This window comes from Aquincola sp. J276 (assembly GCF_024700035.1).
GTDB lineage: Bacteria > Pseudomonadota > Gammaproteobacteria > Burkholderiales > Burkholderiaceae_C > Aquincola > Aquincola tertiaricarbonis.
Genome location: NZ_JAJONC010000002.1, coordinates 2,291,524 through 2,347,036, shown reverse-complemented (window position 1 = coordinate 2,347,036; position 55,513 = coordinate 2,291,524). Strand labels below are relative to the sequence as shown.

At 70.9% G+C, this 55,513-nt stretch carries 49 protein-coding genes and 3 pseudogenes (2 of these 52 running past the window's edge); 26 read left to right on the top strand and 26 right to left on the bottom strand.

Annotation, left to right across the window (positions count from 1 at the left end):
- Window positions 1–181: the 5' portion of a molybdopterin-binding protein gene (locus tag LRS14_RS28765; RefSeq protein ID WP_046113979.1), read on the bottom strand. 38 nt of this gene lie to the left of the window's left edge; only the first 181 of its 219 coding nucleotides appear in the window; its start codon is at window positions 179–181; the stop codon falls past the left edge of the window.
- 140 nt (window positions 182–321) lie between these two features.
- Here LRS14_RS28765 and LRS14_RS28760 point away from each other — a divergent pair, with 140 nt between their 5' ends.
- Entirely contained in the window at window positions 322–1,005 is a 684-nt protein-coding gene (locus tag LRS14_RS28760) for a hypothetical protein (protein ID WP_257802024.1), read from the top strand.
- On the opposite strand, the gene LRS14_RS28755 is transcribed toward LRS14_RS28760, so the two are convergent.
- The 3 genes and pseudogenes from LRS14_RS28755 to LRS14_RS28750 all read right to left on the bottom strand — a co-directional run bounded on the left by LRS14_RS28755 (window position 1,006) and on the right by LRS14_RS28750 (window position 2,612).
- On the bottom strand, window positions 1,006–1,428 hold the full coding sequence (locus tag LRS14_RS28755) for a hypothetical protein (protein WP_257802023.1): 423 nt from the start codon (window positions 1,426–1,428) through the stop codon (window positions 1,006–1,008).
- 49 nt (window positions 1,429–1,477) lie between these two features.
- Window positions 1,478–2,095 (bottom strand): annotated as a pseudogene (locus LRS14_RS30865) (MFS transporter); the annotation flags it as partial.
- A gap of 79 nt (window positions 2,096–2,174) precedes the next feature.
- The gene (locus LRS14_RS28750) at window positions 2,175–2,612 is read right to left on the bottom strand and encodes a thioesterase family protein (protein WP_257802022.1); all 438 of its coding nucleotides are present in this window, start codon (window positions 2,610–2,612) and stop codon (window positions 2,175–2,177) included.
- 184 nt (window positions 2,613–2,796) lie between these two features.
- Here LRS14_RS28750 and msuE point away from each other — a divergent pair, with 184 nt between their 5' ends.
- The 7 genes and pseudogenes from msuE (at window position 2,797) to LRS14_RS28715 (ending at window position 9,466) form a co-directional block, all read left to right on the top strand.
- Window positions 2,797–3,369, top strand: coding sequence for an FMN reductase (gene msuE, locus LRS14_RS28745; protein WP_046113983.1), 573 nt, complete (start codon window positions 2,797–2,799; stop codon window positions 3,367–3,369).
- A gap of 28 nt (window positions 3,370–3,397) precedes the next feature.
- Window positions 3,398–4,351, top strand: coding sequence for a sulfonate ABC transporter substrate-binding protein (locus tag LRS14_RS28740; RefSeq protein WP_257802021.1), 954 nt, complete (start codon window positions 3,398–3,400; stop codon window positions 4,349–4,351).
- Window positions 4,352–4,374: 23 nt separating this feature from the next.
- The gene (locus tag LRS14_RS28735; RefSeq protein ID WP_046113985.1) at window positions 4,375–5,337 is read left to right on the top strand and encodes an aliphatic sulfonate ABC transporter substrate-binding protein; all 963 of its coding nucleotides are present in this window, start codon (window positions 4,375–4,377) and stop codon (window positions 5,335–5,337) included.
- Between the two features lie 12 nt (window positions 5,338–5,349).
- Window positions 5,350–6,529 (top strand): annotated as a pseudogene (ssuD, locus tag LRS14_RS28730) (FMNH2-dependent alkanesulfonate monooxygenase).
- A gap of 2 nt (window positions 6,530–6,531) precedes the next feature.
- A complete protein-coding gene (gene ssuC, locus LRS14_RS28725; protein WP_257802020.1) occupies window positions 6,532–7,308 on the top strand; it encodes an aliphatic sulfonate ABC transporter permease SsuC in 777 nt (258 codons plus the stop codon).
- Between the two features lie 9 nt (window positions 7,309–7,317).
- Window positions 7,318–8,250 carry an ATP-binding cassette domain-containing protein gene (locus LRS14_RS28720; RefSeq protein ID WP_257802019.1) on the top strand — a complete coding sequence of 311 codons (933 nt, stop codon included), beginning with the start codon at window positions 7,318–7,320 and terminating at the stop codon, window positions 8,248–8,250.
- Window positions 8,251–8,365: 115 nt separating this feature from the next.
- Window positions 8,366–9,466 carry a YihY/virulence factor BrkB family protein gene (locus LRS14_RS28715; RefSeq protein ID WP_232315390.1) on the top strand — a complete coding sequence of 367 codons (1,101 nt, stop codon included), beginning with the start codon at window positions 8,366–8,368 and terminating at the stop codon, window positions 9,464–9,466.
- Window positions 9,467–9,503: 37 nt separating this feature from the next.
- Here LRS14_RS28715 and LRS14_RS28710 read toward each other — a convergent pair whose 3' ends face one another.
- Window positions 9,504–9,893 carry a nuclear transport factor 2 family protein gene (locus LRS14_RS28710; protein ID WP_257802017.1) on the bottom strand — a complete coding sequence of 130 codons (390 nt, stop codon included), beginning with the start codon at window positions 9,891–9,893 and terminating at the stop codon, window positions 9,504–9,506.
- Window position 9,894: 1 nt separating this feature from the next.
- Window positions 9,895–10,188, bottom strand: a complete 294-nt coding sequence (locus LRS14_RS28705) for a hypothetical protein (RefSeq protein WP_257802016.1) — start codon at window positions 10,186–10,188, stop codon at window positions 9,895–9,897.
- A gap of 264 nt (window positions 10,189–10,452) precedes the next feature.
- Here LRS14_RS28705 and LRS14_RS28700 point away from each other — a divergent pair, with 264 nt between their 5' ends.
- Entirely contained in the window at window positions 10,453–11,988 is a 1,536-nt protein-coding gene (locus LRS14_RS28700; RefSeq protein WP_257802015.1) for an alpha/beta hydrolase domain-containing protein, read from the top strand.
- 32 nt (window positions 11,989–12,020) lie between these two features.
- Window positions 12,021–12,602: an FxDxF family PEP-CTERM protein gene (locus tag LRS14_RS28695; RefSeq protein WP_257802014.1), complete on the top strand. Its 582-nt coding sequence runs from the start codon at window positions 12,021–12,023 to the stop codon at window positions 12,600–12,602.
- On the opposite strand, the gene LRS14_RS28690 is transcribed toward LRS14_RS28695, so the two are convergent.
- The 3 genes from LRS14_RS28690 to LRS14_RS28680 all read right to left on the bottom strand — a co-directional run bounded on the left by LRS14_RS28690 (window position 12,590) and on the right by LRS14_RS28680 (window position 15,215).
- Window positions 12,590–13,240, bottom strand: a complete 651-nt coding sequence (locus LRS14_RS28690) for a hypothetical protein (protein WP_257802013.1) — start codon at window positions 13,238–13,240, stop codon at window positions 12,590–12,592. The two genes, LRS14_RS28695 and LRS14_RS28690, sit on opposite strands and share 13 nt — an antisense overlap.
- Before the next feature lie 77 nt (window positions 13,241–13,317).
- Complete coding sequence (locus LRS14_RS28685; protein WP_257802012.1) at window positions 13,318–14,382, bottom strand: alpha/beta hydrolase; 1,065 nt, start codon at window positions 14,380–14,382, stop codon at window positions 13,318–13,320.
- 119 nt (window positions 14,383–14,501) lie between these two features.
- Entirely contained in the window at window positions 14,502–15,215 is a 714-nt protein-coding gene (locus LRS14_RS28680; RefSeq protein ID WP_257802011.1) for a glycine zipper 2TM domain-containing protein, read from the bottom strand.
- 191 nt (window positions 15,216–15,406) lie between these two features.
- Here LRS14_RS28680 and LRS14_RS28675 point away from each other — a divergent pair, with 191 nt between their 5' ends.
- Window positions 15,407–16,567 carry an alpha-hydroxy-acid oxidizing protein gene (locus LRS14_RS28675; protein ID WP_257802010.1) on the top strand — a complete coding sequence of 387 codons (1,161 nt, stop codon included), beginning with the start codon at window positions 15,407–15,409 and terminating at the stop codon, window positions 16,565–16,567.
- Between the two features lie 76 nt (window positions 16,568–16,643).
- On the top strand, window positions 16,644–17,453 hold the full coding sequence (locus LRS14_RS28670) for a class I SAM-dependent methyltransferase (protein ID WP_257802009.1): 810 nt from the start codon (window positions 16,644–16,646) through the stop codon (window positions 17,451–17,453).
- 23 nt (window positions 17,454–17,476) lie between these two features.
- Here LRS14_RS28670 and LRS14_RS28665 read toward each other — a convergent pair whose 3' ends face one another.
- From LRS14_RS28665 to glgB, 4 genes are read right to left on the bottom strand one after another with little or no spacing between them, the layout of a single operon-like run.
- The gene (locus LRS14_RS28665; RefSeq protein ID WP_083440661.1) at window positions 17,477–18,340 is read right to left on the bottom strand and encodes a mechanosensitive ion channel family protein; all 864 of its coding nucleotides are present in this window, start codon (window positions 18,338–18,340) and stop codon (window positions 17,477–17,479) included.
- 1 nt (window position 18,341) lies between these two features.
- The gene (gene treS / locus LRS14_RS28660; RefSeq protein ID WP_046113994.1) at window positions 18,342–21,683 is read right to left on the bottom strand and encodes a maltose alpha-D-glucosyltransferase; all 3,342 of its coding nucleotides are present in this window, start codon (window positions 21,681–21,683) and stop codon (window positions 18,342–18,344) included.
- Window positions 21,684–21,696: 13 nt separating this feature from the next.
- On the bottom strand, window positions 21,697–23,715 hold the full coding sequence (locus LRS14_RS28655) for an alpha-1,4-glucan--maltose-1-phosphate maltosyltransferase (protein WP_257802244.1): 2,019 nt from the start codon (window positions 23,713–23,715) through the stop codon (window positions 21,697–21,699).
- A 58-nt stretch (window positions 23,716–23,773) separates the two neighbouring features.
- The gene (glgB, locus tag LRS14_RS28650; RefSeq protein ID WP_257802008.1) at window positions 23,774–25,675 is read right to left on the bottom strand and encodes a 1,4-alpha-glucan branching protein GlgB; all 1,902 of its coding nucleotides are present in this window, start codon (window positions 25,673–25,675) and stop codon (window positions 23,774–23,776) included.
- Window positions 25,676–25,841: 166 nt separating this feature from the next.
- Here glgB and LRS14_RS28645 point away from each other — a divergent pair, with 166 nt between their 5' ends.
- Together LRS14_RS28645 and LRS14_RS28640 are read left to right on the top strand one after the other, a co-directional pair.
- Window positions 25,842–26,159, top strand: coding sequence for a hypothetical protein (locus LRS14_RS28645; RefSeq protein ID WP_257802007.1), 318 nt, complete (start codon window positions 25,842–25,844; stop codon window positions 26,157–26,159).
- Between the two features lie 10 nt (window positions 26,160–26,169).
- Window positions 26,170–26,754, top strand: a complete 585-nt coding sequence (locus tag LRS14_RS28640) for a GGDEF domain-containing protein (RefSeq protein WP_257802006.1) — start codon at window positions 26,170–26,172, stop codon at window positions 26,752–26,754.
- Window positions 26,755–26,947: 193 nt separating this feature from the next.
- Here the strand turns inward: LRS14_RS28640 and LRS14_RS28635 are convergent, their stop codons facing one another.
- Window positions 26,948–27,496, bottom strand: a complete 549-nt coding sequence (locus LRS14_RS28635; RefSeq protein WP_257802005.1) for a cytochrome b — start codon at window positions 27,494–27,496, stop codon at window positions 26,948–26,950.
- 233 nt (window positions 27,497–27,729) lie between these two features.
- On the opposite strand from LRS14_RS28635, the gene LRS14_RS28630 reads away from it, so the two are divergent.
- Both LRS14_RS28630 and LRS14_RS28625 read left to right on the top strand, forming a co-directional pair.
- Window positions 27,730–28,716: a Ku protein gene (locus LRS14_RS28630; protein ID WP_257802004.1), complete on the top strand. Its 987-nt coding sequence runs from the start codon at window positions 27,730–27,732 to the stop codon at window positions 28,714–28,716.
- Window positions 28,713–29,621: an NAD(P)/FAD-dependent oxidoreductase gene (locus LRS14_RS28625; RefSeq protein ID WP_046113999.1), complete on the top strand. Its 909-nt coding sequence runs from the start codon at window positions 28,713–28,715 to the stop codon at window positions 29,619–29,621. Before LRS14_RS28630 ends, LRS14_RS28625 begins: the two co-directional genes overlap by 4 nt.
- Here LRS14_RS28625 and LRS14_RS28620 read toward each other — a convergent pair.
- From LRS14_RS28620 to LRS14_RS28605, 4 genes are all read right to left on the bottom strand, one after another.
- A complete protein-coding gene (locus tag LRS14_RS28620; protein WP_046114000.1) occupies window positions 29,605–29,997 on the bottom strand; it encodes a YkvA family protein in 393 nt (130 codons plus the stop codon). The genes LRS14_RS28625 and LRS14_RS28620 overlap by 17 nt on opposite strands.
- A 1-nt stretch (window position 29,998) precedes the next feature.
- A complete protein-coding gene (locus tag LRS14_RS28615) occupies window positions 29,999–30,382 on the bottom strand; it encodes a response regulator (RefSeq protein ID WP_257802003.1) in 384 nt (127 codons plus the stop codon).
- Between the two features lie 13 nt (window positions 30,383–30,395).
- Window positions 30,396–33,275: a response regulator gene (locus LRS14_RS28610; protein WP_257802002.1), complete on the bottom strand. Its 2,880-nt coding sequence runs from the start codon at window positions 33,273–33,275 to the stop codon at window positions 30,396–30,398.
- A 78-nt stretch (window positions 33,276–33,353) separates the two neighbouring features.
- Window positions 33,354–33,992, bottom strand: a complete 639-nt coding sequence (locus LRS14_RS28605; protein WP_046114002.1) for a response regulator transcription factor — start codon at window positions 33,990–33,992, stop codon at window positions 33,354–33,356.
- 253 nt (window positions 33,993–34,245) lie between these two features.
- Here LRS14_RS28605 and LRS14_RS28600 point away from each other — a divergent pair, with 253 nt between their 5' ends.
- From LRS14_RS28600 to truD, 7 genes are all read left to right on the top strand, one after another.
- Window positions 34,246–35,220: a hypothetical protein gene (locus LRS14_RS28600; protein ID WP_257802001.1), complete on the top strand. Its 975-nt coding sequence runs from the start codon at window positions 34,246–34,248 to the stop codon at window positions 35,218–35,220.
- 84 nt (window positions 35,221–35,304) lie between these two features.
- On the top strand, window positions 35,305–36,231 hold the full coding sequence (locus LRS14_RS28595) for a LysR family transcriptional regulator (RefSeq protein WP_257802000.1): 927 nt from the start codon (window positions 35,305–35,307) through the stop codon (window positions 36,229–36,231).
- 64 nt (window positions 36,232–36,295) lie between these two features.
- Entirely contained in the window at window positions 36,296–37,273 is a 978-nt protein-coding gene (locus tag LRS14_RS28590; protein ID WP_257801999.1) for a tripartite tricarboxylate transporter substrate binding protein, read from the top strand.
- 13 nt (window positions 37,274–37,286) lie between these two features.
- Complete coding sequence (locus LRS14_RS28585; protein WP_257801998.1) at window positions 37,287–38,546, top strand: CaiB/BaiF CoA-transferase family protein; 1,260 nt, start codon at window positions 37,287–37,289, stop codon at window positions 38,544–38,546.
- On the top strand, window positions 38,543–39,316 hold the full coding sequence (locus LRS14_RS28580) for an enoyl-CoA hydratase/isomerase family protein (RefSeq protein ID WP_046114006.1): 774 nt from the start codon (window positions 38,543–38,545) through the stop codon (window positions 39,314–39,316). The genes LRS14_RS28585 and LRS14_RS28580 overlap by 4 nt, the downstream gene beginning before the upstream one ends.
- A 100-nt stretch (window positions 39,317–39,416) precedes the next feature.
- Window positions 39,417–40,565: a HAMP domain-containing sensor histidine kinase gene (locus LRS14_RS28575; RefSeq protein ID WP_310740895.1), complete on the top strand. Its 1,149-nt coding sequence runs from the start codon at window positions 39,417–39,419 to the stop codon at window positions 40,563–40,565.
- Between the two features lie 42 nt (window positions 40,566–40,607).
- A complete protein-coding gene (gene truD, locus LRS14_RS28570; RefSeq protein ID WP_257801997.1) occupies window positions 40,608–41,660 on the top strand; it encodes a tRNA pseudouridine(13) synthase TruD in 1,053 nt (350 codons plus the stop codon).
- On the opposite strand, the gene LRS14_RS28565 is transcribed toward truD, so the two are convergent.
- The 4 genes from LRS14_RS28565 to LRS14_RS28550 form a co-directional block, all read right to left on the bottom strand.
- On the bottom strand, window positions 41,631–42,632 hold the full coding sequence (locus LRS14_RS28565) for a D-isomer specific 2-hydroxyacid dehydrogenase family protein (RefSeq protein WP_257801996.1): 1,002 nt from the start codon (window positions 42,630–42,632) through the stop codon (window positions 41,631–41,633). The genes truD and LRS14_RS28565 overlap by 30 nt on opposite strands.
- The gene (locus LRS14_RS28560) at window positions 42,629–43,645 is read right to left on the bottom strand and encodes a tripartite tricarboxylate transporter substrate binding protein (RefSeq protein WP_257801995.1); all 1,017 of its coding nucleotides are present in this window, start codon (window positions 43,643–43,645) and stop codon (window positions 42,629–42,631) included. The genes LRS14_RS28565 and LRS14_RS28560 overlap by 4 nt, the downstream gene beginning before the upstream one ends.
- 63 nt (window positions 43,646–43,708) lie before the next feature.
- Entirely contained in the window at window positions 43,709–44,863 is a 1,155-nt protein-coding gene (locus tag LRS14_RS28555; RefSeq protein ID WP_046114010.1) for a mandelate racemase/muconate lactonizing enzyme family protein, read from the bottom strand.
- A gap of 33 nt (window positions 44,864–44,896) precedes the next feature.
- Window positions 44,897–45,985: a dihydrodipicolinate synthase family protein gene (locus tag LRS14_RS28550; RefSeq protein ID WP_257801994.1), complete on the bottom strand. Its 1,089-nt coding sequence runs from the start codon at window positions 45,983–45,985 to the stop codon at window positions 44,897–44,899.
- A 70-nt stretch (window positions 45,986–46,055) separates the two neighbouring features.
- On the opposite strand from LRS14_RS28550, the gene LRS14_RS28545 reads away from it, so the two are divergent.
- On the top strand, window positions 46,056–46,967 hold the full coding sequence (locus tag LRS14_RS28545; protein WP_046114011.1) for a LysR family transcriptional regulator: 912 nt from the start codon (window positions 46,056–46,058) through the stop codon (window positions 46,965–46,967).
- A gap of 12 nt (window positions 46,968–46,979) precedes the next feature.
- Here the strand turns inward: LRS14_RS28545 and infA are convergent, their stop codons facing one another.
- Entirely contained in the window at window positions 46,980–47,225 is a 246-nt protein-coding gene (gene infA, locus LRS14_RS28540; protein ID WP_046114012.1) for a translation initiation factor IF-1, read from the bottom strand.
- A gap of 321 nt (window positions 47,226–47,546) precedes the next feature.
- On the opposite strand from infA, the gene LRS14_RS28535 reads away from it, so the two are divergent.
- Window positions 47,547–48,425 carry a transglutaminase family protein gene (locus LRS14_RS28535; protein ID WP_046114013.1) on the top strand — a complete coding sequence of 293 codons (879 nt, stop codon included), beginning with the start codon at window positions 47,547–47,549 and terminating at the stop codon, window positions 48,423–48,425.
- Window positions 48,426–48,434: 9 nt separating this feature from the next.
- On the opposite strand, the gene LRS14_RS28530 is transcribed toward LRS14_RS28535, so the two are convergent.
- Both LRS14_RS28530 and LRS14_RS28525 read right to left on the bottom strand, forming a co-directional pair.
- Window positions 48,435–49,535, bottom strand: a complete 1,101-nt coding sequence (locus LRS14_RS28530; RefSeq protein ID WP_257801993.1) for a catalase family protein — start codon at window positions 49,533–49,535, stop codon at window positions 48,435–48,437.
- Between the two features lie 15 nt (window positions 49,536–49,550).
- Window positions 49,551–51,992 carry a glucose/quinate/shikimate family membrane-bound PQQ-dependent dehydrogenase gene (locus tag LRS14_RS28525; RefSeq protein ID WP_257801992.1) on the bottom strand — a complete coding sequence of 814 codons (2,442 nt, stop codon included), beginning with the start codon at window positions 51,990–51,992 and terminating at the stop codon, window positions 49,551–49,553.
- Between the two features lie 117 nt (window positions 51,993–52,109).
- Between LRS14_RS28525 and LRS14_RS30500 the strand changes: the two are divergent.
- Window positions 52,110–54,848, top strand: a pseudogene (locus tag LRS14_RS30500) (ATP-binding protein); the annotation flags it as partial.
- 22 nt (window positions 54,849–54,870) lie between these two features.
- Here the strand turns inward: LRS14_RS30500 and LRS14_RS28515 are convergent.
- Window positions 54,871–55,513 carry the 3' portion of a fatty acid desaturase gene (locus LRS14_RS28515; protein WP_257801991.1) on the bottom strand. Its footprint extends 437 nt past the window's final position, so the window shows 643 of its 1,080 coding nt (coding positions 438–1,080); its start codon lies beyond the right edge, outside the window; it ends in the stop codon at window positions 54,871–54,873.

Here is a 55,513-nt window from a genome sequence, read left to right as displayed (position 1 = left end):
GCGCGATCACTTCCTTGCCGGGCACGATGCCCAGCTCCTTCACCGAGCGGGTGGTGATGACCGAGGTGACGATGAGGCCGCCGGCGGTCTCCACGTCCACCTCGGACACGACCGGGCCTTCGATCACCTCGCGGACCTTGCCGCGGAACTGGTTGCGCACATTGATGGCGTTGATGCTCATGGGGCTTCCCTTCAAGGCTGCAGGCTGCAGCGCGATGGAAAGGCAGGGTAGGCCGCCACCCTTAGTCGGACAACGAAGGGATTTGCAGCTTCACATGCGTGCAGCGCGTAACCGTCGCCAGGGCGAGGTAGCATCTTCCGATGCGCCTCCCACTGCCCACCTTCCAGCGCTTGCCCGGCCTGTTGCTGGCCTTGCTGGCGGCGGCTTCCGCCGCGGCGCCACCCGCGCCTGCCTGCAAGCGCTTCACGCTGCAAGGCGAGGTGCATGCCGGGCAAGCCTGGCAGCGGCCCATCGGCGGCGGGCTGGTGTTCCGGCTGGCGCCCGATGAAGACACGGGCTGGCACTTCGGCATCCGCCCCGCCCGCCCGCGTGCGGGCGACGAGCTGGACTACATCTCCATGATGACGCTGCCGTTGCGAGGCCAGCACGTCACGATGATGGATACCTCGTACGGCACGCCGGCGCAAGACGTGGTGGCTTACGGGCGCCGCCGCTTCGCCTTCCTGCTGCGGCCGCAGGACGCACCCCGCGCCGGCCAGTTGCTGCACCGCCTGCTGTGGCCGCTGCCCGACGACGACTTCGAGCAGACCCGGCAGGCACTGCGCCAGCTGCAGTCGCTGCCCGCAGGCAGCGGCGAACTGCGCATCATCCGCTCCCGCATCGAACGCGGCCGCTCGGCAGCCGGCAGCACCGAGCCCGATGCCCACTTCGGCCGCCTGCATCACCTGGCCTTCCGCTTGACGCTGGTGGTGCCCGCCACCGCGCAGACGCCCGCCGGCGTGCCCACGGCCCCGGCGGCATGCGTACGGCCGGCGGATGTCTGACTAAGCGGCCTTGCACCGGGCGGGCCGCTGAGGACGGCCACTGCGCCATGAGCAGGCCGCGGCCGCGGCCAGCAGCACCAGCGCGCCCAGACCCAGGCCTGCATAGCCGAAGCGCAGCACCCATGCACCGCCCACCGCGGCGCCCATGCCCTGACCCAGGTAGACGAAGGCGGTGTTCAGGCCCACGTGGCGCGGGCCCCGCGTCGGGTCCAGCGCCAGCAGCCGGGCCTGCTGCGCGGCATTGAGTGCAAAGGCCGCCAGCGCCCACGGCGTGAGCACCAGCATGGCCATCGGCAGGCTGCGGGCCGTCGGCCAGGCCAGCATGGACGCTGCCATCAACCCCAGGCAGCACATCACCGCCCGCGCCGCGCCTACATGGTCCACCAGCCGCCCGACCCAGCCTACGCCCAGCGTGCCCAGCACCCCCCAGCGCGCTTAGCGCCAGCGCCACCGCTGCAGGCCCGGCCTGCAGCACCTCGCGGCAGAAGCTGGCGAAGTAGGTCAGCAGCATCAGCTGTGCGGCCGACGCGAAGGCGGTGGTCCACAGGCACCAGGCCACGCCAGGCACGACCGCCCCGGGCGGCGGCGCCTGGCGCGTGGCCGGGGCGGCCGGTGCCGCGCGCAAGGCCCACGCCACCATCACTGCCACCAGCAGGCTCGCCATGCCCAGCGCTGCGAACACCGTGGGCGCGCCCCGGACGCCGCCGAACCAGGCGGCGGCCGGCAGGCCCACGACCAGCGCCAGCGGCCAGCCCAGGTAGATGCGCGCGGTGATGCGGCCCAGCCGCTCGGCGGGCACCTGCGCAGCCAACCACGCCGCGGCCTGCGCGGTGAAGACCGCAGGGCCCACCACCTGCAAAGCGCGGCTGGCCATCAGCGCCGGCAGCGACGACTGCGTCGCCGACCACAGCAGGGCCAGCCCCTGCACCACCAGGGCTGCCACCAGCAACCTGCGCTGGCCGATGCGCCTGCCCAGCCAGGGCGCCAGCGGCGCCACCACGCAGATCACCGCGCCGGACAGCGTGACCAGCTGGCCCACTGCCGCCGCGTCCGCCTCCAGCGCATCAGCCAGTGCGGGGATCAGCGCCATCAACATCACGGCGCAGGTGGCCACCACGAAGTTGCCCGCCAGCAAGGCGGCGACCCAGGTGCGCTCCATGCGCACCGCGCTACGGCAGCACCGCCAGCGGCTTGGCCTGCGCGAGGCGCGCGCAGCCGTCGGCGATGCTGGCCGGTGGCGGCACGATGCGGCGGGCCTTCAGGTCGAACCAGGCGCCGATCATGCGGTAGCGGGCGACCAGGGCCGCACCGCGCTCGAAGGTCACCTCGTGCACGAAGCGGCTGCCGTCGGCACTCGCCGCCAGCAACTGCATGGAAAGCCGCAGCGCCTCGCTCAGCCGCACTTCCTTCAGGAAGGTGGAGGTCTCTTCCAGCGTGATGGGCGCGACGCCCTCGCGCGTGAACAGCGCCGGCCCCAGGCCCACGCGCTCGAACCACTCCGACCGGGCGAAGGTGGCCCAGTCCGCATAGGCGCTGTGCCGCAAGTGCCCGTAGGCATCCACATCGGCCCAGCGGATCTTCACCACCACCTCGTCGTGCTCGTTCATCAGCCGCCTCCGAACGACAACTCTAGGGGCCGCACGGCGCGGGGCCGCGATATTCGGGCTGCAAAAAGTGGCCGTGCGCGTCCGCCACTGGATGCGCTGCCGGCGTGCTAAACACGCTGCGCAAGGATCGACCTGCACAAACCTTCGTTGGCCCGACGCCGCAAGCTGCCTAGCCTTGCGGCCCATGAGCACACCCCACCGCATCACCATCGTCGTCGGCAACACCGGTGACGTCTCCCGCACCAAGGTGCTGGCCCAGGCCATCGGCGACGCGCTGGCCGCGGCGCTGCCCGTCACCCTGCAGGTGGTCGAGGTCTGGAAGCTGGCGCCGCAGATCGGGCCCGCGCTGTCGCCCAAGGGCCTGCCGGACGAGGCCGCGGCGGCGCTGCGCGCCATCGAGACGGCCGACCTGCTGGTGGCGGTGACGCCGGTCTACAAGGGCTCGTATACCGGCCTGTTCAAGCACCTGTTCGACCTGCTGGCGCCCGACGCCCTGGTGGGCCGGCCGGTGCTGCTGGCCGCCAACGGCGGCAGCGACCGCCATGCGCTGGTGGTGGACCACCAGCTGCGGCCGCTGTTCGGCTTCTTCCGCGCACTCACGGTGCCGTCGGCGGTGTATGCCGCCGAGGCCGACTTCGACGGCTACGTGCTCACCGGCGCCGGGCTGCAGGCCCGCATCGCCGAAGCCGTGCAGCAGGCGCAGGCGCTGCTGGCCAGCCGCGCGCCGGCGCAGGCCCTGCTGCGCGAAGCGGCCTGATCCCTCCACCTGTCCAGACAAGCTCGCCATGACCGTTCAACGACGCCACCTCCACCGCGTGGCCCTGGCCGCCGCGCTCGCCTTCACGATGGGCAGCGCCGCCGCGCAGCCGCAGGAACTGCTGCGCATCGGCTTCCAGAAATCGGCCAGCCTGCTTACCCTGCAGAAAGCCCAGGGCACGCTGGAGAAGAAGCTGGCGCCGCTGGGCGTGGGCGTGAAGTGGGTGGAATTCCCGGCCGGCCCGCAGCTGCTGGAGGGCCTGAACGTCGGCTCCATCGACGTGGGCTACGTGGGCGAGGCGCCGCCGATCTTCGCCCAGGCCGCCGGCGCCAGCTTCGTGTACGTGGGCAACGACCCCGCCGCGCCGGAGGCCGAGGCCATCGTGGTGCCCAAGGACTCGGCCATCCGCAGCGTGGCCGACCTGCGCGGCAAGAAGGTGGCGCTCAACAAGGGCAGCAACGTGCACTACCTGCTGGTGCGCGCGCTGGAGAAGGCGGGCCTGGCCTACACCGACATCCAGCCCGTGTTCCTGCCGCCGGCCGACGCCCGCGCCGCCTTCGAGAAGGGCGCGGTGGATGCCTGGGTGATCTGGGACCCCTTCCTGGCGGCGGTGGAGCAGCAGACCGGTGCCCGCGTGCTGGCCGATGGCCGCGGCCTGGTGAACAACTATGCGTACTACCTGGCGGAGCGCAGCTATGCGCAGAAGAAGCCGCAGGTCATCCGCGTGCTGTTCGACGACAGCGTGGAACAGGGCCGCTGGCTGAAGGCCAACACCGCCCGCGCCGCGCAGCTGATCGCGCCCATCCAGGGCCTGGACGTGCCGGTGGTGGAACGCGCGCTGCAGCGCAACCAGTTCGGCGTGCTGCCGGTGACGCCCGCGGTGGCGGCCGAGCAGCAGAAGATCGCCGACGTGTTCCATGCGCTGAAGCTGATTCCCAAGCCGCTGCGCATCACCGATGCGCTGCCGGCCGCCGCCAACTGAGCCGGCCCACCCCGGAGCACACGATGACCCGACACACCCTCACCCGCCGCCAGCTGGTGGCCACCGGCCTGCTGCTGGGCGCCGGCCTGCCCGCGCTGGCCCAGGCCGCGCCGCTGCGCATCGGCTTCCAGAAGGGCTCGATCAACCTGGTGCTGCTGAAGAGCCTGGGCCTGCTGGACAAGCACCTGCCCGGCGTGCCGGTGAGCTGGATCGAGTTCCCGGCCGGCCCGCAGCTGCTGGAAGCGCTGGCCGTGGGCAGCGTGGACTTCGGCGGCGTGGGCGATTCGCCGCCGGTGTTCGCGCAGGCCGCCGGCAAGCCGCTGTGGTACGTGGGCGCGGAGCCGCCCAAGCCGCTGACCAGCGCGCTGCTGGCCCGCCCCGCCGCCGGCCTGAAGACGCTGGCCGACCTGAAGGGCCGGCGCGTCGCGCTGCAGAAGGGCTCCAGTGCGCATTACCTGCTGGTGCAGGCGGTGCGCCGTGGCGGCCTGCAGTGGCGCGACATCCAGCCGGTGTACCTGCCGCCCGCAGATGCCCGCGCGGCCTTCGAAAAGGGTGCGGTGGATGCCTGGGCCATCTGGGACCCGTATTACGCCGCGGCCGAGATCGGCGGCAACGTGCAGGTGCTGGCCACCAGCCAGGGCCTGACGGCCAACCACAGCTTCTTCCTCGCCTCGCAACCGCTGACGCAGCGCGAGCCGGTGCTGAAGGCACTGTTCGCGGCGCTGACCGAAACCGACCGCTGGCTGCATGCCAACAAGAAGGAGGCGGCGCAGCGCTTTGCCGACTTCTCCGGCCTGGGCCTGGCCACGGTGCACCGCGTGATCGAGCGGCGCAACCCGGCGCCGGTGGCCCCGCTCACGCCGGCCGTGGTGGCCGAGCAGCAGAAGGTGGCCGATGCCTTCGCCGAGCTGGGCCTGATCCCGCAGCGCATCCGCGTGGCCGACATCGTCTGGCAGCCCGGCGGCGCCACGCTGGCTGCCCGCTGAGAAAGCAACCCCATGACACTCAAGATCCTCTGGTTCATCCCCACCCATGGCGACAGCCGCTACCTGGGCACCGCCCAGGGCGGCCGGCAGGCCGACTTCAACTACTTCAAGCAGGTGGCGGTGGCCGCCGACACGCTGGGCTACGAAGGCGTGCTCATCCCCACCGGCCGCTCCTGCGAAGACCCGTGGACGGTGGCTTCCAGCCTGATCGACGCCACGCGCCGGCTCAAGTTCCTGGTGGCACTGCGCCCGGGGCTGATGACGCCGGTGCAGCAGGCCCGCATCGCCGCCACCTTCGACCGCCTGTCGGGCGGCCGGCTGCTGCTCAACCTGGTGACCGGCGGCGATGCGGAGGAGCTGGAAGGCGACGGCCTGTTCCTGCCGCATGCCGAGCGCTATGAGCTGTCCAGCGAGTTCCTCACCATCTGGCGCGAGGTGCTCAGCCGCAGCCATGACGGCACGCCCTACGACCATGAAGGCAGGCACCTGCGGGTCAAGGGCGCCAAGATCCTCTACCCGCCGGTGCAGGCGCCGTACCCGCCGCTGTTCTTCGGCGGCTCGTCGCCCGAGGCGCACGAACTGGCCGCGCGCCAGCTGGACACCTACCTCACCTGGGGCGAGCCGCCGGCCGCGGGTGGCGGCCAAGGTGGCCGACATCCGCGAGCGCGCCGCCCGCCACGGCCGCACGCTTAGCTACGGCATCCGGCTGCATGTGATCGTGCGCGAGACGGAGGAAGAAGCCTGGGCCGCCGCGCGCGACCTGGTCAAGCACCTGGACCCGGCCACCGTGGCCGCGGCGCAGAAGAAGTTCGCCAGCATGGACAGCGAGGGCCAGCGCCGCATGGCGGCGTTGCATGGCGGCCGCTTCGATCCGCACGACATCCGCAAGGGCCTGGAGGTGCATCCGCACCTGTGGGCCGGCGTGGGCCTGGTGCGCGGCGGCGCCGGCACCGCGCTGGTGGGCAATCCGCAGCAGGTGGCGAACCTCATCAACGAATACGCGGAGCTGGGCCTGGAGTACTTCGTCATTTCGGGTTATCCGCACCTGGAGGAGGCCTACCGCTTCGCCGAGCTGGTGTTCCCCCTGCTGCCGCTGAAAGTGCGCGACAAGCTGGTGCAGCCGCAGCTCACCGGGCCCTTCGGCGAGATCGTGGCCAACGGCATCGTGCCGCGCGCGGTGTCTGCGAGCTGATGATGGACAACGCACGCCAATCCCTGCGCCGCCTGGCGCCCTGGCTGGTGCCGGTGCTGGTGATCCTGGGCTGGCAGGCCGCCTCCACGCTGGGCTGGCTGTCCACCCGGGTGCTGCCCGAGCCGCTGGCGGTGGTCAAGGCCTTCTGGACGCTGGCCGCCTCCGGCGAGCTGTGGACCCATGTGGCGGTGAGCACCCGCCGCGCCGCGGCCGGCTTCGCCATCGGCGGCGGGCTGGGGCTGCTGCTGGGCCTGTTCACCGGCAGCTTCAAGGCCGCCGAGACGCTGCTGGACAGCACGCTGCAGATGGTGCGCAACATCCCGGCGCTGGCGCTCATTCCGCTGGTGATCCTGTGGTTCGGCATCGACGAGACGGCCAAGCTGTTCCTGGTGGCGCTGGGCGTGTTCTTCCCCATCTACCTCAACACCTTCCACGGCATCCGCTCGGTGGACAAGGGCCTGATCGAGATGGCGCGCAGCTACGGCCTGGGCGGCTGGCAGTTGTATAGACAGGTGATCCTGCCCGGCGCGCTGCCGTCCATCCTGGTGGGCGTGCGCTTCAGCCTGGGCCTGACCTGGGTGCTGCTGATCGTGGCCGAGACCATCTCGGCCCAGGCCGGCATCGGCTACCTGACGATGAACGCCCGCGAGTTCCTGCAGACCGACGTGGTGCTGGTGGGCATCCTGCTGTATGCGCTGCTGGGCAAGCTGGCCGACCTGCTGGCCAAGGGCCTGGAGCGCTGGTGGCTGCGCTGGCACCCCGGCTACCAGAGCGCCTGAACCCCCACCATGCGGACGACCACGATGATGCATCCCTTCCTGTTCGACGTCGAAGGCACGGCCGCGCTGGATGCCGGCCTGCCGCGCCGGCCGCCGGCCACTCCGCCAGCCGATGCGCAGCCGCTGCGCCGCGGCACGCCTGCGCCCGACCGAGGCCTGGCCGTGGCCCTGCGCGGCGTGGCCAAGCGCTATGGCGAGCGCAGCGTGCTGGCGCAGATCGACCTGGACATCCGCCCCGGCGAGTTCGTGGCCATCGTCGGCCGCAGCGGCTGCGGCAAGAGCACGCTGCTGCGCATGCTGGCGCAGCTGGAGCAGCCCAGCAGCGGGCTCATCACGGCGCAGGCGGCCGAGGCGGCCGGTGCGGGCCCGCTGGCCGCGCACCAGGCCGCCATCCGCATCATGTTCCAGGATGCGCGGCTGCTGCCCTGGAAGCGGGTGCTGGACAACATCTCGCTGGGCCTGGCCGGCCCCGATGCCCGCGACCGCGCGCTGGAGGCTCTGGCCCAGGTGGGCCTGGCCGACCGGGCGCATGAATGGCCGGCGGTGCTGTCCGGCGGCCAGCGCCAGCGCGTGGCCCTGGCCCGTGCGCTGGTGCATGCGCCGCGGCTGCTGCTGCTGGACGAACCGCTGGGCGCGCTGGATGCGCTCACCCGCATCGAGATGCACCGGCTGATCGAATCGCTGTGGCTGCGCCACGGCTTCACCGCGCTGCTGGTCACGCACGACGTGGCGGAAGCGGTGGCCCTGGCCGACCGGGTGCTGCTGATCGAGGACCAGCATGTGACGCTGGACCAGCGCATCACGCTGCCGCGCCCGCGCCGGCATGGCGATGCAGCCTTCGCGCAGCATGAATCGCGCATCCTGCAGCGGGTGCTGCAGCAGCCCGCCACCGAGTCGCCCCCGGCCTGGCCGGAGGCACGCGGCTGGCGCTTCGCGGTGTAGCACCAGCAGCCGCTTGTCGGCCGATGCCCACAAGCGGACGGGGCGGCGCACCCTTGCTGCGCCGCGGTGCACACGGATGATCGCCCAGACCCGTTCGCCCCCGCGAGGAAGCACCATGGCCCCCACGTCCCACACCCTGCACAGTCCACCGATCACCGATCCCATGCGGGTGGCCGCCGGCCGCGCCAGCCCCAGCGCACAGGAAGCCGGCGCGCAGGTGCCGCCGCCGGTCGACAAGCCCGCCTCGCTGACGAGCCGGGTGGTCAAGCTGGTCAAGGACTCGGTCAACGCCTGGGTGGACGACAACGCGTCGAGCATGGGCGCGGCGCTGGCCTACTACACGCTGTTCTCGGTGGCGCCGCTGCTGCTCATCGTGCTGGCCATCGTGAGCCTGGTGTTCGATGCCGAGGCCGCGCGCGGCCAGATCTTCGAACAGCTGCGCGGCATGATGGGCAACGACGGCGCCGCCGCCGTCGAAGGCCTGGTGCAGAGCATGAGCCAGCCCTCCAAGGGCATCCTGGGCACCTTGATCGGCATGGTGGTGCTGGGCATCGGCGCCACCACCGTGTTCGCCGAGCTGCAGAACGACCTGGACCGCATCTGGCGCGCGCCGGCCCGGCCGCAGAGCAGCGGCGTGTGGTCGCTGATCCGCGCGCGGGTGCTGTCCTTCGGCATGGTGCTGGCGATCGGCTTCCTGCTGCTGGTGTCGTTGGCCATCAATGCCGCGGTGTCGGCCTGGGGCTCGTGGACGGCGCCGGCCGGCTACGAGGCCATCGGCCAGATCATCAACTTCGTCATCAGCTTCGGCGTGGTGACGGTGGCCTTCGCGATGATCTACAAGTTCATGCCGCGGGTGCGCATCCAGTGGCATGACGTGTGGGTCGGCGCAGCCATCACCGCGCTGCTGTTCTCCGTCGGCAAGCTGCTGATCGGCCTGTACATCGGCAAGAGCGGCGTGGTGTCCGGCTTCGGCGCGGCCAGCTCCATCGTGGTGCTGCTGGTGTGGGTGTACTACTCGGCGCAGATCTTCCTGATGGGCGCGGAGCTGACCTGGGTGTACTCGCACGAGTTCGGCTCGCGCCGCGGCCAGGTGCGGCCCACGTCGTCGGTGGCGCAGCTGGTGGCCGAGGACACGCCCATGGAGCGGCAGGTGCACACCACGCAAGGCGCGGCCACGGCCGCGGCCTCGCCCGCCGGCACGGTGGCGAAGGGCTGAGAACCTGACTGCCCGGGCGGCGCCGACGGCGCCGCGCTCAGGCCATGGCCTGCGCCACCAGCAGCGTGTCGGTGAACTGCTCGAAGCGGCGCACCAGGCCGCCACGCACCTCCCACACATGCGCCACGCGGGCGTCCAGCATCTTGCCGGTGGCGCGATGCCGGCCGCGGTAGCGGCCCACGCCGACGACATGCGGGCCGGCGTCGAGCAGGGTTTCGAGCTCGAAGCGGTAGTCTTCCCAATCACGGCCCAGCACCCGGAACACCTGCTCCACCACCTGGTCCGGCCCGACATGGGTGCCCGCACACGGGAAGCCGGCCATCTCGGTCCACTGCACGTCGGGCGCCACCTCCGCCATCATGGCGGCGACATCGCCCCGGGCTGAAGCGGCGTAGTGGTCCGCCACGATCTGATGAGGTGTACGCATTTCAAAGGTCTCCATGCAGGGGCTGGCGGGTGGTCGCCAGACAGGATTCGAACAAGGCCAATTCCTGCGCCAGCGATCCGCGCTCGCGGAACTTGCGGCCGGCCCGGCCGTACCAGTGCTCGGCGTCTTCCAGGTCGCCTTCCTGCACGTGCAGGATGCCGTGCAGCCAGGCCGCCAGGTCCGACGCGTCGCGCTGCACCATGTCGTGGGCCTTCACCCACAGGCCGGCCCGCAGCATGTCCAGCACGTCCTGCAAGGGCGCCGGCTGATGCGGCATCGAGGTGTTCTCGCTCATGTCATCGCTCTCGTCGCGCGGGCGGCGCGGTGACGGCACTGTAGGCACGCCCCCTGCGGCGATAAAGCGCGGCCCGCGCGCTGGTCTGTCAACCGATCCGGCGCAAAGGCACAGCGTCGCCCGCGCGACAGTGCACCCAGGAAAACACGGCCTTGCGGTCCGTGTCGTTGGTGACTACAAACCATCGACCCCAAAACGAATGAAAACGAACGTTCGTTTGGCGGGTTTCGAAAGCAGTAGTAACAACAACGAACGGAGACGAAGATGCCAGGACCCACTCCCTCAGCTCGGCCAGCGCGGGCGGCCACGGCCACCGCGGCCGCCGCATTGCTCACCGCCTTGGCCGCCGCGTCCGCACAGGCGGCCACGCCGGTGCCCAGCGTCACCGGCCCCATCGCCAGCACGGCGCAATCCCATCCCTTCGGCGGCGCCGCGCACACGCTGCGGCCGCAGGACCTGGCCAAGCTGGGCTACGTGGAGGAGGAGTACCTGATCAGCGGCCAGGCCAACGTGTACGAATGGCCCGCCCCCGGGCCGGCCGTGGTGCGCACGGCCGATGCGCCCTACACCACCCGCGTGCTGGTGCGCCGGCCCATCAGCCCGAAGAAGTTCAGCGGCAACGTGATCGTGGAGCCGCTGAACCCCAGCAACCTGTTCGACCTGAACATCGGCTGGGGCCTGTCGGGCGAGCACTTCGTGCGCAATGGCGACGTGTGGGTGGGCGTGACGGTCAAGCCGGTGTCGGTGGTGGCGTTGAAGAACTTCGACCCGGTGCGCTACGGCGCACTGAACTTCGCCAACCCGCTGCCGCTGGACGACCCGCGCAATTGCGCCACGGTGCCCGCCGATTCGTCGCGCACTACCGAGAACGGCCTGGCCTGGGACATCATCAGCCAGACCGGCGCCTGGCTGAAGAGCCAGGACAACAGCAACCCGCTGCGTGCGGCGGCCGGCTTCCAGCTCAAGCACCTGATCGGCTTCGGCTATTCGCAGACCGGCGGCTACCTCTACAACTACATCAACGGCATCCACCCGCGCGAGACGGCGCGCAACGGCGGCCGCCCGCTGTACGACGCCTACATCGTGGCCGTGGCCGGCGGTGCCTTCGCGGGGCTGTACCCCATCAACCAGTGCAACCCGGCGCCGCCGGTACCCGACCCGCGCCGGCAGTTCAACAACGTGGGCGTGCCCATCATCCACATCATGTCGCAGTCGGACTACCTGACGGGCATCGCCTCCCGCCGCCCCGACAGCGACGCGCCGGGCGACCAGTTCCGCCACTACGAGGCCGCCGGCATGGGCCACGCCACGCCCGACGAGCTGTACAGCGCCGCCAAGCCGGAGGACATCGTCAAGGCCGGCCGCACCGTGCCGCCGATGTCGTGCAACGAAGGGCCACGCAGCCGCTTCCCTTCCAGCATCCACTTCAACGCGGTGTTCCAGAACATGGACCTGTGGCTGCGCCGCGGCCTGCCGCCGCCCAAGGCCGAGCCCATCACCGTGGCCGAGGGCAAGCCGGTGCTGGACGTCTTCGGCAACGTGACGGGCGGCCTGCGCAGCCCGTTCGTGGACGTGCCCACCAGCACCTGGAACGGTGCCTCCACCGGTGCCAGCTTCTGCTTCATCGCGGGCCACGAGATCCCGTTCGACGAAGCGCGGCTGAACCAGCTCTACACCAGCCATGGCGACTACGTGAACCAGATCAAGGGCAGCGTCAACCGCCTGGTGCGCGACCGCTTCCTCACGCCGGCGGACGGCCTGAAGCTGCAGCGCGAGGCCGCGCAATCGCAGATTCCCTGACCACCGGCATCCCCATCCAACGAGGAGACTTCATGAACCTGTCTAGACAAGCCACCCGCCGCCTGGCCACGGTCGCCCTTGCCGCCGCGGCGGCCCTGGGCGCCACCACCGCGCAGGCGGTGGACCTGGCGCTCGACTGGGGCACCCACGGCCCGGCCCGCCTGGCCCAGCACAACCCCGGCCCCGAAGGCAGCTTCTTCGTGGACACGTATTCCTTCAGCCTGGACGCCGGCAGCTGGCAGATTGCCAGCACCGCGGTGGCCAACGAGCTGATGCTCGGCGGCAATGCGGTGTACTCGATCATCGGCGGCAGCTACGGCCTGTATGCCGACCCCGACGGCACGCCGGAAAGCGGCGACGAGGACCTGGTGGGCGGCACGATGAGCAACTTCGACGGCACCACCGGCGAGCTGAGCATGCAGGCCACCGTGGGCCAGGGCCGCTACTACTACCTGGTAACGGGCCTGGCCTTCGGTAGCGCGGGCGGCGCCTACCAGCTGACCTCGGCGGTGGCCGCGGTGCCCGAGCCCGGCTCGGCCGCGATGCTGCTGGCCGGCGCAGCGGTGCTCGGCGGCATCGGCTGGCGCCGTCGCCGCCGCGATCAGAAGCGGTAGACCACGCTGACGCCGATCTGTGGAATGCCGCGCAGGCGTTCCACGTCGTCGCGGATGTCGTCGAGCTCGCGCTCGACGTCCTCCCGCGGCACGGTGGCGCTCAACAGCGGCCCGCTGACGCCGCCGGTCACCTTGGGCTTGCCGAAGGCCAGGCCGAGGTCGACCATGAAGCCCCAGCCGCCCACCGCCTGCGGCGGGCGGCCGAAGCCGATGCCCATGTAGGGCATGACGGTGGGGTACTTCACCCGCACGTCCAGCCGGTCGTCGGGGCCGGCCACGTACTGGCGGTCGCCGATGGTGATGGTGGTGCCGTCGGCGCGGCCGGTGAGGCGGGCGCGGGCATCGTTGACGGTCAGCCCGGCGGTGAGGCGGAAGTTGCGGTGCACGTACCAGTCGCCGAAGAAGGCCAGGCGGTCCACCTTCACCCGGCCGTCGTAGTCCACGCCGTCGTCGCTGCGGTCGTAGTCGATGCGGCCCAGCGTCGTCACGTCCGCACGCAGCGTGAACCGCTCGTCCAGCGGATGGGCATAGCCCAGCGTGATGCCCGGCAGGCCGGCACCCAGGTACACGTCACCCGCCTGCGCGGCAAAGCTGCTGGCGGACAGCATCACGAAGGTGGTGGCAAGAAATGGCTTCATCGGTTGGCCTTTCAGCGGGCAGGGGCGCCCGTGCGCCCAGCGACGGCAAGCCGCGTACCTCCGCCACCACCAGTCGCTCAGCCCCCTACCGCCGCCGCTACGCCCGCATCGCCCGCCCAGGCCTGACGCAGGCGCTCGCCCGCATAGGCCTGTGCTTCGCGGGCCTTGTGCAGCACCGCGGCGGCGCCGAAGAATTCGTGCGCCACGCCTTCGTATTCGCGCCGCTCCACCGCATTGCCAGCGGCGCGCAGCGCGTCTTCCAGCTTGGCGCCGTCGCTGCGCAGCGGGTCCAACCGGGCATTGATGATCGTCACCGGCGGCAGCCGGGTCAGGTCGGCGTCGATCAGCTGCAGGCGGGTGTCCTGCAGTTCGTTCTCGTTGTTGACCAGGTGGTCGACGAACCACTTCACCATCGCGCGGTTCAGCGGCTTGGCGATCGCGTTCTCGATGTACGACTCGGTGTTCAGGCTGGTCTGCGCCACCGGATACACCGACACCACATGCCGCGGCGCCGGCAGGCCTGCATCGCGGGCGGCCACAGCGGTAGCCACCGCCAGGTTGCCGCCGGCACTCTCGCCGGCCAGGGCCAGGCGCGCGGGATCGCCGCCGAGCTGCCCGGCATTCAGCGTGAGCCAGCGCCAGGCGGCCAGCGCGTCGTCCCAGGCCGCAGGAAAGCGGTGCTCCGGTGCCTGCCGGTAGTCCACCGACACCACGATGGCGCCGGCCTGTGCGCTCAGGCCGCGTGCGCCGCCGTCGTACACATGGCGGTTGGCGATCACCCAGCCGCCGCCATGGAAGTACAGCACCACCGGCAGCGGGCCATTGCCCTGCGGCGTGTAGACCGTGGCCGGCAGCGGGCCCGCGGCGCCGTCCACCTGGATGTCGGTGGTGCGCACGCCCGGCACCAACAGCTCGGGCGCGGCCGAACGGCCTTCCCGCTGCAGCAGCGTGCGCACCGCATCGGCGATGGTGGGTTGCTGGCGGGCCTCGGCTACGCTCAGCTTCTCGATGGCCTTGGGCTGCAGCGACTCATGCGCCTCGGCCAGGTCCAGCATGTCGTCGTCGGCTCGCAGCGCGGCCACGGCATTGGAGACCGCATTCACCAGCGGATTGGGTTGGCCGTGTGTGTCAGGCGTTGGCATGGTCAGGTGTTTCCTAAGGTTCTTGAATGGAACCTCAGGCTAACCACGCCCTCGCACCGGGCCTGTCGGAAGACTCCGGCGCCGCGCGTGGGCGCAGCCCGCGCCGCGCCGTACGCCGATCAGTTGATGGGGCGAACGCCGTCCCCGTCCACCCGCACCCGTGCGCCCTCGGCCGGCGCCGTGCGCTGGGTGATGGTGCGGGTGCCGCCGTTGTCCATGCGCACGCGCACTTCGTACACCGTCTCGGCCCGCATGCGCTTTTCCACCTCGTTGCCGGCCACGCCGCCGCCCACGGCGCCCAGCACCGTCATCGCGGTGCGGCCATTGCCGCCGCCCACCTGGTTGCCCAGCACCGCGCCCAGCACGCCGCCGGCCACCGCGCCCACGCCTTGCGCGTCGCCCTTGCGCTGCACGGCGCGCACGCTCTGCACCACGCCGCAGGTCTCGCACACCGCGGGCGCCACGCGCTCCACCGGCTGCGGTGCCTGCGCCACCACTGGCGCCGGCGCGCTCTGGCGGGCCACCGGCGCACGCTCGGTGCGCACCGGCGCGGGCTTGTCCTCGGGCTGCTGCGCCAGGCTGGGCGGCGACGGCGGCACCATCGGCTGCGGCCGGTCGTCCGGCGCGGTGTTCATCGCCGCCGGCGGCGACATGACCTGGCTGCTGCCGGCCACCAGCTCGGGCTGCGAAGCGCCGCGCAAGGCCCAACCGGCACCGGCGGCCAGGGTGGCGATGAGCAGCGCACCGCCCACGATGGCCACCACGGTGCGGTCACTGGAGCGGCGGCGGTGGGAGCGCACCGGGGTGGTCTCGGGCAGGGCGTTGGTGGACATGGCAACTCCTCGATTCATGAGTAATGCCTGTATGAACGCGCCAGGCAGCATTCGGTTTGCCCGGCGGGTGCATCAAGCGTCACGTGCTGTAACGGGCACATGCCCGTGCGCCCGATGCGGCAAGCCCTGCGCCCGGGCCGGGGCCGGCCCCCCCATTAGGATGGGGCGGCGCATGAGAACAAGGAGTACGCATGCCCCACTACGGAGACTTCCAGAACGCCATCTACGGCGCCGGCCTGGCCGGCGTGCTGCCCAAGGTGCCCACCGACTTCGCCACGCTGGAGGCACGCGCCACGGCCGCGATGACACCTTCGCTGCTCAACTACGTGCAGGGCGGCTGCGGCGATGAACTCACCCAGCGCCGCAATGCGGAGGCCTTCGGCCACTGGGGCATGGTGCCGCGCATGATGGTGGACAGCGCGGCGCGCGACCTGTCCGTCGAACTGTTCGGCCAGCGGTATCCCACGCCGCTGTTCATGGCGCCCATCGGCGTCACCGGCCTGTGCACGCAGGACCAGCATGGCGACCTGGCTGCGGCCCGCGCCAGCGTGGCCACCGGTGTGCCGCTGTGCCTGAGCACGCTGACCAACGATCCGCTGGAGGCCGTGGCGCAGACGCTGGGCGAGCAGCCCGGCTTCTTCCAGCTCTACACGCCGAAGGACGAAGCCCTGGCCGCCAGCCTGGTGCGGCGGGCCGAGGCCGCAGGCTACCGCGCCATCGTGGTGACGCTGGACACCTGGGTGACCGGCTGGCGGCCGCGCGACCTGAACACCGCCAACTTCCCGCAGCTGCGCGGCCATGTGCTGAGCAATTACTTCAGCGACCCCGCCTTCCGCCAGCTGCTGGACAAGCCGCCGCAGGAAGACCCGGCCGCCGCGGTGCGCGCCTGGGCCAAGACCTTCGGCCGCGTTCTCACCTGGGCCGACATGCCCTGGCTGAAGAGCCTGACCAAGCTGCCCATCGTGCTCAAGGGCATCTGCCACCCCGACGATGCACGTCGCGCGGTGGATGCCGGCGCCGACGCCATCTACTGCAGCAACCACGGCGGCCGGCAGGCCAACGGCGGCATCGCGGCCATCGACATGCTGCCGGCAGTGGTGCAGGCCGCGGGCAGCGTGCCGGTGCTGTTCGACTCCGGCGTGCGATCGGGCACCGACGTGGTGAAGGCCCTGGCCCTGGGCGCCCGCATGGTGGGCGTGGGCCGGCCCTATGCCTACGGCCTGGCGCTGGATGGCGCCGACGGCGCGGCCCACGTGCTGCGCTGCCTGCTGGCCGAGGCCGACCTGCTGATGGCCGTCAACGGCTGGCCGACGGTGGCGGCGGTGCGGGAGGCGGGGGCGGTGCGGGTCTGAGCGCGGCCGGCCACCGAATCGCCGTAAGCTCGCCAGAACGCAGCCTGGCCGGCCCGGCCATCCCCCGGAGGTGACCATGTCCCGCACACCGGATGCCGCGCCTGCTTCGGGCGGCCTGGTCTTCAACGACGGCGCGGCCTACGAGCTGATGATGGGGCGCTGGAGCGCACAGGTGGCGCAACCCTTCCTCGACTGGCTGGCGCTGCCGCACGGCCTGGACTGGCTCGATGCGGGCTGCGGCAACGGCGCCTTCACCGAGCCGCTGGTGCTGCATGGCAGGCCGGCATCGGTGGTCGGCATCGACCCCTCGGCGGCGCAGCTGGCCTTCGCGCGCCAGCGCCCGGCCACCGCGGCCGTTCGCTTCCTGCAAGGCGATGCACAGGCCCTGCCGCTGGACGACGACAGCGTGGATGCCGCCGTGATGGCGCTGGTGCTGTTCTTCCTGCCCGATCCGGCGCGCGGCGTGCGCGAGATGGCGCGGGTGGTGCGGCCCGGCGGCACGGTGGCCGCCTACCACTGGGACCTGGCCGGCGGCGGCTTCCCGCTGCAGCCCATCCTCGATGCGGTACAGGCTGAAGGCCATGCCACGCAGCAGCCGCCCAGCGCCTGGGCCGCGGCCCTGCCCGCCTCCGAGGACCTGTGGCGCCAGGCCGGGCTGGTGGCGGTGCACAGCCGCCGCTTCGAGGTCAGCCGCCGTTTCGACAGCTTCGACGACTACTGGCGCAGCGCCCAGGCCAGCCCGCGGCTGCGCGACCTGTTCGCGACCCTGCCGCCGGCCGATTTGCAGCGGGTGAGCGAAGGCGCGCGCCGGCAGGCCGGCATCGCCGGCAACGGACCCATCGTGCTGAAGGCCACGGCCAACGCGGTGCAGGGCCGCAAGCCCTGAACCGGCCGGCCCCGCCCGTTCCGCTACAGGCCGCTCACGTCACGCTTGGCGCCGCCGCGTCCGGGGCTGCCCGGGCCACCCGGGCTGCCGGGTCCGCCGGTGCCGGTGCCCAGGCCGCCGCCCAGTCCGCCACCCGGTGCGGCCCCGCCGCCGGGGTTGAAGGGCGTGACCTGCGCCGGGCCGGCCGAAGACCGGCTGCCCCTGGCCGGCAGGCTGTCCGCACCCTGCGACGGCCACCAGCGCTCCAGGTGCGCCGCGGCCCAGGCACGGCCGCCCAGGCCGAAGGCCAGCGCCAGCGCCAGCACCAGGCCGCCCAGGATGATCAGGAAGCTGTAGCGCACGATGGCGCCGCCGATGTCCAGGTGGTCCAGCGCGATCATCAGCACGAAGATGAGGATCGCGTAGCGCGCCAGGCCGCCCAGCAGGTCGGCATCGCGCACGCCCACGCTGTGGCAGTAGGTAGCCACCGCATTGGCCACGAAGCGCGCGAAGTACGCGCCGAAGGCCAGGATCAGCAGGCCGACGATCACCTTGGGCACGAACACCATCACCCGGCCCAGCAGCTCGGTCACCTGCGTCAGGCCCAGGCCGTTGAAGGCCACGATCAGCGCCGCCAGGATCACCACCCAGTAGGCCAGCCAGGCCAGCAGGTCGGTGGTGTCGGTGTCGCTGCCGCCCTTCTGCAGCAGGCCGTCGATGCCGGCCCGCTTGGTGACGATATGGAAGTTGATGGCGCGCAGCGTCTTGCGCACCACCAGCCGGGCCGCCTTGGCCACCAGCACGCCGATGATCAGCACGCCGGCGGCGATCAGCAGCCGCGGTATGAATGCGCCGATCTGCAGCAGGAAGGCCCGCAGCGGCTCCAGCATCACGTCTACCCGTTCCATGTCAGCGGTCCTGTTGATTCAGTTGGTCGAGGATGCCGCGCAGCGGGATGCCGACCCAGTCCGGCCGGTTGCCCAGCTCGTAGCGCAGCTCGTAGAGGGCCTTGTCCAGCACGTAGAGCGACAACAGCCCTTGCGCCGGGTCCAGCGTGGTGCCGGCGGCGCCGGGCGCGCCCACCTCGGCATAGGCCTGCAGGAAGGCGGCGCGGGCGCCGGCCTCCCACTGCGTGGCCAGCTCCGGCAGCTGCGCCGATTCGCCCGGCACCTGCATCGCCGCGCGCAGCCCGCTTTCGCTGGCATAGCTGAACGAGCGCAGCATGCCGGCCACGTCGCGCAGCGGCGACTGCTTGGCACGCCGCTCCTCGAAGCCGCGGCCCGGCTCGCCCTCGAAGTCGACGATCACGAAGTCGTTCTTCACCAGCAGCACCTGGGCCAGGTGGTAGTCGCCGTGGATGCGGATCTTCTGCCCGCGCTCACCCACGTCGGCGGTGGCCTGGATGCGCTGCAGCAGGGCCTCGCGCCGCTGCAGCAGGGCCTGCGCATCCTCCAGCGCACGGCCCTGCAGCTGCGGCAGGTGTTCCTCCAGCAGGCCCAGCACGCTGCGGGCTTGCGCCGCAGTCTGGCGCACCGCGTCGGCCACGTCGGCGGCCGTCATCGGCTCGGGGTCGAAGGCCGCGTCGCCGGTGCGCAGGCCCAGCGCCTGGTGCAGCTGCGCGGTGCGGCGGCCCAGGGTCTGCACCAGCTCGTGGAAGGCGGCATGCACGTCCGCCGGCATCGGCTCGGCGGTGCTGCGCTGCAGCTCGAAGAAGCGCTGCAGGTAGCCCAGCGTGTAGGCCCAGCCGTCGCCCTGGTTGCTGACGTAGGACTGCACCAGCGCCAGCGTGGTGCGCTCGCCGCCCGCGGCCACATGCTCCAGCACGCCGGCCACCGGCACGCAGTGGCGGAACTCCGCCACGTCGGTAAGGAAGCGGCCGATCTCGTACTCCGGGTTCACGCCCGGGCGCAGCCGGCGGTAGCCCTTAAGGAACAGCCGCTCGCCCAGCGTGACGATGGTGTTGCTGCTCTGCGCCTGCGGCCGGCTCACCTCCAGCGTGTCGTGGTCGCTGCCGGCCACGCCCTCGAAGGCCGCGGTGGGCACGAAGCGCAGCTCGCCACCCTCGCTGGGCAGCACCAGCCGCTCGCCGATGGCGGACACCACGCCGCGGCAGAAATGCTCGTCGGCGAAGGCATCGGCCATCACGCCCACGAAGGCCTGCTGCCGCACCCGCGCCACCGCGCTGACCGCCAGCGTGCGCATGCGGGCCTCGTCGTCGTCCTCCCAGGCGATGGACAGCGGCAGGAAGTAGCTCTGCGGCTCCTGCAGGCCGTCCAGCGTCACCAGCTGCAGCAGGAAGCTGCCCTCGCCGCGCTCCCACATGGCGGAGTCGGTCACGCGGGCCTGCTCCACCGTCTGGCCCTTGCCGGCGAACCAGCGCTGGGTCTCGATGTAGCGCGGCAGCGTGTCGGTCTCGAACTGCTGGCGGGTCTTCACCGCCATGCCGATGCGCCAGGGCACCACATGGTCGCGGAACAGGCTGTTCCAGCCGTCGAACAGCACCAACACTGGCCGGTCCTCGATCGGCAGGTGCTCCTCGTGCCACTTGGGCACCTGCACGTCGGCCGACAGGCGGAACCAGTAGAAGCCGTGGGCCGCGATGGTCAGCAGGTACGGCAGCTCGCCGATGGGCGGGAACGGCGTGCTGCCCAGCAGCTCCACCGGCACCCGTCCCTTGTAGGCCGACAGGTCCAGCTCCACCGGCTGCGCGGTGCGGGCCAGGTTGGCCACGCACAGGATGACCTCGTCGCCGAAGGTGCGCAGATAGGCCAGCAGCTTGCGGTTGCCCGGCTTGAGGAAGGTGAGGTTGCCGCGGCCGAAGGCATGGCTGGTGCCGCGCACGGCCAGCATGCGGCGCATCCAGTTCAGCAGCGAGCTGGGGTCGCGCGACTGCGCCTCCACGTTCACCGCCGCATAGCCGTAGCTGGCATCCATGATGGGCTGCAGGTACATGCGCTGCGGGTCGGCACGGCTGAAGCCGGCATTGCGGTCGGGGCTCCATTGCATCGGCGTGCGCACGCCGTTGCGGTCGCCCACGAACACGTTGTCGCCCATGCCGATCTCGTCGCCGTAGTAGATGATCGGCGAGCCGGGCATCGACAGCAGCAGGCTGTTCATCAGCTTGATGCGGTCGATGTCGTTGTCCAGCAGCGGCGCCAGCCGGCGGCGGATGCCCAGGTTGATGCGCGCACGCGGATCGGACGCGTACGTGCTGTACATGTAGTCGCGTTCCTTGCTGGTCACCATCTCCAGCGTCAGCTCGTCGTGGTTGCGCAGGAAGATGGCCCACTGGCAGCTGGCCGGGATTTCCGGCGTCTGCGCCATGATCTCGGTCAGCGGGAAGCGGTCCTCCTGCGCGATGGCCATGTACATGCGCGGCATCAGCGGGAAGTGGTAGGCCGCATGGCACTCGTCGCCATCGCCGAAGTACTCGCGCACGTCCTCCGGCCACTGGTTGGCCTCGGCCAGCAGGAAGCGGTTCTTGTAGCTGGCGTCGATGGCCGCGCGCAGCTGCTTGATGACCGCATGCGTCTCGGGCAGGTTCTCGTTGTTGGTGCCGTCGCGCTCCACCAGGTACGGGATGGCGTCCAGCCGGAAGCCGTCCACGCCCATGTCCAGCCAGAAGCGCATGGTGCGGAAGATGGCCTCCAGCACCAGCGGGTTGTCGAAGTTGAGGTCGGGCTGATGGCTGAAGAAGCGGTGCCAGTAGTAGGCCTTGGCCACCGGGTCCCAGGTCCAGTTGCTGGTCTCGGTGTCGGTGAAGATGATGCGCGTGCCGCTGTACTTGGTGTCGGTGTCGCTCCACACGTAGAAGTTGCGCTCGGGCGATCCGGCCGGCGCCTTGCGCGCGGCCTGGAACCACGGGTGCGTGTCCGAGGTGTGGTTGATCACCAGCTCGGTGATCACCTTCAGGCCGCGCTTGTGGGCCTCGTCCAGCATCACCTTGAAGTCGTCCAGCGTGCCGTACTGCGGATGCACGTCCTCGTACTGGCTGATGTCGTAGCCGTCGTCGCGCAGCGGCGAGGGGTAAAACGGCATCAGCCAGATCGTGTTGACCCCCAGGTCCTTCACGTAGTCCAGCTTGGCGGTGACGCCCTTGAAGTCACCCATGCCGTCGTCGTTGGTGTCGAAGAACGCCTTGACGTTGAGCTGGTAGATGACCGCGTCCTTGTACCAGAGGGCCTCGTCCGTCACGGGCGTGGTCGCGCCCTGCTCGGCTTCTTCGAGATGCGGTGTGTGCGGTGCGTTCATGTGTGGCGGGCGTTCAAAGACCGTGGTCGAAGTCCTGCTCGCCCTGCAGCTGCTGCGTCACGCGGAACACGTGCGCCGGCGCCTGGCCCGGGTCGAGGATCACGAAGTTGTGGGCGCCCTGCCAGACGAAGCGCTGGTTGCTCAGCAGGTCGTGCAGGTGGAAGCGCGCGTCGGGCTCCAGCCCCAGCGCGGCCAGGTCCAGCGACACCCAGCCCGATTGCCGGTTGCGGGTGTCCAGGTTGGCCACCACCAGCACCGTGTTGCCCGAGGCGGCGTCGCGCTTGGTGTAGGCGAGGAGCTGCTCGTTGTCGGTATGGCAGAAGCGCAGGTTCTGCAGCTGCTGCAGCGCCGGGTTGCGGCGGCGGATGTGGTTCACCTGCGCGATGAGCTGGCGCAGGCTGTCCGGCCGCTGCAGGTCCCAGTGGCGCAGCTGGTACTTCTCGGAGTCGAGGTATTCCTCGCTGCCCGGGCTGCGCGGCGCGTTCTCCATCAGCTCGTAGGCCGGGCCGTAGATGCCGTAGCTGGAGGCCAGCGTGGCCGCCAGCACCAGCCGCAACGCAAAGATGGGCCGGCCGCCGCCGTGCAGGTGCTCGTTGAGGATGTCGGGCGTGTTGGGCCAGGCATTGGGGCGGAAGTAGTCCTTGCCCGGGCCCTGCGACAGCTCGGTGAAGTACTCGGTCAGCTCCTGCTTGGTGTTGCGCCAGGTGAAGTAGGTGTACGACTGCGAGTAGCCCAGCTTGGCCAGCCGGTGCATCACCTTGGGCCGGGTGAAGGCCTCGGCCAGGAACAGCACCTGCGGATGCTCGCGCTTGATCTCGGTGACACACCACTCCCAGAACGGGAAGGCCTTGGTGTGCGGGTTGTCCACACGGAAGATGTGCACGCCCTGCGCGATCCAGTGGTCGAACACGCCCTTCAGCGCCAACCACAGGCCGCGCCAGTCCTCGGTCTCGAAGTTGAAGGGATAGATGTCCTGGTACTTCTTGGGCGGGTTCTCGGCGTACTGCACCGTGCCGTCGGGCCGCCAGCGGAACCACTGCGGATGCGACTTGACCCAGGGGTGGTCGGGCGCGCACTGGAAGGCGATGTCCAGCGCAATCTCGATGCCGTGCTCGCGCGCCTTGCCCACCAGGCGGCGGAAGTCCTCCAGCGTGCCCAGCTCGGGCAGGATGCTCTCGTGGCCACCCTCGGCCGCGCCGATGGCCCAGGGGCTGCCCACGTCGCCCGGCTGCGCGTCCAGCGCGTTGTTGCGGCCCTTGCGCTTGTCGCGGCCGATGGGATGGATGGGCGGGAAATACAGCACGTCGAAGCCCATCTCCGCCACATAGGCCAGCCGGGCTTCCACGTCGGCGAACGTGCCGTGCCGACCCGGCTCCGTGCCGGCCGAGCGCGGGAACAGCTCATACCAGGTGGAGAAGCGCGCGCGCGCGCGGTCCACCTGCAGCGGCAGGTCGGCACTGCGCACGGCCAGGCTGCGGTCGGGGTGGCGGTCGGCCACGCGGGCCAGCAGCTCGTCCAGCGCCAGGGCCTTGAGCTGCGGTCCGTCGAAGGGTTGCGTGGCCGCGCCCTGGCGCAGCTGGGCGGCCCACTCGGCCAGGTGCCGGCCATCGCCGGCCGGGCCTTCGCCGGCACCGGCGCCCGCGCGCTGCGCGGCCTGCTCCAGCAGCTCCGCACCCACCAGCGCGGCGATGCGGATGTCCTCGTCGTCCACCCGGCGCAGCAGCTCATGCCGCCAGGAGTGGAAATGGTCCACCCAGGCCTCAACGCGGTAGAAGCCGCGGCCGATGGCCTGCGGCGTGAAGCTGGCCTGCCACACGTCGTTGACCAGGTGCTGCATCTCGGTCTCGTGCAGCGCGCCGCCTTCGGCCTGCCACTGCAGCATCACGCGCAGCTGGTCATGGCCGTCGGTGATGACGTGGGCTTCCACCGCCAACGGCTCGCCCACCACGCGCTTGACCGCGAAGCGGCCGCCATCCACCACCGGCAGCACCGCATCCACCACCGCGCGGGCCTGGCCGCTGTCCGGCGGCATGCCGATGGGCTGGATGGGCGGTGTCACCACGGCCACGGCGGTGCTGGTCTTCGTCGACTTACTGGCCAAGAACTTCCCCTTCCACTGCCGGTGCCGGCTCCGGCTTGAACATCACGGTGGACAGCGGCGGCAGCGTCAGCCGCAGCTGGTGGCTGCGCCCATGCGAAGGCGTGGGCTCCGCGCCGCGGCCGCCCCAGTTGCCCCAGCCGGCGCCGCCGTACTCCGCCGCGTCGCTGTTGAAGATCTCGCGCCAGTAGCCGCCCTGCGGCACGCCCACCACGTAGTTCTCGCGCGGCAGCGGCGTGAAGTTGCACACCACCAGCACCGGCGCGCCGCCGCCGCGCGGCTTGCGCAGGAAGCTGATGACGGTGTTGTCCGCGTCGTTGGGCTCGATCCACTCGAAGCCCTCGTGGGTGAAGTCCAGCTCATGCAGCGCCGGCTGCTCGCGCATCACGCGGTTGAGCTGCGCCACGGTTCGGCGGATGCCTTCATGCGCCGGCTCGGCGGCCTGGTCCCATTCCAGCTGGCCTTCATGCGCCCATTCGCGGCGCTGCGCGAATTCGCTGCCCATGAACAGCAGCTTCTTGCCGGGGTGGGCCCACATCAGGCCGTACAGCGCACGCAGGTTGGCGAACTGCTGCCAGGCATCGCCCGGCATCTTGTCGATCAGCGACTTCTTGCCGTAGACCACCTCGTCGTGCGAGAGCGGCAGCACGAAGTTCTCGTTGAAGGCATACACCAGGCTGAAGGTGAGCTGCCCGAGGTGGTACTGGCGGTACAGCGGGTCCTTCTGCATGAACGACAAGGTGTCGTGCATCCAGCCCATGTTCCACTTCATCTCGAAGCCCAGGCCGCCGGTGGAGGCCGGGCGCGAGACACGCGGCCAGGCCGTGCTTTCCTCGGCGATGGTCAGGGTGTCGGGGTGCTCGCGGTACACCGCCTCGTTGAGCTTCTGCAGGAAGTGGATGGCTTCCAGGTTCTCGCGGCCGCCGTAGCGGTTGGGCACCCACTCGCCGTGCTTGCGGGCGTAGTCCAGGTACAGCATGGAGGCCACCGCATCCACGCGCAGGCCGTCCAGGTGGTACTTGTCCAGCCAGAACAGGGCCGAGCTGATGAGGAAGCTGCTGACCTCGCCGCGGCCATAGTTGAAGATGCTGCTGTTCCACTCCGGGTGGAAGCCCTGGCGCGGGTCGGCATGCTCGTACAGGTGGGTGCCGTCGAAGTACTGCAGGCCGTGCTCGTCGGTCGGGAAGTGCGAGGGCACCCAGTCCAGGATGACGCCGATGCCGCGCTGGTGCAGGTGGTCCACCAGGTACATCAGGTCCTGCGGCGTGCCGTAGCGCGAGGTGGCCGCGAAATAGCCGGTGGTCTGGTAGCCCCAGCTGCCGTAGAACGGATGCTCGGTCACCGGCATCAACTCCACATGGGTGAAGCCGCAGGCCTCCACGTGGTCGGCCAGCGCATGGGCCAGCTCGCGGTAATTCATCAGGCTGCCGTCGGTGCGCTTCCAGCTGCCGGCATGCATCTCGTAGATCGACACCGGCGCATCCAGCGCATTGCGCCTGGCGCGCTGGGCCATCCAGTCGGCATCGCCCCAGTCGTACTCCAGGCTCCAGATGCGCGAGCCGTTGTCCGGCGCCACCTCGGCATAGATGCCGTAGGGGTCGGCCTTGTCGGCGCGGTAGCCGTTGTGGCGCGACTCCACGCGGTACTTGTAGACCTGCCCGCGCTGCGCATGCGTGGTGCGGCCTTCCCAGATGCCGCTGCCATCGGGCCGCGGCGTCAGGCGGTCGGCCTCGGCGTTCCAGCCATTCCACTCACCGATGACCGAGACGGCCTGGGCATTGGGCGCCCACACGGCAAACTCTGCCGCACCATCGCGCCACTGGCAGCCCAGCTTGTCGTAGAGCCGCGCATGGGTGCCCTCGCCAAACAGATAGATGTCCTGGTCGCTCAACAACGTGCGGCACTCCTGGGTGGTAGCGCCACGTATGCGGCGCTCAGGTTCCAGGTCGGCAACCGGCGTACCCGCGGCTGCGCTTACAAGCTGAAGGTGCGCGGCGCGGGTGCGGCACGCGGTTTGCCCCGCGCTCCACTGGCGTCACTTCCGAAGCACCCCCTTTTCCATGCAGTCCCTGCAGGCCACACCCTGGTTCGACGGTCATGACCCGCCCGCACGGGAAGGGCCGTACCAGCGCCGTTATCCCGCCGGCCCTTACAGCTGCTGGGCCCAGGGCCGCTGGTATGGCGATGCCGCCACGCCGCAGGCGGCCGCAGCCGCGCGCAGTGCCAGCCGCTGGCAGCATGCCGCCTGGCGCGGCGTGAGCACGCCTTCCGATGCGCCGTGCGCCGCCTGCCGCGGCAGCAAGCTGATCGACCTGGGCTTCGACGCCGAGACGGGCGACGACCTGATTGCCGCCTGTGCCGACTGCGACCCGGAATGACGGCCGCGGCATGAAGGCGCTGGACCCGATCACGCGGCTGCCCAGCGCGCCCAGCTTTTTCCTGGCGCTGGAGCTGGCGGCCACCGATGCGCAGCTCACCGGCGACCGCCTCTCGGTGCTGGTGGTGGATGCGGACGAGTTCGACGAGCTGCGCGAGCGAGAGGGCGACGACGCGGCCGACGCCTCGCTGGACCTCATCGGCAAGGTGCTGCGCCTGGCGCTAGGCCCTCAGGCGGTGCTGGCGCGGCTGATGGGCGACCAGTTCGGGGTGATGCTGCGCCACACCGGCATCGAGCAGGCGCATGCACGCGCCGAGGGGCTGCGCCGCGCCATCGAGCTGGGCTTCATGTCGCACCAGCGGCGCCTGACGGTGAGCATCGGCGTGGCCTGCGGGCCCAGCCAGGGCGACTGGACCGGCCAGCAGATGATCGGCCTGGCTGGCCGTCGGCGCGAGATGGCGCGCACCGCCGGCGGCAACCGGGTGCATTCACATGGCCACCCGGGCCTGGCGCACGCGCAGCATGCGCAATGGCCGGCCTTCGGCGGCGATGACGACGGCGCGCTGCCGACCAATGAACAGCTGACGCTGTTTTGATGGCGCTGGACATGGCGGTGCTTGGCGCACGCTGAGCAGCGGCGCAGGCCGCGTCGAACTGACTGGAGCCTCCCTCCTGGAGGGAGGCTGGAGGGTGCGGTCGAACACGCTGGAGCTCCCTCTCGGAGGGGCTCGGGGGAGCTGTGCGTTGACGCCGCCGCAGGAGGCTGGGCGGCCTCTGCCGCGCAGCCTCCTAGCGGCCCAGCATGCGCAGCAGCGTGCGGTCCTTGTCCAGCACATGGTGCTTGAGCGCACCGGCCACATGCAGCACCACCGCTGCGGCCACCGCATAACCTGCCAGCCAGTGCAGCGTGTGGCCGATGCCGGCTGCGGTGGCATTCAAGGGCAGCACCTCACCGGGCCGGGCCGGATCGGGCTGGGCCGCAAACAACTCGAAGCCGAACACATCGACGCCATGGCCGCCGGCGGCCGACATCACCAGGCCCGACAGCGGCATGAGCAGCGTGCCCAGCAGCAGCACCCAGTGCATCAGCACCGCCAGGCCATGCTCCCACGCTGGATAGTGGCGCACCGGCGCCGGCCAACCCTGCAGCAGCCGCAGCACGGCACGCGGCACGATGAGCAGCAGCGCCAGCATGCCGACCGCCTTGTGCAGCGGATACAGCGCATAGATCTCGAAGGTGGCCATGGCAAAGCGCACGCACAGCAGGCCGATCATCAGCAGGGCCACCAGCCAGTGCAGCAGGCGGGTGGTGGTGGACAGGGAAGTGGCAATGCTCAAGCAGGCTCCAGGCAGGGCGATGGCGCACGGTGGCGCCGGGCGCGCATTCTGCGGCCAGGTGACAGAAGCTGCACATACATCCGGAACGCTTTCAGTTTGAAGCAGTGCTTATCGAAGCCAATGTCTGACAGGCGACCTGTAGGAAGTGCCTCACGCCGCATCGCGGCGCCGCCTCGCCCGCTGCACGGCTGTGCCGATGCAGCATCGGACTGAGGAAAAACGGAGAAGACCCCATGCCCCGCGTGATCTGGAAAGGCGCCATCAGCTTCGGCCTGGTGTACGTGCCGGTGGCCCTGTACCCCGGCGCGCAGGACACCGGCATCAGCTTCGACTGGCTGGACAAGCGCAGCATGGATCCGGTGGGCTACAAGCGCATCAACAAGCGCACCGGCAAGGACATCGACAAGGAGAACATCGTCAAGGGCCTGAAGCAGGACACCGGCGACTACGTGATCCTGAGCGAGGAAGAGATCAACGCCGCCTACCCGAAGAGCACGCAGGTCATCGAGATCGAGCACTTCGTCAAGGCCGACGAGATTCCCTTCACCTACCTCGAGAAGCCCTACCTGCTGGCACCCATCGGCAAGGGCGAGAAGGTGTATGCCCTGCTGCGCGAGGCCATGATCGATGCCGGCGTGATCGCCGTGGCCCGCGTGGTGATGCACACCAAGGAAAGCCTGGCCGCGCTGATCCCCGATGGCGACGCGCTGCTGCTGAACACGCTGCGCTGGGCCAAGCAGGTGCGCTCGCGCGACGAGCTGAAGCTGCCGGCCGCCGGCAAGAAGGCCGTGGGCCTGAAGGACGCCGAGCTGGCGATGGCGCAGCAGCTCATCAGCGAGATGGTGACCGACTGGGACCCCAACCAGTACGAGGACCGCTTCAGCGACGCCATCCATGCGCTGGCCGCCAAGAAGGTGGAAGCCGGCGAGACGGCCCAGGTGGCCCCGCTGGAGAACCCAGACGAGGCACCCGCCAGCTCCAACGTGGTGGACCTGAGCGACCTGCTGCGCCGCAGCCTGGCCAGCCGCAAGCCGGGCGCCAAGCCGACTGCCGCTGCCCAGGACGACGCCGACGAAGAAGCCGAGGCCCCGCCGGCCCGCAAGCCGGCCGCCAAGGCCGCCGCGAAGAAGGCCGCTGCCAAGACCGCCAGTACCGCCGCGTCCGCCAAGAAGGCGCCCGCCAAGACCGCCCGCAAGACCCCCGCCCGAAAGGCCGCATGATCGATTGCCTGATCGTGGGCGCCGGGCCCGCCGGGCTCACCGCGGCCATCTACCTGCGCCGCTTCCACCGCAAGGTGATGGTGGTGGATGCCGGCCGCAGCCGCGCCCGCTGGATTCCGCGCTCGCACAACGTGCCGGGCTTTCCGGAGGGCATCGGCGGCCCCGAGCTGCTGCAGCGCATGCGCCAGCACCTGGCCGGCGTGCAGGGCGAGGTGGCCGAGGGCGAGGTGACCCACCTGCGCCCGCATGCGCAGGGCTTCACCGCCAGCACCAGCCTGGGCGAGATCGATGCGCATTCGGTGGTGCTGGCCACCGGCGTGGTGGACAACGTGCCCGCCCTGCCCGGCTGTGACGGCCTGCGGGCCGAGGCGCTGCTGCGCCAGTGCCCCATCTGCGACGGCTATGAATACACCGGCAGGCGCATCGTGGTGATCGGCGAAGGCCTGCATGGCGCCCGCGAGGCGCTGTTCATCCGCCACTACAGCGACGACGTGACCCTGGTGCAGCAGATCGGCGCGGCCGAGGCCGGGCCACTGCACCGCGCCGGCGTCAAGCACATCGACGCCACGCCGCAGTGCGTGCAGCCCCTGGGGCCGCAGCGCCTGCGGCTGCAGCTGGACAACGGCGACGCGCCGGAGTTCGAGGTGATGTACGCCGCCCTGGGGGTGAAGCCGCGGGCCGAGCTGGCCTATGCGCTGGACGTGGACACCGATGAATGCGGCGGCGTGCAGATCGACGCCCACTGCCGCACCAGCGTGCCGGGCCTCTACGCCATCGGCGACGTGGTCTCGGGCCTGGACCAGATCGCGGTGGCCAACGGCCAGGGCGCCATCGCCGCCACCGCGGTGCACAACCACCTGCGGCGCGAGTACGCACAGGCGCACGGCCTCACGATCGCTGGCTGAGCAGCCACCACAGGCCCGCCGCGCCGGCCAGCCACAGCGCCACCACCAGCACCGCGCCGCCCCAGCTGGCGATGCGGCCGCGGGCCGCGTCCATCCAGGCCTGGGCCTGCGCGCGGCAGGTGGCCAGCACGTCGGCCGGCATCAGCCGCAGCGCCAGCCAGATGAGGCCGGGCAGCAGCACCATCTCGTCCAGCAAGCCCAGCACCGGGATGAAGTCGGGGATCAGGTCGATGGGGCTGAAGGCATAGGCCGCCACCAGCGCGGCCAGCAGCTTGACGAACAGCGGCGTGCCGGGATGGCGCACCGCGAACCACAGCGTGAGGCCGTCGCGCTTGAAGCGCCGGGCCCAGGCCTTGAAGCGCAGCCACCAGCCCACGCTAGCCGCCGCCGCCCGCCGGTTGCGCCAGCAGCTGGGCCACCTTCTCCAGCAGCGCGCGGTATTCGTAGGGCTTGGTGATGTAGCCGTCGCAGCCCGCGGCCAGGATGCGCTCCTCGTCGCCGTTCATCGCCAGGCCGGTGAGGGCCAGCACCCGCAGGTGGGCCGTGGCCGGGTCGCGGCGCAGCGCACGGGTGGCGTCCAGGCCGTCCATGCCGGGCATCTGGATGTCCATCAGCACCAGGTCCGGGCGCTCGGCCCGGGCCAGCTGCAGGCCCTGCTGCGCATCGGAGGCAGTGCTCACCTGGTGGGCCGCATGCTCCAGCACCACGCGCGCCAGCTGCAGGTTGTGCTGGTTGTCTTCGATCACCAGGATTCTTGCCATGGGCGAACGTCCTTCAGCGGTCGTTGGTCGGTCGGTGGCCGGGCTCCACGCGCTGGCGATGCAGCGCGCGGCGCACCTCGGCCACCAGTTGGTTGGGCTGGTACTCCGCCTTCTCCAGGATGGTCTGCACGCGGCCGCGCAGCACGGCGCGGTCCTCGTCGGTCACCAGCTTGGCGGTCAGCACCAGGATCGCGATGCCGGCGGTCTCGGGCTGCCGCGCCAGCGCGTCCAGCACGTCGAAGCCGGTCATGCGCGGCATCATCAGGTCCAGGATGATGAGGTCGGGCCGCTGGCGGCGCACGATGGCCAGCGCCTCCTCGCCGCTGAAGGCGCACACCGGCCTGAAGCCCGCGGCCTCCAGGTGCGTGCTGACCAGCGTCACGGCCTTGGGGTCGTCGTCCACCACCAGCACGCGCCCGGGCTCGCTGCTCACCGCGATGCCCATGGACGACAGCGCGGCCAGCAGGTCCTCGCGCTCCACCGGCTTGACCAGCACCTGCGAGGCGCCCAGCGCGAAGCCGCGCCTGGGCTCGTCGGTGATGGAGACGATGACCACCGGAATGCGCTGCGTGGCCGCGGCCTCCTTCAGCCGGGTGAGCATGTCCCAGCCGTCCATGCCCGGCAGGATCACGTCCAGCACGATGGCATCGGGCCGCCAGGCGGTGGCCTCGCCCAGGCCGGTCTCGGCATCGGGCACCACCTTGACCTGGTAGCCGTGCGACTCCAGCTGCAGCCGCAGCACCCGCGCGGCGGTGGTGTCGTCCTCAATCACCAGGATGCGGGCCGAGCCGTTGGCACCGGGCGCCGGCGGCGCTGCCGGGCCGGGCACCGCGGCCGGCGGCGGGGCCGGCAGGCCGGCCGCAGGCGGCGGCAGGGCGGTGGCCTCCGCCGCGCCGCCGGCCATCACCTCGGGCGGCCGCCAGGGCAGCCACACGGTGAACACCGAGCCCTCGCCCGGCCGGCTGTACAGCTCCAGCCCGCCGCCGTGCAGCTCCACCAGTCGTTGCGTCATCGTCAGGCCCAGGCCGGTGCCTTCGTAGCGCTTGGACAGCGACGAATCCACCTGCTTGAACGGCTGGAACAGCTCGCGCAGTGCGCCCGGCTCGATGCCGATGCCGGTGTCGGCCACGCGGATCTCCAGGAAGTCGGGCGTGACGGCGCCGGCCGGCGGAAACAGCCGGCTGTGCTCGCTGGCCGCGCGCGACATCGCCTGCGCGCGGGGCACCCGCGCCATCGACAGCGTGACCTGCCCGCCCTCGGGCGTGAACTTGACGGCGTTGGACAGCAGGTTGAACACGATCTGCAGCGTGCGCCGGCTGTCCAGCACCACCAGGCCCAGGTCCTCGGGCACCTGGCCCACCAGCTCCACCCGGCGCGCCGCGGCCCGCTCGCGCACCACCGACAGGCCGCTGGCCGCCAGCTGCGCGGGCCGCTCCGCGTTGAGCGAGAGGTTCATCTGCCCGGCCTCGATCTTCGACAGGTCCAGGATGTCGTTGATGAGCGAGAGCAGGTGGCGGCCGCTTTCGTAGATGTCGTTGACGTACTGGCGCTGCTGCGGCGCCAGCGGGCCCACCAGGCCGTCGCGCAGGATCTCGGAGAAGCCGATCACCGCATTCAGCGGCGTGCGCAGCTCATGCGACATGCTGGCCACGAACTCGCTCTTGAGCCGGCTGGCCAGCTCCAGCTGCTCGTTCTTGCGCTGGATGTCCTCGCCGCGCTCCCGCAGCTCGCTGGCCAGCAGGTTGAGCCCGTCCAGCTGCGACAGGTTGTTCAGGGCGACACCCAGCTGCGCGGCCAGCCGTTCGACGAACTGGCGGTCGCGCTCCTGCAGCGCGCGGGACGAGCCCAGCACCATCACGCCGAAGCGCCGGCCCTGGTAGCCCACCGGCGCCATCAGCAGCGCGGCGGGCTTGAGCACCGCCAGGCCGGTCTCGATGCGCAGGCCATGGGCCGCGTCCAGCCCCTGCAGCAGCACCGGCTCGCCGCCGAGCGCGGCGCGGCCCAGCGGGCCGTCGTGCGCATCCAGCAGGGCCTTGGTGTCCGACGGCGTGCCGTGCGCGGCCACCAGCCGCAGCGAGCCCCATTCCTCCAGCGAATAGAAGGCCGACACCGGGAACAGCCCGCCATCGCTTTCGGCCAGCAGCGCCAGCGTGCCCTCCAGCACCGCCTTGCGGTCGGGCTTGGCATTGAACAGCGTGAGCGCACGCGCATGCAGGCCGTTCAGTGCCCGCTCGCGCGCGGCATCGGCCTCCGCCTCCGCGCGGCCCAGCAGGTCGGCCCGCACGCGCCAGAACATCAGCAGCAGCAGCGCCACCAGCGCCGCGCCGAACACCAGGAACAGCAGCCGCGAGATGGCCGACTGCCGCTCGGCCTCGGCCTCGTGCGCCGCCAGGTCGGCCTGCAGCTCGCCCTCGATCTCGGCCAGCTGGCTGCGGATGCGGCCCAGCAGCCGCTGCGAGGCCACCAGCCGGTCTTCCAGCACCACCGGCTTGCCGGCGTCGTACAGCGCCTGCACCTCGCGGTAGGCCTGCAGCCGGTCGTCGAAGGCGGCGCGCAGGTTCTGGATGCGGCGCTGTTGCTCGGGCCCGCCCTGGCGCCAGCGCGAGAGCGTGGCCAGGTGGTTGGTCAGTGCCTCGATGGCGTCGTCGCGCTCGTCCACGAAGGACTGGCGGCGCAGGTTGATGTAGCCGCGCTGGGCGGCCTCGGCGCGATTGAAGCTGGCCTCTGTGGCGGTGAGGGTCTGCATCACCTGCCGGGTGTCGCGCACGTAGTCGCTGGCGGCCTGGCTCTGCCATGCGGCATACCAGGTGAGCACGCCCAGGGCCAGGGCCGCCACGATGGCCAGCGTGAAGCCCGCATACACCGCACTCCTGAAAGACGTCGTTCCTCGCATGCTGTCGTGCGGCCCCGGTGGGGCCTGCCCCCTTCAGCCCCGGAGGCAAAGACCTTGCCTGCCCTGCCGCCAAACGGCTCAGCCGCCGTCGGTCAGCCCATGCTGCTGGCAGTAGCGCACCAGCTCGGCATGGCCTTGCCAGCCCATCTTGGCCAGCACCCGCATGCGGTAGTTGGCCACCGTCTTCTGCGTGAGCTGCAGGCGCTCGGCCACCTGCGGCGGCTTCAGGCCCGCGCCGAACAGCACCATCACCCGCATCTCCTGTGGCGTGAGCAGCGCATGCGGCAGGTGGGCGGGCTCGCCGTCAGGGCGGGTGGCCAGCAGGCGGTCGGCCAGCTCCGGCGGCAGCCAGCGGCCATGGCCCATCACGCGGGTGATGGCCGGGATCAGTTCTTCGCCGGTGCGGTCCTTGCTCACGCAACCGGCCGCGCCCAGCTGCAGCAGGCGCTGCGCATGGGTGGCTTCGCGGCTGCGGCTGAGCATCAGGATCGGCACCTCGCCGCTCACGCGGCGCATGCGCGCCAGCGCATCGGTGCCATGGGCATCGGGCAGGTTGGCGTCCAGCACCACGATGTCCGGGCGCGACTCATCGAAGGCGCGCAAGGCCTGCGCCAGGGTGTCTGCCTCGATCACGTGGGCGTCGTCCCACTCCAGTTCCAGCACCCTGCGCAAGCCCCGGCGAACCACCGGATGATCATCGACGATCAGCGCTCTCATGGATGATGGGTCGGGCCTGTGACGCCAGGCCCCATGCGTGCTGCGGTACTCCTCATATGTGCACGTCACTCTAGGCGCGACGGACCCTGCTGCCCATCGGCATGCACCGCCTGCGCATGGCAAATATTTGCCGGCATGGATGAAGCTCCAGCCCGCCGGCGGCTCGAGCGGGCTGTCGGCTTTGCCGCAAGCCTGGCGGCACATGCCTTGCCCGCTCCCGGTGCATTCAACTCCCATTTGAAAGGACACGGAGATGACGCAGCACGACGATCCGCGGCGCTGGCAGGGCCAGCAGGGGCCGCAACATTCGCAGCATGAACAGCAGGGCGGCAGCCACGGCGGCCAGCAAGGCGGCGGCTGGGGCGACGACCAGCGCCTGCAGCGCGGCGGCCAGCAGCATGCATGGGACTTCGGCGGCGGCCAGCAAGGCGGCCAAGGGGGCCAGGCCGGCGGCGGCAACCAGTACGGCCAGCAGCGCAGCGGCGAGGCCGGCTACGGCTCGCGCGGCGGCTTCAGCGGCCAGGACCACGACCTGGGCCTGCAGCGGCAATCCGCATCGTCGCCTTCGGGCGGCCAGGGTTACGGCTACGGCAGCCAGGGCGGCGGCCAAGGCGCGCAAGGCGGCTATGGCGGCGGCATGGGCGCGCCGGGTGGCAACCAGGGCGGCTATGGCGGCGGTGCGCAGGGCGGCTACGGCGGCGGCCAGGGCGGTGGCCGGGAATCCGGTGTGCAAAGCCACTACGGGCAAGGCCAGGGCGGCTATGGCCAGGGCCAGCAAGGCATGCCGGGCGGTTATGCGTCGCAGGGCGGTTATGGCTCCCAGGGTTACGGCGGCCAGGGCGGCCAGGGTGGGCATGAGCAGCACCACTTCGACCCCGACTACCACCAGTGGCGCAACGAACAGATGCGCAACCTGGACGACGACTACCGCGCGTGGCGCGAGGACCGCTACAAGAAGTTCTCCGAAGAGTTCAACCAGTGGCGCGGCAACCGCAAGGCAGGCGGCAGCAACACCAGCGCCGGCAGCAGCACCGGCTTGACCAGCGGCATGGGCACCGGCTCCGGCAGCGGCGCCGGCGCGCTCACCGGCTCGCGCACCGGGGCCGATGGCGGCGGCGGCGAGCATTCGTCGGCCGGCGGCCAGGGCAGCTCGGGCGGTGGCAGCGCCAGCAGCCTGGGCAGCGGCAGCGCCGGCGTGGGCGGCAGCGACAGCGGCAAGACCAAGTAGCGCCGCCGGCAGGCGCTGCGGGGCGGGCCGGCCGTGCGATGACAATCGGCGGCCCTGCCCCATCCACGCCCAGCGTCCGCCCGCATGACCCAGCGGCTGCACTTCGACCTCACCACGCTGCAGCTCTTCATCGCCACGGCCGAACTGGGCGGCGTGACGCGCGCGGCCGAGCGGGTGCACATCGCGCCGGCCGCGGCTTCACGGCGCATCCAGGAGCTGGAGGCGCAGTTCGGCCTGCCGCTGTTCGAGCGCCGGCCGCACGGCATGGCCCTCACCGATGCCGGGCGCGCGATGCTGGCCCACGCGCGCAGCATCACCCACACCGTCAGCCGCATGCAGGACGACGCGGCCTCCTACCTGGGCGGCGACCAGGGCGTGGTGCGCATCGCGGCGCCCAAGTCGGCCGTCATCCAGTTCATGCCGGCCGACATCGAGCGCTGCGCCCTCGCCTGTCCGGGCGTGCGCATCGACCTGCAGGAGATGAACAGCCAGATCGTGCAGCAGGCGCTCAAGCGCGGACTGGCCGACGTGGGCATCTATGAAGCCAGCCTGGGCGCCATCGACCTGCCCTCCCTGCCCTACCGCAGCGACCGGCTGGTGCTGGTGACGCCGCGCGGCCATGCGCTGGCCGGGCGCGGCGCGGTGGGCATCGACGACATCCTGGGCTGCGATCTCATCAGCCTGGGCGAAGGCTCGGCCATCAGCATCGCGCTGGAACGCCTGGCCGACGAGGCCGGCCGCATCCTGCGCATGCGCATGCGGGTGGGCGGCTTCGACAGCATCGCGGCGCTGGTGGCGCAGGGCCTGGGCGTCGGCGTGATGCCGCAGGCCGTGGCGCGCAGCGTGGCCGGCGGCGCGCGCTTCGCGCGGGTGCCGATCGAAGGCGACTGGCCACGGCGGCAGTTCGTGCTGTGCCACCGGCCGCTGGCCGCCCTGTCACGCGCCGCGCAGAGCGTGGTGGGCGTGCTGGCCGACATCCGCATACGCCAACCGCGAATGCAGCGTCGCTGAATGAGCGATGGCCGTGCGGGCGGCCTTCGCCAATAGTCCCTGCACCCCAAGCAGGAGACCCGCGATGCAAAGAAGAACCTTCACGATGGCCGCCGCCGCGGCCGCCCTGGGCAGCCCGGCCTGGCTGCGGGCCGCGGGGCCGCTGCCGGCCGGGCCGGTGCGCATCGTCGTGGGCTTTGCGCCCGGCGGCGGCACCGACGTGCTGGCCCGCGTGATCGGCCAGAAGCTGGGCGCTCTGTGGAACACCACGGTGAACGTGGAGAACAAGCCCGGCGCCACCGGCGTGATCGCCGCCGACTACGTCGCCAAGCAGCCCGCCGACGGCAGCACGCTGCTGATGGCCCACGTCAACAGCCATGCCATTGCGCCGGCCCTGCTGCCCAATGTGCGCTACGACGCGCGGCGCGACTTCTCGCCCATCGCGCTGGTGGGCGTCACGCCCAACATGCTGACCTGCAGCGACAAGCAGGCGGTGCGCAGCATCCCCGAGATCGTCGCCCTGTGCCGCAGCAAGCCGGGGCAGGTGTCGTTCGGCTCGTCGGGCATCGGCTCGGCCCAGCACCTGGCGCTGGAGATGTTCAAGCTGCAGGGCAAGCTGCAGGCGGTGCACGTGCCCTACAAGGGCTCGGGCGCGTTGATCGTCGACCTGCTGGGCGGCCAGATCGACTATGCCTTCGACACCATGACCGCGGCCACGCCCTTCATCAAGCAGGGCAAGGCCATCGCCATTGCGCAGACGCGGCTCACCCGCGCCAAGAGCCATCCCAACGTGCCCACGCTGCACGAATCGGGCTTCCCGGGCCTGGACGCCGCCTCCTGGTACGGCCTCGTGGGCCCCAAGGGCCTGCCGGCCGAGATGGTGCAGCGCATGAACGAGGACGTGAACCGCGTGATCAACCAGCCCGACATCGCGACCAAGCTGGACGAATTCGGCGCCGAGGACGCGGGCGGCAGCAGCCAGAAGTTCGCCAGCTTCATCGACACCGAGTTCAGCAAGTGGGCCAAGGTGGTGAAGGACGCGAACGTCAAGGTCGAGAGCTGAAGGAAGCAAGCAGATGACGCAACAACAGACGACGCAAGACACCGCCGCGGCGCAACGCCCCCTGCCGCTGGCCGGCGTGCGCGTGCTGGACGTGAGCCAGGTGATGGCCGGCCCCTATGCCTGCATGCTGCTGGCCGACCTGGGCGCCGACGTGGTGAAGATCGAGCCGCCCGAAGGCGGCGACCAGACCCGCGGCGCGATGGGCTTCAAGATGAAGGGGCCCGACAGCATGGGCTTCCTCAACATGAACCGCAACAAGCGCAGCGTGACGCTGGACCTGAAGAGCGAGAGCGGCCGCGAGGTGCTGTACCGCATGGTCAAGGAGGCCGACATCCTGGTGGAGAACTACCGCCCCGGCGTGATGAAGCGGCTGGGCACCGACTACGAGACGCTGAGCAAGCTCAACCCCGCACTTGTCTATGTGAGCATCTCGGGCTTCGGCCAGACCGGGCCGTGGGCCGCGCGGCCGGGCTTCGACCTGATGGCGCAGGCCATGTCGGGCGTGATGAGCGTGACCGGCTACCCCGGCAGCCCGCCGGTCAAGGCTGGCGTGCCGGTGGCCGACATCGGCTGCGCGCTGTTTGCCACCTACGGCCTGCTGGCCGCCTACATCGGCGCGAAGAACACCGGGCAGGGCCAGTACATCGACGCCAGCCTGTTCGACTCGGCCATGGCGTTCTCGGTATGGGACATCAGCGAATACTGGGGCACCGGCCGCGAGCCCGAGCCGCTGGGCACCGCCAACCGCATGAGCGCGCCCTACCAGGCGGTGAAGGCGGCCGACGGCTGGTTCGTGATGGGTGCGACCAACCAGAAGCTGTGGCAGACCCTGTGCAAGGTGATCGAGCGCCCCGACCTGCTGGCCGACGAACGCTTTGCCACCGTGTCATTGCGGCTCGCCAACCGGGTGGTGCTGATCGAGGCGCTGGAGCAGAGCTTTGCGCAGGACACGGCCGACCACTGGATCGAACGGCTGCTGGCCACCGGCATTCCGGCCGGACCGATCCTGAGCTACCCGCAGGCCTTCGAGAGCGAGCACGGCCGCCACCGCAAGATGCGCATGGAGATCGACCATCCGGTGGAAGGCAAGGTGCCCAACATCGGCTTCGCGGTGAAGATGATGGGCACGCCGCAGCAGGTGCGCCGCCACCCACCGCGGCTGGGCGAACATACCGCCGAGGTGCTGGCCGAATACGGCATCGCCGACGACGAGCGCGAGGCCCTGGCCGCTGGCGGTGCCTTCGGCGCGGCCGCAAGCGCCCGCAAGCCATGACGGGCCAGGTCACGCTGGCCCGTGAGGGCCGCATCGCGACCCTCACCTTCGACCGGCCCGAAGCCCGCAATGCGATGACCTGGGCGATGTACCAGCAGCTTGCGCAGCATTGCAGGCAGCTGGCCACGGAGCGCACGGCCCGCGTGGTGGTGATGCGCGGTGCCGGCGGCGAGGCCTTCGTGGCCGGCACCGACATCAGCCAGTTCGCCGACTTCCGCACCGGCGACGACGGCGTGGCCTACGAGCGGCAGATCGACGACGGCATCGCCCTGATCGAAGCCCTGCCCATGCCCACGCTGGCCGTGATCGACGGCTGGGCGGTGGGCGGCGGACTGGCGATCGCCAATGCCTGCGACTTCCGCATCGCGAGCCCGAAGTCGCGTTTCGGCGTGCCGATCGCGCGGACCTTGGGCAACACCTTGTCGATCGCGAACCTCGCGAGGCTGCAGGCGGGATGGGGCTTGCAGCGGGTCAGGCGGATGCTGGTGCTGGCGGAGTTGATCAACGCCGACGAGGCGCTGGCCTGTGGCTGGCTGCAGGCGCTGTGTGCAAGTGAAGACCTTCAGGCCGAAGCCGGCAAGCTGTGCGACCGCCTGCTGGCGCTGGCGCCGGTGACGCAGGCGGTCACCAAGGAAGGGTTGCGCCGCATCAATCTCGCCGGCTTGCCGCAGGGGGATGATCTGGTGAGGACCTGTTACGGCAGTGCTGACTTCCAGGAAGGCGTACAGTCCTTCGGTGAAAAGCGGGCGGCGGTCTGGCGCGGGGCATAACTCCGACGCACAGACCCTTCGGCCCGCGCAGCGGCATCGTCCGGGTAGCCCGAACCTGACCTCTGTCGGTAATCGGCATGTGCTGAAGGGGGCCACGACGATGATGCACGACTTCCTCGCGAACAACCGCGACGAACTGGTGGCGAGGTGCAAGGCCAAGGTGGCAGCCCGACCGGGGCGCAAGGCCTCGGACCATCAACTGCAGAACGGCGTCCCGCTGTTCCTGGAACAGCTGCGCCAGACGCTGGTGGCCGAGGATGCGGAGGAGGGCGGCGAAAGCCTGCGCATTTCCGGCGGATCGGGCGGCACCTCCCCTGCGACGACGGAGATCGGCGTCAGCGCGACGGCGCATGGCAAGGCCCTGCTGGGCCTGGGCTACAGCGTGAACCAGGTGGTGCATGACTACGGCGACCTGTGCCAGGCCATCACCGAACTGGCCTTCGAGCGGGATGCGCCGTTCTCGATCCCCGAGTTCAAGACACTCAACCGCTGCCTGGACAACGCCATCGCCGATGCGGTGACCGCCTTCAGCCTGCAGCGCGACGCCCTGCAGGTGCATGCATCGGCCGTGGAGGCGAATGAACGCTTCGGCTTCCTGGTGCATGAGCTGCGCAACGCCTTGCATGCCGCCAGCCTGGCGGTCACCGCGATGCAGCAGGGCAGCCTGCCCGTCTCGGGCGCCACCGGCGCGGTGCTCAAGCGCAGCCTGGCCTTCATGCGGCAGCTGCTGGAGACCTCGCTGACCGACGTGCGCGCCGGCGGGCAGCTGCCGGTGCCGACCACCATCTTCTCGGTGGCCGACTTCATCGCCGATGTGCAGCATGGCGCACAGCTCGACGCGGATGCGCGCGGCGCGGTGCTGGTGGTGGAGCCGGTGGATCCTGCGCTGCAGGTGGAGGCCAACCGCACGCTGGCGCACGGCGCCCTGGTCAACCTGCTGGGCAACGCCTTCAAGTTCACCCATGCGCACACCACGGTGCACCTGCGGGTGCAGGCGGCCGATGGCCAGGTGCGCATCGCGGTCGAGGACCATTGCGGCGGCCTGCCGGCGAACTACCGCACGACGCTGTTCCGCTCGTTCGCGCAGCTCGGCAAGGACCGCTCGGGCCTGGGCCTGGGCCTGTCGATCGCCCGGCAGGACGTGCAGGCGATGGGCGGCACGCTGACGGTGGACAACATGCCCGGCGTGGGCTGCGTGTTCACGATCGGGCTGCGGCGGGTGGAGCCCGAGGGCGTGCCCGGCGGGTGACCGAGAATCACCCGCTTCACGGCTGGTGCCGTCAGCCCGCTCATGACCGACCCCCACTACACGACCTTGCCGCCCTGGCCCAACGCCTATCCCGCCAGCGGCGCCAGCGCCACGCTCAAGCGCCTCAACGAGGACTTCAGCGTGACCGAGCTGCCGCTGCAGCCGCCGTCCGGTACGGGCGAACACCTCTGGCTGGAGGTGGAGAAGAACGGCGCCAACACCGCCTTCGTCGCCCAGCAGCTGGCCGAGGCCGCCGGCGTGCAGGAACGCGACGTGGGCTATGCCGGCCTCAAGGACCGCTACGCCATCACCCGCCAGTGGTTCAGCCTCTACCTGCCCAAGGGCGAGACGCCCGACCTCACGCGGCTGCAGCATCCGGAATTCAAGGTGCTGGGCCAGAGCCGCCATGTGAAGAAGCTGCGCCCCGGCGACCTGCAGGGCAACCGGTTCCGCATCGTGCTGCGCGACGTGGCCGGCGACCGCGAGGCCATCGAGGCCAACCTGAAGGCCGTGGCCTCGCAGGGCGTTCCCAACTACTTCGGCGCCCAGCGCTTTGGCCATGACGGCGGCAACGTCGAGCAGGGCCGGGCCATGCTGGCGCGCGAGATCCGCGTGCGCCATCCGAAGAAGAAGGGTATCTACCTGTCGGCGGTGCGCTCCTTCGTCTTCAACGAAGTGCTGGCGCTGCGGATCCAGCAAGGCCTGTGGGGCCAGACCCTGCCCGGCGACGTGATGGACGAGGCGGGCCGGCCCACCGGGCCGCTGTGGGGTCGGGGCCGCGTGGCCACCACCGACCAGGCGCAGGCGCTGGAAAACGGCGTGGCCGAACGTCACGCCACCTTGTGCAACGGCATGGAACACGCCGGCCTGGACCAGGAACGCCGCGCCCTGGTGGCAAGCCCGGTGGACCTGGCGTGGGAATGGCCGCAGGCCGACCAGCTCGTGCTGGCGTTCTCGCTGCCCGCGGGCAATTACGCCACGTCGGTGCTGAACGAGATCCTGCGCACCACGGAGCCTGAGCGTCATGGCGAGGAGGCGTCGTCCGCGTCCGATCCGTCGATGCCTTCAAGCCCGGCCATGAGCTCCGTCGACTGACAGGTTCACGCCGTTGCGCACGCCCTCCCCGCGCAGCACCCTCACCACCTCGTCCGCCGCGCCGTCGCTCATCGCCGCCATGCTCTCCTCCGTGAGCCCGGCGGCATGCGGCGTCAGCAGCACATTCGGCAGCGCCAACAAGGCATGCCCTTCAGGCAGGGGCTGCTGCACGAACACGTCCAGCGCCGCCCCGGCGATGCGCTGCCCGCGCAGCGCGTCCACCAGCGCGGCCTCGTCCACGATGGCGCCGCGCGACACGTTGACCAGCAGCGCATCCCGCCGCAGCAGGCCGATGCGCCGCGCATCGAGCAGCCCGCGCGTGGCCTCGGTCAGCGGACAGGTCAGCACCACGAAGCGGCTGCGCGCCAGCAGCTCGTCCAGCGCGCAGCCTTCGACGAATGCCGGCAGCCCCTCCAGGCGCCGCTGGTGCCCCAGCACCTGCATGCGGTAGCCGTGGTGCGCGATCTCGGCCACGCGCAGGCCGATGCTGCCCACGCCCACGATGCCGATGGTCTGCCGCGCCAGTTCGCCCGCGCCGTCGGCCAGCGCGCGGCTGGCGGCCCAGCCTTCGCTGCGCAGCAGCGCATCCATGCGGTGCTGCCGGCGCAGCAGCACGCCCAGCGCGGTGATCACATGCTCGGCCACCGCCTGCCGGTTGCTGCCGGGCACGTTGGCCACCGGAATGCCACGGGCCGTGGCCGCGGCCACCGGGATCATGTCCACGCCCACGCCCGGGCGCACGATGGCGCGCAGCCGGGGCGCATGGTCCAGCAGGTCGGCGGGCAGGTTGGATCGCACCACCAGCACGTCGGCGTCGCGCACCAGGCGCCGGAGGGTGTCGGGCTGGGTGTCCGGCACCAGCCGCACCTCGGCCACCGCTTCGATGCGCTGGCGGGCCGGCGCGTGCAGCGGGCCCGTGAGCAGCACCAGCGGGCGGCGCCCGGGTTCGCCTGCAGCCGCCGGCGCCGTCATTCGGGCGTCACCCCGGCGTCCTGCACCACCTTGCTCCACTTGGCCATCTGGTCCTTCAGGTAGGCCGCGAACTGCGGTGCGCTGCTGCCGATGGCATCCACGCCCTGGGCTGCGAACTTCTCCTTCACGTCCGGGCTGTGCAGGGCCTTGACGATCTCGGTGTTCAGCTTGTCCAGGATGGGCTGCGGCACGCCGGCCGGCGCGGCAAAGCCGAACCACACGTCCACCTCGTAGCCCGGGACGCCGGCTTCGGCCACGGTGGGCACGCCAGGCGCATGCGGCGTGGGCTTGGGCGTGCTCACGGCCAGCGCCTTGAGCTTGCCGGCCTTCACATGCTGGATGACGTTGGGGATGTTGTCGAACATCACGCCCACCTGGCCGCCGATCAGGTCGGTGACGGCCGGGCCGCTGCCCTTGTAGGGCACGTGGGTGATGTCCACGCCGGCCATCTGCTTGAACTTCTCCATCGACAGGTGGTTGGACGAACCGGTGCCGGTGGAGGCGTAGTTGATGGTGCCCGGCTTGGCCTTGGCCAGGGTCAGCAGCTCGGCCACGCTGTTCACCGGCAGCGCCGCATTCACCACCAGCAGGTTGGGCGTGCTGGCCGCCAGCGTGATGGGCGCGAAGTCCTTCACCGGGTCGTAGGGCAGCTTCTTGAAGATGGCCTGGTTGACCGCGAACGCGAACGGCGTGACGAACAGCGTGTAGCCGTCGGGCGCCGACTTGGCCGCCGCATCGGTGCCGATGAGGGTGCCACCGCCGGGCTTGTTCTCCACCGTCACCGTCTGGCCCCAGGCGGCCTGCAGCTTGGCGCCCACGGTACGCGCCAGCGTGTCGTTGAAGCCGCCAGGCGGGTACGGAACGATGATGCGGATGGGCCTGGCGGGGTAGGCCGCGGCAGTGGCCGGGCCCTGGGCCGCGGCGGGCAGCGTGGCGGCGCCGGTGGCCGCGGCGATCATCAGGGCCAGCAGGCCGATGCGGCGCCGGGCGGGGAACGAGGTCGCTTGGGGCATGTGCTTGTCTCCGGTGGTGCGGGGGTGTCGCGGCCGCATCTGGCGGCGGCCGTCGGGGGTGCTTCAGATGTAGCCGGGGCCCTCCACCGGCGGGTAGGCCGAGAGGAAGGCTTCGTCCACCTCCACGCCGATGCCCGGCGCCTCCAGCGGGCGCACGCAGCCGTCGCGGTTGATCTGGAAGGGCCGGCTCACCAGGCTGTCGCGGTAGAGGTTGTTCTTCGACACGTCGCCCTCGAAGTAGCCGCCGTTGTCGATGGCCGCCAGGAAGTGGATGGACGCCGCCATGTTGATGCCGGTCATGCAGGTGTGCGGATTGATCGGCAGCTTGTAGGCCGAGGCCATGGCCGCGATGCGCAGCAGCTCGGTGATGCCGCCGGCCTTGGACAGGTCGGGCTGCAGGATGGTGATGTCGCCATCCTCGATCACGCGGCTGAACTCGTAGCGGGTGAAGTGGTTCTCGCCCGCGGCCAGCGGCACCCGGCCGTAGCCACGCGCCAGCTTGTAGCTGCGGTGGTCGTGCGGCGCGAAGGGTTCCTCCAGCCAGGCCACGCCCAGCGCGTCGAAGCCGGGCATGGCCTGGCGGGCGTCGTTCAGGTCGTAGCCGGTGTTGGCGTCCACCAGGATGGTGACCTCGTCGCCCACCGCCTCCCGCACCGCCTTCACCCGCTGCAGGTCGCGCGCCGGGCTGTCGCCCACGCGCAGCTTGATGGCCTTGTAGCCGGCCTCGATGTGGGGCAGCGCCTCGTCCACCAGCGCGGCGGGGTCCTGGAAGCCCAGCGACACGCCGCCCGCGTAGGCCGGCACCGGCTTGGCCGATCCGCCCAGCAGCTTGTACAGCGGCCAGCCCACGGCCTTGCCGCGGATGTCCCACAGCGCCAGGTCGATGCCGCTCATCGCCATGGCGCAGCCGGCGCCCACGCCGTGGCTGGCCAGCTGCTTCCAGTAGATGCGGTCCCACACGCCCACCACGTCGGTGGCGTCCATGCCCACGGCCAACTGCCGCAGCGTGGTGTTGACCAGCTGTGCCACCGCGGTGTGGGCCTTGCCGTGGTGCGATTCGCCCCAGCCGACCAGGCCGCTGTCGGTGGTGACCTTGACCACCACGGCGTCTTTCTTCACCGCGCGGCCCATGCCCAGCTGCACCGAGTTCTCGGGCGCGATGGGAAAGGACACGGCAAAGGCCTGGATGTCGCGGATGCGGTGTGCGGGGGATGCCATCGGTCTCGTCTCCTTCTTGCTTGTCTGGACAGGTCAGGCCAGGTAGCCGCGCTGCGGCATCAGCCCATGGGTGCGCAGTGCCTGGCCGGCCTGCTCGATCAGTCCGGCCGGCAGCTGCTGGCCGGAGTGCAGCCGCGGGCCGGCGATGCGGCCGGCCTCGGGCCCGTGGGCCATGTAGTGGTCCAGTGCCTTGTTGGCATTGGTGAAGGCATTGCCGTAGGGCAGCGCGGCGGCGGCGCCGAACACTGCGTCGGCCACCGCCTCGATGCGGGCGGACAAGGCGTCGGCCTCGGGCTGGCGGCCGGCCTGCACATGGCCGATCAGTTCGGCCAGCTGCGGCCCGAAGACGTTGGCGGTGCTGAGCAGGAAGCCATCGTAGTCGCCGCCGGCCAGCGCCAGGTGCCGGCTGTAGCCGCCTTCGGCGCCGCGCACCAGGAAGGCCTGGCGGAAGCCCGCTGCCGCCACCCGGTCGGCGCCGCTGGTGTCCTTGAGCATCAGCAGGTTGGCATGGCGGTCGGCCAGCGCCGCCACGGTCTGCGGCGCCATCTCGTTGCCGGTGACCTGGGGCAGCTGGTACAGCGCGATGGGCAGGCCCGTGGCCAGCACCGCATCCAGCGCCGCCAGCAGCTCGGGCTGCGTCAGGTGCTCGCCCTGGGGCGGGCACACGGTGAAGCCGCACACGCCGCTGGCGCGCAGCACGTCGGCATCGCGGGCGGCTGCGTCGGGCGCCCGCTGGCGCAGCCAGGCCATGTGCTGCTGCAGCGCGGCCAGCACCTCGGCCGTGGTGGTCTTGAGCACGCCCACCAGCAGCTGCAGGCCCCGCGGCTTCGCCTCGTCGGCCAGCAGGTCCAGCAGCGCGCGGGCTTCGGTGTCCGAGAGCTGCCAGCCGTCGCCGGTGGAGCCCGGCACCAGCAGGCCCTTCACATGCGGCTGGAGGAAGCGCAGGTGCGCGCGCAGCCGTTGGGCGTCGATGGCGCCGGATGCGGTGTAGGGCGTGAGCAGCGGACACCACAGCCGTGGCACGCCGTCGGGCAGCAGGCGCCGCAGCCAGGCGGCACGGGCAGGTTGCAGGCGGTCGAGCGCATCGGCGGCCTGCGGCAGGGGGTTCGGGTGGGAAGGCATGTGCCCACTGTAGGCAGCGTCGGCCTTGCCAAAAAGATATCGCAGGGTATTTCAGCTATGCTTTCAGAGCATGAACCTGCATCGCATCGAAGCTTTCCTGGCGGTGGCGCAAAGCGGCAACATCTCCCGCGCCGCCACGCAGCTGGAGGTGGCGCAGTCAGTCCTCAGCCGGCACATCGCGGCGCTGGAAGCGGAACTGGGCGTGCGGCTGTTCGAGCGCACCGGCCGCGGCGTGTCGATGACCGAGGCGGGGCAGCACCTTGCGCCGCGCCTGCGCGCCGCGCTGGCCGACATGCAGCGGGCCGCGGCCGAGGCCGCCGAGGTGGGCGGCCAGCCGGGCGGCGTGGTGCGGGTGGGCATGGTGCCGGCGGCTGCGCAGCCGCTGGTGGGCATGCTCTACCGGCACGTGGCGCAGCACCATCCGCGCATCCGGCTGCAGTTCGTCGATGGTTTCTCGCATGCGCTGGACGAGCGCCTGGCCAGCGGCGACCTGGACCTGGCGGTGATCAACCGCTTCGGCCGCATGGACCCGCCGGGCGAGGAGCGGCTGTGCGTGGTCAACAGCCTGGTGATCGGCCCGCCGGACGCCTTTGCGCCCGACGCGCCGCCCATGGGCTTCCGCCAGATGGCGGCGCTGCCGCTGGTGCTGGCCTCACGGCCCAACGGCCTGCGCAGCGCGCTCGACCAGATCTGCCGCCGTGCCGGCGTGCAGCTGCGGGTGGAAGTGGAGGCCGACTCCATGCTGACCATGAAGGACCTGGTGTTCCGCGGCGGGCTCTACAGCGTGCTGCCCTACCAACTGGTGCACGAGGAACTGGCCGCTGGGCGACTGAGCAGTGCCGCCATCGTGCGGCCGACGGTGCCGCGGGTGCTGACGCTGGCGATGTCCAGCCGCCAGCCGGCTTCGGCCGCGATACGCGCGGTGGCCCATGCGATCCGCGGGATCGTGCAGGCCACGCTGGTGCCCACCGTGTGGCGGTAGGCCCGGGGTGGCTCAGCGCCGGGGTGCGCCGCCGCGGTCGTCCAGGTGGCGGAAGCTGATGCGACCCTTGCTCAGGTCGTAGGGCGACAGCTCCAGCGACACGCGGTCGCCGGCCAGCACGCGGATGTGGTGCTTGCGCATCTTGCCGGCGGTGTAAGCCACGAGTTGATGGCCGTTGTCCAGCGTGACGCGGTAGCGCGAGTCGGGCAGCACTTCGGCGACGACGCCGCGCATTTCAATGAGTTCTTCCTTGGCCATGGGCGCTCCGTTAACAGGGTGAATCCAAACAGCACAACGGGCCAACCCGCCAGCAGCGACGGGTGCGCCCGTCGGCCGCCAGCGCGGTGGTGATCGTGTGCAGACGCCAGCCCGCGGGGCGGCTTTCGCAGAGACGACAAGAGAATCGATGAGCGGTGCGAGCATCGGCCCGTGCCTCCAAGGGAGCGGAGGGCGGGCGAGGAGACCTACGGATGGAAGGTCTTGCCTGTCTGTGGCCCCGATACTACACCTTCCGCCTACCATACACGTCTAGACAAGTTCGGCGGATGTTGGCCGGGCCCTATCCCTACCGAGGCCGCCATGATCCACATCCAGCTGAACGTCGAGCTTTCCTATCAGGTGGAGCGCCCGGGCGCGGACTTCGTCCTGAACTTCCATCCGGCGCTCACGCCCGCGCAGGGCGTGGCCGAAGAGGTGCTCACCCTCAGCCAGCCCATCACGCCGCGGCTGGATGTGGACCCGCGCACCCAGGGCCGCTACCTGCGGCTGCGCGCCCAACCCGGCGAGCTGACCCTGCGCTATTCGTCGCTGGTGACCCTCACCCACCACCGCAGCGATCCATGGGGCGTGCCGGAGATCCCGGTGGCCGACCTGCCGCTGGAGGTCATCAGCTACATCTACCCCAGCCGCTACTGCCCGTCGGACCGGCTGGGGCGCTTCGCCATCTCGCAGTTCGGCCACCTGCCGCAGGGCTACCGTCGGGTGCAGGCCATCCGCGACTGGGTGCGCAACCATGTGGCCTTCACGTCCAACACCAGCAATTCCAGCACCTCGGCGCTGGACACGCTGACCGACCAGGTGGGCGTATGCCGCGACTTCGCGCACCTGATGATCGCGCTGTGCCGTGCGCTGAGCATCCCGGCGCGCATGACCACCGGCACCGACTTCGGCGCCGACCCCACGCTGGGCCCGCCGGACTTCCATGCCTACGTGGAGGTGTACCTCGGCCACCGCTGGTACATCTTCGATCCGTCGGGCACCGCGATCCCGATGGGCCTGATCCGCATCGGCGTGGGCCGCGATGCGGCCGACGTGGCCTTCGCCACCATCTTCGGCAGCGTCAAGGGCAAGCCGCCAGTGCTGCGCGCCGTGGCCATCGAGGATGCGGTGCGCGGCTTCTCGTTGCCCTTCCACTGCATGGACGCGCTGTCGACCGACGCGGCGCTGCTGGCGGCCTGAGCCCCCCGCTCAGCGCGGCAAGCCCTCCACGCCTTTCGGCTCGGCCACGCTCACGCCGTTGAGCCTGGCGCGGCACTGGGCCGCGGCCTCGTAGGACGCCTTGCGCACCCGCATGATGGAGCCGATGGGCCGGTGCGCGGCCAGGCCGTGCCAGGGGCTGAAGGACATGCCGTCGTCGATGGCTTCGGAGCGCGGGCCGCTCCAGCTGTTCTGCGGCGGCACCTCCAGCAGGGCCACGGTGTGCCACGGGCTCCGGCTTTCCGGCCACTCCACGGTGGCGTCCTCGATGGGCATGGCCTCGAGATCGGTGCACAGCTGCAACCGCAGCGCCCAGGTGCCGCCATGGCGGCCGAAGTGCTCGCGCACCACGCCGCGCAGCGCATCGGGCAGGCCCTTCAGCTCGATCGGCTGGCCGCCCAGCGCCTGCAGCTCGGGCGACACCGGCGCCAGCGACAGCTTGGCCATGTAGGGGCCCCACAGCATCGGCACCTGGGTGAAGAAGGTCTCGCCCAGGATGTGCGTGGCCGGGTGGCCGCCCAGGGCCTTGAGCGTGCCGCTTTCGCCGCCGGCCTTCTCGATCAGCGACTCCAGCCCGCGCAGCGCGGCCGACAGCACCTTCTTGGCATTCGGCGCCTTGTCGGTGGTGGCGGCCAGCAGCTTCAGGGTCTTCAGGAACTTGGCCGCGGTGGGCGCGCTGAACACCGGGCCGTTGACCATCAGCAGGTCCTGGGTGCCGTCGTCCTCGCTGCCAGGCAGCCGTTCACCCGGCACGCCGACGACCTTGACCGCCATGCCGCGGGGCGTGCTGACGCTGTCGTCCAGCAGGTCGCCCGGGGTGGACGACAGGCGCATCACGGCGGCGTAAGTGCCCGGCTGCGCGCACAGGCCCTGCGCCAGCTCGGGCGGCAGGCCGGGCTGCACGGTCAGCGTGCCCTGCAGCAGGCCGTGGCTCTTGGCATGCACGCTGCGGTGGGCATGGCCTTCGTCCTGCGCCACCTTCTGGCTGATGGCCAGCATGGTGTCGCGCAGGGCGTCGTCGGTCTGGGCCTCGTCGGGCTCGGCGGCCTCGAAGCCGGGTTGGTAGCGCAAGGGGGTGATGGTCAGGCTCAAAGCAGCTTCCTTGGGTTAGCGGGGCAAGGCATAGGCGATCACGCTGTCGCCGGTGCGGGTGCCCAGCGAGCCATGCCCGCCGGCGGCCACCACCAGGTACTGGCGGCCATCGGCGCCCAGGTAGGTCATGGGCGTGGCCTGGCCACCGGCGGGCAGGCGGTGCTGCCACAGCTGCTTGCCGTTGTTGATGTCGTAGGCGCGCACGTAGTAGTCCAGCGTGCCCGACAGGAAGGCCACGCCGCCCGCGGTGGTGATGGGCCCGCCCAGGTTGGGCACGCCCATGCGGAAGGGCAGCGGCAGCGGCGAGCTGTCGCGCACGGTGCCGTTCTTGTGCATCCAGATGGTCTGGCCGCTCACCAGGTCGGCACCCGCCACGTAGCCCCAGGGCGGCGCCTGGCAGGGCAGGCCGAGCTGGGAGGTGAAGGCGCTGAGCTTGACGGCGAAGGGCGCGCCGAAGTTCTCGTTGAGCGCGGGCAGGCTGTCGTTGGGCTTGTCCTTGCCCTGCACGTACATCGTGCTGTCGTCCTGGCGCGGCACCAGCTGGCTGACGAAGGCCAGGTAGGTGGGCGTGGCGAACACGATCTGCCGCTGCGGATCGACCGACACCCCGCCCCAGTTGAAGACGCCGAAGTTGCCCGGGTACACCAGCGTGCCCTGGGTGGAAGGCGGCGTGTAGCGGCCTTCGTAGCGCAGCCGCTTGAAGGCGATGCGGCAGGCCAGCTGGTCGAACATCGTGGCGCCCCACATGTCGCGCTCGCGCAGCGGCGGCGGGTTGAACGAGAGCGCCGAGCGCGGCTGCGTGGGTGCGGTGCGGTCGCCTTCGGCCGCGCCCTGCGGCACCGCATCCTCGGTCACCGCATGCACCGGCTGGCCGGTGCGGCGGTCCAGCACGAAGAGCTCGCCCTGCTTGGTGGGCTGCACCAGCGCCGGCACCAGCCGGTTGTCGATGGTCAGGTCCACCAGCGTGGGCTGGGCGGGCACGTCGTAGTCCCACAGGTCGTGGTGCACCGTCTGGAACACCCAGCGCACCTTGCCGGTGGCCAGCTCCAGTGCCACCACGGAGGACGAATACTTCTCCACCGCCTCGCTGCGCTGGCCGCCCCACTGGTCGGGCGGCTGGTTGCCCAGCGGGACGTAGACCAGGCCCAGCGCCTCGTCCACGCTGGAGATGCTCCAGCTGTTGGGCGAATTGGGCGTGTAGGTCTGGCCCGGCGGCAGGGGCTCGGTGGCCTCGGGGTTGCCGGAATCCCAGTTCCACACCAGCGCGCCGGTGTCGATGTCGTAGGCGCGGATCACGCCGGAGGCTTCCTGGGTGGAGACGTTGTCCAGCACCGTGCCGCCGACGATCAGCAGCCGCTCCGTCACCACCACCGGCGAGGTGCTGTAGTACGCGCCCGGCTTCACGTTGGGCATCTGCGTCCACAGGTCGATCTGGCCATCCACGCCGAAGGTCTGGCAGCGCGCGCCGGTGCCCGGGTCCAGCGCGATGACGCGGCCATCGGCCGTGGGCATGAACAGCTTGTTGCGGCAAGGCGCGTCGGGCGGCGGCGTGGCCGGCGCGCTGGTGGCGGTGGCGACCGACGCATCCGGCGCCGCGGTGCCCGCGGTGCGCGGTGCGTGGTACGAGAGGCCGCGGCAGGTCAGGTGCTGCAGCGCCAGCGCGCCGGCGCCCTGGATCTGCGGCTCATAGCGCCACAGCTGCTGGCCGGTGGTGGCATCCAGGGCCACCACCGACTGGTGCGGCGTGCACAGGAAGAGGCGGTTGCCCACCTTCAGCGGCGTCACCTCGAAGGTGGTTTCCTCGGGGTCGCCGGGGCGGCCGCGCACGTCGCCGGTGCGGTAGTGCCAGGCCACTTCCAGCTGGTCCACGTTCTGCGGCGTGATCTGCGACAGCGGCGAATAGCGCTGGCCGGCGCCGGTGCGGCCATAGGCATGCCACTCGCCTTCCGGCACCGCCGAGGGGATGGCCGGGTTGCTGGTCAGCGGCGGTGGCGCGGTGCCTTCGATGCGGTGCTTGTCGACGAACCAGGACACCACCGCCAGCACCAGGAACAGCGCCAGCAGCAGGCCCAGCCCGGCCCGCGGGCCGCTCCAGCCCACACCGCCGCGGCGGCCACCCTCGTCCAGGCCCAGGCCGCGGGCCACCCACGGCGTGAGCAGCCACAGGCCGAGCAGGAACACCACGTCGCCTCGCGCGGCCAGCGGCCACCAGTCCAGCCCCACCTCCCACAGCGCCCAGGCGATGGTGCCCAGCACGAACAGCGCATACACCAGCAGCGCCGCCGCGCTGCCGCGCCACAGCAGCAGGCCGGTGACCAGCAGAGCCACGCCGGCCAGCACGTAGTACCAGCTGCCGCCCAGGGCGGCCAGCCAGGCGCCGCCCCCCAGCAAGCCCAGGCCGATCAACGAAAACACGAAGCCTGTGGCCGTGGGCCGACGAACGCTTGCACTCACCATGGTTCCAGATCCTCGACAGGTAGCGCCGGCATTGCGGCAAACCCTGTACCCGCGGCATGCGACAGTGCGCACGGGTCCGCCAGTTGCCGGGCCGCCGTTCCCGCAGCAGCACCCCCGATGGACCCGATGACCGCTCACCTGCCCAGCGACACCCTTGCCGACGTGTTCCCCGGTGAGGGCGAGATGGCGCAGCTGATGCGCGCGCACGACTGGTCGGCCAGCACGCTGGGCCCGGTATCGGGCTGGCCGCATGCGCTGAAGGTGGCGGTGCGGCTGCTGCTCACTTCGCGCTTCGAGATGTGGCTGGGCTGGGGACCGGAGGTGGCCTTCCTCTACAACGATGCGTACCGGCCCACGCTGGGCGCCAAGCATCCGCGTTCGCTGGCCATGCCCACGCAGGCGCTGTGGCCCGAGATCTGGCAGGACGTGGCGCCGCGCCTGCAACGGGTGTACGAGCACGGCGAATCCACCTGGGACCGCGCGCTGCGGCTGGTGGTCAACCGTCACGGTTATGCGGAGGAGACCTTCCACACCTTCTCGTACAGCCCGCTGCATGGCGATGGCGGCCGGGTGGAAGGCGTGTTCTGCGCGGTGACCGAGGAGACCGACCGCGTGATCAGCGAGCGCCGGCTGGCCACGCTGCGCGACCTGGCTTCCGGCCTGTCGGTGACCGGCACCCGCCACGCGGTGCTGCGCGCCACTGAAACCGCCCTGGCCGGCAGCGAGGTGGACCTGCCCTTCTACATCGCCTACCGCTTCGACACCGCGGCGCAGCCGCAGCAGGCCGCCGCCGAGCCGCTGTGCTGCGGCGGCCTGCCGGCCGGGCATGCGGCCACCGATGCCGCGCGCTGGCCGCTGCAGCCGCTGTGGCAGGGCGAAGGCGCCCGGCTGCTGCCGTTGGCCGGCCTGCTGCCGCCGGCGGTGCTGCAGGCCCTGCCCGCCGGCCTGCATGGCCAGGCGCCGTCCCAGGTGGCGGTGGTGCCGCTGATCGGCCAGGGTACCGAGCGGCCGATGGGCGCGATGGTGGTGGGCCTCAATCCCTTCCGCCTCGGTGACGCGGACTACCTGGGCTTCCTGCAACTGGTGGCCGGGCAGATCGCCTCCAGCCTGGCCAATGCCGAGGCCTTCGAGGCCGAGCAGGCCCGCATGGCCGCACTGGCCGAGGCCGCGCTGCTGCGCCAGCAGGCCGCCGAGGCGCTTCGCGAGGCCAATGCCCGGCTGACCGAGGAACGCGACCGCCTGCAGCGCATGTTCGAGCAGGCGCCCAGCTTCATGTGCCTGCTGCAGGGGCCGGAGCACCGCTTCGCGCTGGTCAACCATGCCTATGCCAGCCTGGTCGGGCACCGGAAGCTGCTGGGCCTGACGGTGCGCGAGGCCCTGCCCGAGGTCGCAGGCCAGGGCCTCTTCGAGATCCTGGACGAGGTGTACCGCAGCGGCCGGCCCTATGCCGGGCGCAACGTGGCGGTGCAGTTGCAGCGGGAGCCGGGCGCACCCACCGAGCAGCGCTTCGTGCACCTGGTGTACCAGCCGCTGGCTGACAACGAAGGCCGGGTGAGCGGCATCTTCGTGGACGGCTACGACGTCACGCACCAGCGCCAGGCGGAGGAGGCTTTGCAGCGCCTGAACGAAACGCTGGAGCAGCACGTGGCCGAGCGCACCGCCGAGCTGGCCCAGGCGCTGGACCAGCTGCGCCGCGAATCGGCCGAGCGCGAGGCGGCCCAGGCCGCACTGCGGCATGCCCAGCGCATGGAGGCGCTGGGTGCGCTCACCGGCGGCGTGGCGCACGACTTCAACAACCTGCTGCAGGTGGTCAGCGGCAACCTGCAGCTGCTGTCACGCCACGTGGGCGACGACGCGCGCGCGCAGGAGCGGGTGAAGAAGGCCCTGGCCGGCGTGGCCCGCGGCTCCAAGCTGGCCTCGCAGCTGCTGGCCTTCGGCCGCCGCCAGCCGCTGGAGCCCAAGGTGGTGAACGTCGGCCGACTGGTACGCGAGATGGACGACATGCTGCGCCGCGCGCTGGGCGAGGAGGTGGAGCTGGAAACGGTGAGCTCCGGCGGCCTGTGGAACACCTTCGTCGACCCCGGCCAGCTGGAGAACGCCATCCTCAACCTGGCCATCAACGGCCGCGACGCGATGGACGGCCCGGGCCGCCTGACCATCGAGGCCGGCAATGCAATGCTGGACGACGACTACGCCCGCGTCCACGAGGACCTGCAGCCCGGCCAGTACGTGATGGTGGCGGTGAGCGACACCGGCAGCGGCATCGCGCCCGAGCTGCTGGAGCGGGTGTTCGAGCCCTTCTTCAGCACCAAGCCCGAGGGCAAGGGCACGGGCCTGGGTCTGTCCATGGTCTATGGCTTCGTCAAGCAGTCCGGCGGCCACGTGAAGATCTACAGCGAGCTGGGCGAAGGCACCACGGTGCGCCTGTACCTGCCGCGGGCGCTGCGCGCCGAGGACCGCCCGGTGGACCGGATGGACAGCGGGCCCCAGGGCGGCAGCGAGACGGTGCTGGTGGTGGAGGACGACGACGAGGTGCGCGAGACCGTGGTCTCGATGCTGGGCGACCTGGGCTACCGGGTGCTCAAGGCGCGCGACGCGGCCAGTGCGCTGGGCGTGATCGAGAGCGGCACGCCGATCGACCTGCTGTTCACCGACGTGGTGATGCCCGGCCCGCTGCGCAGCCCGGAGCTGGCGCGCAAGGCACGCGAGCGGCTGCCCGGCATCGCGGTGCTGTTCACCTCGGGTTATACCGAGAACGCCATCGTGCACAACGGCCGGCTGGACGCCGGCGTGGACCTGCTGAGCAAGCCCTACACCGCCGAGGCGCTGGCGCGCAAGGTGCGGCAGGTGCTGCAGCGCGCCGGGCGCTGATGCCGCGTCAGGCCGCCACTGGGGGGCTGGTGGCGCGGCCGTGCCAGTCGGTCCAGCACTGCCGCTCGTAGTCGTAGAGCTTGCAGGCGCGGGCGGTGCGCACGTACCAGCGCCACGAGAAGGGCTGCACCACGATGCGCCCGGGCATGCGCTGCTCCAGCAGCCGCTGCGCACGCTTCAGGCGGTACAGCGGCACGCTCATGTCCACATGGTGGGCGGTGTGCTCCATGATGTGGTGCAGCGCGCTGCCCATGGCCGAGCGGAAGGTGAGGTGCACCGTGGTCGACACGAAGGGCTGCGCCGCGGCCCAGCGCTTCTTGTCCTGGTGCCAGGCCACGCCCTGGTGGGTGTGGTGCACGTACACCACGAAGCCGATGAAGCCGTTCCACACCACGAAGGGCAGCACGAAGCCCGCCGACACCAGCCACCAGGCCGACTGCCCGGTGGCATCGGCAGCCGCCACCAGCGCAGCCACCCACAGCGCAGCGAAGGCACTGACCAGCAGGCCGTCGGCGGTGAACACGGCACGCCGCGTGGGCATGTGGCGCCGGCTGGGAAACAGCATGCGCGCCCACCAGATCTCCACCAGGTAGTACAGCCACGGCGCCCAGCCGCTGCGGTACACCCGCTCCAGCGCGCGGCGCCAGCGG

Excerpts from the sequence above, each read along its gene's own strand:
- LRS14_RS28760 (WP_257802024.1), top strand. The coding sequence starts at position 322 with ATGCGCCTCCCACTGCCCACCTTCCAGCGCTTGCCCGGCCTGTTGCTG.
- LRS14_RS28750 (WP_257802022.1), bottom strand. The coding sequence starts at position 2,612 with ATGAACGAGCACGACGAGGTGGTGGTGAAGATCCGCTGGGCCGATGTG.
- msuE (WP_046113983.1), top strand. The coding sequence starts at position 2,797 with ATGAGCACACCCCACCGCATCACCATCGTCGTCGGCAACACCGGTGAC.
- LRS14_RS28740 (WP_257802021.1), top strand. The coding sequence starts at position 3,398 with ATGACCGTTCAACGACGCCACCTCCACCGCGTGGCCCTGGCCGCCGCG.
- LRS14_RS28735 (WP_046113985.1), top strand. The coding sequence starts at position 4,375 with ATGACCCGACACACCCTCACCCGCCGCCAGCTGGTGGCCACCGGCCTG.
- ssuC (WP_257802020.1), top strand. The coding sequence starts at position 6,532 with ATGGACAACGCACGCCAATCCCTGCGCCGCCTGGCGCCCTGGCTGGTG.
- LRS14_RS28720 (WP_257802019.1), top strand. The coding sequence starts at position 7,318 with ATGCGGACGACCACGATGATGCATCCCTTCCTGTTCGACGTCGAAGGC.
- LRS14_RS28715 (WP_232315390.1), top strand. The coding sequence starts at position 8,366 with ATGGCCCCCACGTCCCACACCCTGCACAGTCCACCGATCACCGATCCC.
- LRS14_RS28710 (WP_257802017.1), bottom strand. The coding sequence starts at position 9,893 with ATGCGTACACCTCATCAGATCGTGGCGGACCACTACGCCGCTTCAGCC.
- LRS14_RS28705 (WP_257802016.1), bottom strand. The coding sequence starts at position 10,188 with ATGAGCGAGAACACCTCGATGCCGCATCAGCCGGCGCCCTTGCAGGAC.
- LRS14_RS28700 (WP_257802015.1), top strand. The coding sequence starts at position 10,453 with ATGCCAGGACCCACTCCCTCAGCTCGGCCAGCGCGGGCGGCCACGGCC.
- LRS14_RS28695 (WP_257802014.1), top strand. The coding sequence starts at position 12,021 with ATGAACCTGTCTAGACAAGCCACCCGCCGCCTGGCCACGGTCGCCCTT.
- LRS14_RS28690 (WP_257802013.1), bottom strand. The coding sequence starts at position 13,240 with ATGAAGCCATTTCTTGCCACCACCTTCGTGATGCTGTCCGCCAGCAGC.
- LRS14_RS28685 (WP_257802012.1), bottom strand. The coding sequence starts at position 14,382 with ATGCCAACGCCTGACACACACGGCCAACCCAATCCGCTGGTGAATGCG.
- LRS14_RS28680 (WP_257802011.1), bottom strand. The coding sequence starts at position 15,215 with ATGTCCACCAACGCCCTGCCCGAGACCACCCCGGTGCGCTCCCACCGC.
- LRS14_RS28675 (WP_257802010.1), top strand. The coding sequence starts at position 15,407 with ATGCCCCACTACGGAGACTTCCAGAACGCCATCTACGGCGCCGGCCTG.
- LRS14_RS28670 (WP_257802009.1), top strand. The coding sequence starts at position 16,644 with ATGTCCCGCACACCGGATGCCGCGCCTGCTTCGGGCGGCCTGGTCTTC.
- LRS14_RS28665 (WP_083440661.1), bottom strand. The coding sequence starts at position 18,340 with ATGGAACGGGTAGACGTGATGCTGGAGCCGCTGCGGGCCTTCCTGCTG.
- treS (WP_046113994.1), bottom strand. The coding sequence starts at position 21,683 with ATGAACGCACCGCACACACCGCATCTCGAAGAAGCCGAGCAGGGCGCG.
- LRS14_RS28655 (WP_257802244.1), bottom strand. The coding sequence starts at position 23,715 with ATGCCGCCGGACAGCGGCCAGGCCCGCGCGGTGGTGGATGCGGTGCTG.
- LRS14_RS28645 (WP_257802007.1), top strand. The coding sequence starts at position 25,842 with ATGCAGTCCCTGCAGGCCACACCCTGGTTCGACGGTCATGACCCGCCC.
- LRS14_RS28640 (WP_257802006.1), top strand. The coding sequence starts at position 26,170 with ATGAAGGCGCTGGACCCGATCACGCGGCTGCCCAGCGCGCCCAGCTTT.
- LRS14_RS28630 (WP_257802004.1), top strand. The coding sequence starts at position 27,730 with ATGCCCCGCGTGATCTGGAAAGGCGCCATCAGCTTCGGCCTGGTGTAC.
- LRS14_RS28625 (WP_046113999.1), top strand. The coding sequence starts at position 28,713 with ATGATCGATTGCCTGATCGTGGGCGCCGGGCCCGCCGGGCTCACCGCG.
- LRS14_RS28615 (WP_257802003.1), bottom strand. The coding sequence starts at position 30,382 with ATGGCAAGAATCCTGGTGATCGAAGACAACCAGCACAACCTGCAGCTG.
- LRS14_RS28610 (WP_257802002.1), bottom strand. The coding sequence starts at position 33,275 with ATGCGAGGAACGACGTCTTTCAGGAGTGCGGTGTATGCGGGCTTCACG.
- LRS14_RS28605 (WP_046114002.1), bottom strand. The coding sequence starts at position 33,992 with ATGAGAGCGCTGATCGTCGATGATCATCCGGTGGTTCGCCGGGGCTTG.
- LRS14_RS28600 (WP_257802001.1), top strand. The coding sequence starts at position 34,246 with ATGACGCAGCACGACGATCCGCGGCGCTGGCAGGGCCAGCAGGGGCCG.
- LRS14_RS28595 (WP_257802000.1), top strand. The coding sequence starts at position 35,305 with ATGACCCAGCGGCTGCACTTCGACCTCACCACGCTGCAGCTCTTCATC.
- LRS14_RS28590 (WP_257801999.1), top strand. The coding sequence starts at position 36,296 with ATGCAAAGAAGAACCTTCACGATGGCCGCCGCCGCGGCCGCCCTGGGC.
- LRS14_RS28585 (WP_257801998.1), top strand. The coding sequence starts at position 37,287 with ATGACGCAACAACAGACGACGCAAGACACCGCCGCGGCGCAACGCCCC.
- LRS14_RS28580 (WP_046114006.1), top strand. The coding sequence starts at position 38,543 with ATGACGGGCCAGGTCACGCTGGCCCGTGAGGGCCGCATCGCGACCCTC.
- LRS14_RS28575 (WP_310740895.1), top strand. The coding sequence starts at position 39,417 with ATGATGCACGACTTCCTCGCGAACAACCGCGACGAACTGGTGGCGAGG.
- truD (WP_257801997.1), top strand. The coding sequence starts at position 40,608 with ATGACCGACCCCCACTACACGACCTTGCCGCCCTGGCCCAACGCCTAT.
- LRS14_RS28565 (WP_257801996.1), bottom strand. The coding sequence starts at position 42,632 with ATGACGGCGCCGGCGGCTGCAGGCGAACCCGGGCGCCGCCCGCTGGTG.
- LRS14_RS28560 (WP_257801995.1), bottom strand. The coding sequence starts at position 43,645 with ATGCCCCAAGCGACCTCGTTCCCCGCCCGGCGCCGCATCGGCCTGCTG.
- LRS14_RS28555 (WP_046114010.1), bottom strand. The coding sequence starts at position 44,863 with ATGGCATCCCCCGCACACCGCATCCGCGACATCCAGGCCTTTGCCGTG.
- LRS14_RS28550 (WP_257801994.1), bottom strand. The coding sequence starts at position 45,985 with ATGCCTTCCCACCCGAACCCCCTGCCGCAGGCCGCCGATGCGCTCGAC.
- LRS14_RS28545 (WP_046114011.1), top strand. The coding sequence starts at position 46,056 with ATGAACCTGCATCGCATCGAAGCTTTCCTGGCGGTGGCGCAAAGCGGC.
- infA (WP_046114012.1), bottom strand. The coding sequence starts at position 47,225 with ATGGCCAAGGAAGAACTCATTGAAATGCGCGGCGTCGTCGCCGAAGTG.
- LRS14_RS28535 (WP_046114013.1), top strand. The coding sequence starts at position 47,547 with ATGATCCACATCCAGCTGAACGTCGAGCTTTCCTATCAGGTGGAGCGC.
- LRS14_RS28525 (WP_257801992.1), bottom strand. The coding sequence starts at position 51,992 with ATGGTGAGTGCAAGCGTTCGTCGGCCCACGGCCACAGGCTTCGTGTTT.